Origin of the sequence: Salmonirosea aquatica (genome assembly GCF_009296315.1) — a bacterium.
Classification (GTDB): Bacteria; Bacteroidota; Bacteroidia; order Cytophagales; family Spirosomataceae; genus Salmonirosea; species Salmonirosea aquatica.
In genome coordinates this window covers 5,897,171-5,954,698 of the sequence record NZ_WHLY01000002.1, presented here as the reverse complement: position 1 = coordinate 5,954,698, position 57,528 = coordinate 5,897,171, and the positions used below count along the sequence as shown (strand labels likewise).

Below are 57,528 nucleotides of genomic sequence, written 5' to 3'. Positions count from 1 at the left end.
ATCAGGGAGCTGTGATTCCCCGACTACTGACGCTGGGCTTTCGACTTTCGATCAAAATACCCCTGCTGGCTATTGATCGAAAGTCGAACCTCACATTCATTATAAATTCATGAAGAAGAACGATCGTCGCACCATCAATGCCTGGTGCATGTACGACTGGGCAAACTCCGTGCATGCTCTGGTCATTGTATCGAGCATTTTTCCCGTTTATTTCAGTGCGGTTGCTCTCAATGAAAAAGGAGGGGATGTCATCGAATTCCTGGGGTTTTCTCTCAAAAATTCGGTGCTTTTTTCCTATTCGGTTTCCTTTGCTTTTTTGGTGGTGGTGGCTTTGATCCCTTTCTGTACGGCCATAGCCGACTATACCGGACGCAAGAAACTTTTCATGAAGATTTTCTGCTACTCGGGGGCGGCCAGTTGTGCCTTTCTGTTCTTCTTTACGCAGCAGACCATCACATTTTCAGTCATTATGTTCGTTTTCAGTCTGATTGGCTGGAGCGGCAGCATCGTGTTTTACAACTCATTCCTACCCGAAATTGCTACGGAAGATAATTTTGACCGGTATAGCGCCCGGGGTTTTCTATGGGGTACCTGGGTAGTGTGCTGCTCATGGTGTTCAATCTGACCATGGTGCTTTTTCCCGAAAAATACGGCATCGTGGACAAATCCCTGCCTGCCCGCATATCGTTTCTGACCGTGGGTGTGTGGTGGGTTTTGTTTGCCCAAATCCCTTTCAGGTACCTTCCGGATAATACTTTCGGGAAGAAAGCAACGGGAAACTGGTTGTTCAACGGCTTTCGGGAATTGCGCAAAGTGTTTGGCGAATTACGCGGTCAGGTCAATCTGCCCAGGTACCTCGCCGCTTTCTTTATTTTCAATATGGGCGTTCAAACCGTCATGTACGTGGCCACCATTTTTGGTGCCAACGAGCTGAAGCTACCTTCTCAAAGCCTGATCATCACCATATTGTTGATTCAGATTGTCGGTATCGTAGGGTCTTATACATTTTCCTACCTGTCCTCGAAACTAGGAAATATTTATGCGCTGATGATCGGCGTGACAATTTGGATTGGCATTTGCGCAGGGGCTTACTACACTACTCAGGAGAATGAATTTTATGTGCTGGCGGCCGTAGTGGGTATGGTCATGGGAGGCGTTCAGTCGCTTTCCCGCGCTACCTATTCGAAACTCATTCCTGATGACACCAAGGATACTGCGTCGTATTTTAGTTTCTATGATGTTACGGAGAAAACGTCCGTCGTCATAGGTACCCTTGTGTACGGAATGGTAGAACAATTGACGGGCAGCATGCGCAACAGTGTGCTGGCTCTGATGGTTATTTTTATCGCGGGATTGATCCTGCTTTCCCGGATTCCCTCGCAAAAAGTATATCGATATCGGTTAGACAATACCGTAAATTAGTATATTTGCATTCATCTAGGATGTTAGCTCAGTTGGTTCAGAGCGCCGCCTTGACAGGGCGGAGGTCAGCGGTTCGAGCCCGCTACGTCCTACATCGATTATAGAAAAACCCTTGTAAGTCAATAGCTTACAAGGGTTTTTAATGTATTACCTCAATATTACTGAAATAAATCAGGAGCCGGGTTTGATTTCAGCAGTTCCAGCCCAAAAGTCGGGTATTTAGCGATATGTCCCTAATGCTCCCGGACTATTCCCCGTAGTGATGAGTTTCCTTTTATGCTTTAACTTGATTGTGTCTCCAATCAATAGCTTGGCTGCCACTCCTCCACATGCAAGCAGGCCACTTATTAACAGGGTATTCTTATTAAAACGCCCTGAATTTGCGACATCGGCCACTAGATATGCGCCACCCGCCAAGGGTAATAACTCGTCATATTTATAACGCATAGGGTACCATCGCTTGGTTTTTTCATCCACATATACACTGGAAATCTCATGAATAGGTAATTTCCAGGTGTTGAAAACCAGGAGGCTGTCTTCTATTCTCATAATTTCATTGGTCATTTTCTGCCGGGAGCCATCAATTGTAAAAGATATTTCATCCCCAATCCGGTAGGCTGCGTAGCGGGATTCATTTTTTATGAAGAGCAGGGATTTTTGACCAATAACACGGGTATTCATTACGAACACACCGAGGGCGACCAAAACAGTCGTTTTCATCAATTGTACATTTTGTATGCGGGTACTTAATGGATACTAGTTATGCAGGTTTTCCGGACTCAGCATCTTCCGATTTACCCGATCCAGCCAATGATGCTGACCCGCACACGACCAGTGCGAATCACCTTTCAGATACGGGTTCTGCTTCATCGTTTGAAATGCCTGAAGGACGTTAATGGTAGGTACGGTCAGGTCACGATGCCGATCGATTCGATCAAGCAAATGATTGTAGGTACCATATTCGGGCATCAGAACACTGGCTTTGTTCGGAATAATCGAAAGCCAGACTTGATCGAAGCCCAGCTGTAAAAGATACCTTTGGTTTTCTTCGATCACCCGCACCAAAGAATCAATATCGGAAGTAGGAATGAACGTAAAGGATGAATTGATGAGGGTCGTATCGGTATCGACATGGTAGGCAATGGTTCCCCCATCTTCTGAAACTGTCACTTTGGGATCGGTACGATCAAAGAAACGATGGTTCAAGGTACTTTTCCATTCTTTCAGGGCCAGCATTGGGTCGAACTGAAAAAGTAGGGTATTGAGCCGGTCTTCGGTAGGATCGGATGAAAATAGCCGGTCCAGCCAGCTGATGAAGCGAGTATCTTCGGGTACCGTGACGAAAGTGGCCGTGTCGGGAACCAGGTTCGAAATAGGTACCATAAAGTGCTCCCGTACGTTGCGTTCCACGGATTCCAGGAGCACGATGTTGGTATAGGCGGTGTCCAGGCGCAAATGGAGCAAGGTACCCCAATGGGCGTATTGGTAGCGGTCCACAGCAAAATCAGCCGAATCGATGCGCTGTGGCTCCGTGAAGCTATCCCCTATAATGTAGAGGGCTACCTTTTTGGATCTTTTCACTTTTGGGGCAGCAAATGCGGGACAATCTGTTTTCGGGTCTTTGAATTGCTTCAGATTTGAAAGACGATATAAATCACCATAGCGATAGTCGTCGGGGATGGCCTCGGTACGGTAAAGCAAGTTAATAACCGGAGTGCTGCATCCGCCCACCCAGATGAATCCTACCACCAAAAGTACCAGAGCACGTACCAGCTTCATCCGTTACCGTATTTTAATGGTCCAGGCCTGATACTTGCCCGCCGACCGTCCAAAGATGAAAATCTTGTAGTAGGAAGCCTGGTAGGACAGCCTAACCGGCACTTCCGAGGGAATGGGCTTATCGCCAAGCCGCCGACCCGAAAGATCAAAAATGGAAGTGTACCCACCCGAATTGATGGAGATGAACCGATTGTCTACCCCGAAATAGTGGTATTGCAGGGTAGAATTTGGGGAAATATTACCAATCTGGAATAGCTCGGTACCTTCCTTGTCCAAAATAGACACGCGGGTGTCGGATGAACGGATCAGCAGCCAGTCCAGGGCATTACTGTCGAAAAGCGTTCTGAAATGGGTGGATGCTTCGGGCCGGTACAATTGCCGTCGTTCCAGAATCTGGCCCGATACGTCCACGCGCAGCAACTCACCATACGCACTCACCCCCACCACTTCAGGTTGCGCAGTGCTGGCATTCTGAGTCCAGGCAAAGGTACTTTCAATGCGGGTAAGCATATCCACCGGAAAGCCGGGCCGCACGGTACCATCGTCTTTGATCAGAAAAATGAGACCATTCCGCTGGGTGACTATCAATAAGCGGGTACCCAATTGATTCAGCGAAACCACCGGAAGCTGGACATTGGTAAAATCCCGGGTCCGGTTTATTTTGGTAGGAGTGGCATTCACTTTCTCCCAGAGGTACATGTTTTCGGCGGCGTCCATCACTACGAAGCGACTGCTACCTTCATTTCCGCCCTCGATCCGGATCAGTTGCCGGATGGGTTGGTCGGAGGGAATACTTACCCGAAAGGGCGTGACAATGCCCTCGCCATCTTCATCGAGCGCGTACAATGATCGTTCCGTTGCCAGAATCAACTGTTGACGGCCAATATTGAGGAAATCAACTTTGAGTGGGGTACCGATCAGGGGGCCATCAAGTTGGGTGATGGGTTTGACTTTCTCAAAATCAGACTGGGGCCTTACCAGGTTGTTGTCCTGGTCGGTGAGCAGCAGCTGCGTTGCCCCGGCGACCGGATCCTGTGAAATCGCTACCAGCGAATCATTGCCGAACTTCCATTCTATCTCGCCACTCAGGAAAGTGCGGTTCAGGACTTTTCCGGAGGTACGCCGTTTCTTTGGAAGCAACGTGAGACGGGGATAGGCTTTACTTTTGGACAGTAGACACTCATATACGATGCTTTCCACTTTGGCAGAGAACAATCCGGCTACCACGGCGGAATTTACTTTCCGGGGGCTGGCCACAAGCGTAATCTGGGCCAGATCGGCGTTGCCTTCCCGGGAAATGAGGATACTGTCCAGTTCAGGGGACTGTTGCCAGGTGATTTTATTTTCAAAATCTGAAATGTAGTTTCTCAAAACCTGGGAACTATTGCTAAGAACCAGATAGGGAGCTACATAAGATACGAAGGTACGTGGAAAGCCTTTGAACAGAGGGCCATACAAGCCCGCGGGTAATTCGGGAATAGGAATCGAATACAGGTCGTAGCCCTGGTATTTGTCAAGCGATACGTTGGATTCGGTGGTAGATAGGCGAGCCAATTTGGTCAGGAGTGGCCGTAACTTGTCATAATTGGCATACTCGACTAAGGCAAGTTTGCCGTCGCTGATGCTGTTGGTACCTTCCACCTGGCAAAGTAACAACTCCGCTCCAACGCTTGTAATCAGTTCTTCCCTCTGATCACCCAGAAAATAGCTCAGCCTGTCCCAGGCGGGCGATTCATGGTCGCCATGCCAGTCACGGAAATTTTTCTTGAAAGCCAAACTATCGCCACTTGCAATTCGGAACAAAATGGAGGTTTGTTGGGAAATATATTGGTGACGGTTAAAACGCTTACCTACCTGTCCATCGAGCCATTTCGTGGCATAATTGTCGCCCGCATCGCTGCCCAACGATTCAAACTCGACGTGGGAGGGAGTGTCGGTCATCAGGTGGTAATCCTGTGTAGAGGGAAACAATTTCAGAAATTCGGCCAAGGTACTCTGTGGCGAAAGAGCATTCAGGATAAGATTGCCCCATACCGATCGGTTCAGGTACAAATTCAGGCTGTAACGGGAATCATCGGCTTTTTCAAACTGATTCTGAAGCATGAACTTGCTGATGGGTTCGTTGGCATGACGCACCACATCTTCAATCAGGTCACCATATTGGCTTAGTATCAGGTAGTTGTCCTTGATGATGTAGGAGCACACCGGTTTTGAACCCGAATCGTTGATGTCGGTGATTATCGTGCTCTGAAAGTTGTGGCGTAATACCCGGATGTCGGGTCGGTTAGGAGTAGCCCACCATTGAATTTCAGTATCATTCTGTAAGGGTATGTACACGATCACCCCAAAACCGGCCGAGGTACGCTGATGGTAGGAGTACGTGACCGTTTTCTTTTGCAAGGTCCGGTCGTAGATGGGAATGTCGCGCGTGATCCAAAGCAAGAGAGACAGGCTCTCCGCCGCCTGCCTGACCAAAGGAAAGCCTTTCACATCAATAGCCGCTTCAGTAATGACAAAGGTAGAATCCTGAATGCGATCGCTGGTCACGACCGCGCTGGCATCCGAAGGGATAAACTGCCAGGCAGCCTGCGACTTCCCACGTACCATAAAATACACGGCCACTGCCACGAGAAGCAAGATGAATACAGGTAGCGCGTATTTTCGGAACACAGCGATTAGGTATTAGAGCGGAGCGCTTTTACTTTGTCGTTCAGGTCGATCCGGAACTGAAGCAATTCCCGGAAACTACGGATGCATACTTTCCACAAATTCCATTTCACAATAGATACCGTGCCGGTCTCCCGGTCTTTGTGGGTAATGGGAATATCGTATAACTTCTCACCCGATTTCTTGGCCATTACCGCCAGGAAAATATTAGGAGCAAAAGGCTCGGGATTGGGCAGTTGATTGAGGAGTTGTTTCAGAAAACCACCTTCGATGAGCCTGAAAGGAATATTGCTATCCAGGATATAGGTACCGTAGACGGCCGAAATGGTACCCCGGAGTACCTTCGTGATGAACAACCGCACCGAGGCATCGTGGCGGATTTCCCGATAACCCAATATGAAGCGGGATTCACGACGTTTGGACCACAGTTTTTCGAAATCCTCCGTCACGAACTGGTCGTCGCTATCCGTTTGGAAAACATAGTCAGACTGTAGCTCCACCGCCTTGCGGTACCCGTTTACCACGGCATTTCCATGTCCTCCGTTGGGTTGATTGATCACCGTCAAGCGGGGATTGGTGGTGGCCATGGCTGTAAGCAGTTCACCCGTGCGATCTTTCGAGCCGTCATTGATGACAATCAACGTGGTGGCTTCGTTGGGAAACTTATTTTTTAGGAAATCCGTCCAATTGCCCACTACTTTTTCTATGCAGTCTTCTTCGTTATAGGCGGGCATTACAATGCTAAGTACCAGGGTCATTCAATTTTCAGATTATAGATGGTGCAAAATTACGGATTTTGAACTAGGAACCTCACCCTTTCAGCGGGCATACTTGTCTTTTAGGGAATTAATCGGTTTCTCAATGAAATGCCAGGATAAGGCCGCCAGGATAGTGGTGATTAAAAAAAAGTAGGCCATTTGAAAGGCCAGGGAATTGGAAAGTACGGGTAGCCAGCCGTGTATTTTGTTCAGTATCCGTAAGGTCGGATGTTCGGGTTGGGTGTGAAAGTGATTATACACAAAATTATGGTAGAGATACATCCCATAACTTATTTTTCCCATGTAGACACTTACAGGATTTTCCAGAAACCATTTCATACCTCCCTGGAACCCCAAAACGGCTTTCCCGATCAGAAAAAAGCAAAGGACTGAACTGACAAAACGATCGACCACATCGTTGGCCACATTGTGGATTTCAACGAACGTTTTTGACCAGTACACCACCAGTATCCAAGCCCCGATTCCTACCAGTATCCAAATCGGATTCCTGAAAACTTTCTCAAAAAGCATAGGTCGACGAAGCTGAAGCCAGGCCATAAGTCCACCCAGACCGAAGGAGTCCAGGCACATGGGCATGGACACATAATTGACCATCCACTCATACCCCGCGTAGTAAAAATAAAAACGCAGCAATACGCTCATCACGATCATGGACGCCAGAAAAGGGACAAGCCACCTGCGGGGAATTAAAAAAATTACAAACGGAAAAAAGATATAGAACTGCTCCTCGACCGCCAGCGACCAAAAATGATCGATGACACCCATCCAGTGTTGATTGACTGCAATGTAAATGTTAGTGGCATACAGCAGGCACCAGCCCAAGGTGTCGCGCACGGGAGGTACATTGAGGGCAAAGAGTACGGCAATGGAAAGGTAGTAGATTGGAAAAATGCGAAGGGTACGCCGAATGTAAAATTTCCGGAGGTAGGTACCCATGCCGCCCGCTTTTCCGAAATTTTTGTCCCGGCTTAGCATCAGGATGCGGGTAATAAGAAAACCGCTCAGCACAAAAAATAGCGTTACTCCCAGGGGACCAAAGGGTACCTTATTAAATTCGGCTAGCCAGTGGTCTACCAGTACCAGTGCCACGGCGATGAACCGGAGCCCGTCCAGTTGAATAAGGTACCCGCCATTTGTCGTTCGCATGGACTACCAGTTGGTTTGAATGGTTTTCTTATTTACCGACCTTACCTGAATCGAATCCTTTCCCATCAGTATGCCCACACGTTCACCATGCTGCCACACGAATCCCAGAGCATAGTTACCAGGATCCAGCTCGGCAAAGGGAATGTCGGAATAAAAGCCCGGCGCAAAGTAAGCCTGCTTCAGGAAAAGCTGTTTGCGGTTGGTATTCCGCTGACGGTAGGCAGGATACAGGTAATATCGGCGAGCTGAACGAAGCACAAAATAGACGCCACTGTCCTGCAAAAGCTGGCTTTTGTAAGAGGTGTTTCGAATCTTGATACTGGTCGTATCGATCTGGACTTTCGTGGCTTGGGAAAGTTCGGTCAGGCCCGCGGTTTGTCCGGCAAAAGATTGAAGCGAGGCAACTTTCAAAAGCGGCAGCCACCGCTCATAAAAAATCGACGAATGCTGCACGAGCGAGCCCGCCTTTGTAGTATCCGCAAGGGGAGCCAGGGTACGGTTCGGATAAGTCCAGTTGAAGTGCTGGGTAGTCTGGAATTTACGCCAATTATAGGCATCCACCAGATGGTAGTGGTAGCTGAAAATGGAATACAGGGCATTCAGAAACACAATTCCTGACACATAGGGCGAGAGAAAACTGCCTCGTATGGGAATTACAACAAAGAGGTAGGTAACAATCAGCAGCAAAAAAGAATAGATCTTATAACGGCTTGTCAACAAACCCTCCAGTCCGAATCCTACCCGCGAATAGACCACGATGAGTGCCGTACCTAAAATGAAGAGAAGTACCCCCAGGCAGAATAGGTCGGTGATGCGGGCAAAATCGTATTCGTAGCGATTCCTGACCAGCCTGAACAGGGTCGTGGAAACAATTGAAACCGCCACCAGGAAAAGGATTGCTCCCAGGATCAGGCAGAATTGGATATGGTTATTGATAGGAAACGATTCTGCAAACGATCCCAGAAAATAAAGGTACCCTTTGATAAAACTTCCAAAACCAAAGGTATTGTCAGGATTGGCGGGTGAACGGGCGAAATCATGAAAATACACAAAACAATAGGTGCCACTGGCGAGCAGCCAAGCGATGAGACGCCTCCAGCGGGGAGCCAGAAATAGCAGAAGTGCGCCAATGGGCAAAACCAACAAACCGTTGCCACTGGTAAAGCAGGCTAAGGCAGCCAGTACCAAAGCCAGCAGGAATACGGACCGGGTGCGCGAAACACAGCAATAAAGTGCCCAGACACTGAGTACCACCACGCCGAAATTCTGCACCGCCGCCATACCCCAGTACATATTTTCGTAATGCGAAAGTGTAAGCCAGATGAAGGGAATTGGGATAAGTGCGTAAAATGGTTTCCGGTTTTGGTGCAGCAAAACCCACCACAGTGCGATAATTCCCAGCATACTCAGGTTGCCATAGAACATGAGCCGACGGAAATTGAGCTGACCAAATAGGGAATAGTCGAACAAGGCCACTAGCCGGGTAACCGTGATACGATGCTCATTATGTTGGCGAAAGATAGCTTGCCATTTTTCGGTCCATCCCGGCGCATCCAGGTATTCAACCAAAAACGCTTTTAGAGCGTGGTCGTCCCATTTGGGAATATTCAAGGCGTAGTAGTCCCATACCCAAAAATAAATTCCAACGGGAATCAGCAGGGTGAGGCTTATGAGGAGTTGGGCCGCCCGCTTGCTCATACGTGATGCAACAGACTTTGCAACGATTCGGCGAGGCTTGCCGCATCAAGTTGGGAAAGTCGCTGATGGTACTGCTGACTGCCGTATTTATGACCAGGGTACCCCTGGGCGTGCAAACTGACGAATCGGTCGGGCCTAATGCCTTTTTCCAGGAGTTGTACCGATAACTGTTGGGCGAGTCCTCCAGTGCTTATGTGTTCCTCGGCTATCACAATGGCGGAACTACCCGCAAGAATAGTGTGAATGGTTTCACTGATTTCTAGCGGAAATGTATTGGCCGCAAGTACCGTGACGGATTTTAAGAGATTTTCCTGCTCATGCAAAGCGAATAAGGCATTGTTCGTAATGGGCCCCAAAGTCACCAGTGTGATTTCAGGATTTTCTGCCGCATGAACTACTTTGAAAGAACCAGTCTGAAAACTATCGACGGGTGTCTTCTTGCCCGCCCCCAACCGTAGGTAGGTAGGTCTGGCCTGAGTGGCAATGTGTTGCACCATGGGTTCAATCTCATCCGAGAAAGCGGGTACATAGGCAGTAACGTGCTGTAACCCGCTCAGACAGGCCAGGTCTTCCAGCGTGTGGTGGCTGCTTCCCATGATGCCATACCCGTACCCGCCGCCATTGGCTACCAGAAAAACCGGTAAATTATGAAAGCAAACGTCATTACGGAACTGTTCCAGGCAACGGTACACGACAAACGGAGCAATGCTGTAGCAAAAAACCTTGAAGCCTTTATAGGCCATACCCGCCGCTACCCCCACCATGTTTTGCTCGGCTACGCCGGCATTGATGAAGCGAGGTCCCATCACATCGCGCAGGTTCTCGAAAGCATTATAGCCCAAATCGCCCGTAATGAAAACCACGGACTCGTCAGCGGCAGCTAGTTTCTCGATGGATTGCGAAAATTCTACTCTCATTTGTTCAGTTGTTTGACCAGCGTCCTAATTTCATCGGCCGATTTGTAGGCTTTCGCCCCCCGCCGAATTCGGGTACGGATAAATTTAGGCCTTTTCTTGGTCTCCTCGAAAATCTTGGCCACATATTCACCCAAAAACGAAATACCCAAAATCGTCAGACCTCCAAAAAAGACGATCAGGATAATGACGGTCGAAATTCCGTAGGGAGTTCTAGGGTCAAAGTTAAGCAGCCGGGCCACGATCTGCCAGATTATGCCCAAAAAGGAAAGACCGGTCAGCAGGAAGCCCGCGTAGCTCATGAGTTCCAATGGAGCGAAGCTAAACGAAAAAATGGCTTTTTTAGCCCACCAGATATTTTTGCGCCAGTTGTTGGTCGATACGCCGAACATACGCTCGGGCCGCACATAGGGTACCCCCGTTTGCCTGAAACCTACCCATGCCCGCAGCCCCCGCAGGAATTGCTCGGTTTCGGGCAAATCGACCAATTCTTTGACCACCTTGCGGTCAATCATCGAGAAGTCGCCGGCATCGCGGGGTATGGTGACGTAGCTCAGATTCTGGAAGATTTTATAAAACAGTTTATAAAAGAAATGGATCTGGGGTTTCATCTCACGTTGTACCCGTACCCCGTACACTACGTCGTATCCCTCACTCCATTTTTCGTAAAAGCTGGGGATGATCTCGGGAGGATCCTGAAGATCGCCATCCATGAGCACGACAGCGTCACCCGTCGCGATTTCCATCCCGCTAAGGAAAGCCGATTGAGAACCAAAATTGCGGGAATGACTGATTCCCACCACCGAAGGATCGCGATCGCACAGGGCATCGATGATCGCTTCCTGGTTATCGGGCGAATTGTCGTTGACAAAAATGATCTCATACCGTACTTTCAGCTCATTGAAGGTTTTCACCAGCCGCTCGTACATATAGGGAATCGCCTGCGCATCCTTATAGCAGGCAATGATTGCCGTGATGACGGGATTGAGATAGGGATTCTCAAAGGCAGGAATTACCGTGGACTCGTACCCCATTTCATCTTGCCAGGCCCGGGTTTTGGACAGTCCGTTTTCAAGCAAGGTGGTAGCCCGCCAGCCCAAGTCAGCTTCGATGGAGGATGGGTCTCCGTACCAGTCGGCCAAATCCCACTTGCGGTTGGTCATGCTACCCCATTCGGGTGCTACTGCCAGAGTAAACAGGGTACGTGTGACTTCCACCAACTCACCGATGGTCGTTTTCTGACCCGTAGCAATGTTATACGATTTGCCCCGGTTGTGTTCATTGACGCCGAGCGCACAAACGATGAATGCCTTCAGGCAGTCTTCGATGAAAACAAAATCGCGGCTGATATCGGGCGAAACGAAGGAAGGCAACTCCCCATGCCGGGCTTTTTCGATCAGCCGGGGAATAAGCCGGTCGGGTTCTTCCCAATAGCCGTAAATGGAATACAGACGCAGGTTGAGGGTATTCAGGTCATGTACCCGGGCGTAGTATTCAAGCAGGTAGGCCGCTGAAACCTTGGATACTGCATAGTGACTATTGGGCTCGACGCGGTCTTCTTCCTTCGGAGCTGTACAATTGAAGCCGTACTCGGAGCTACTGCCGGCGTGAATGTATACCGTGTCGGGGGTACATTGCTGCAGAATATTGGCCGTGCCGAGCACGTTGGTTTCGTAGGTCAGATTAACATTGCTCTGCTTACTATACGCCCCATAAGCGGCCAGATTGAAAACAGTACGGGGTTTGTATTTTTCAAAAACCTCCCGCACCGAATTGCCCGACAGAATATCGCAATGAACCACATTTTCGTAGGGTACATCCAGTAGTTTGAGCCGCCAGGCTTTGGTGGCATCGTGGGTGAGGGCGTAACAGTCCCGCCGCAGCTTGAATATTTCGTGAAACAAATTGACGCCGATAAAGCCGCTCGCCCCGAACACGAACACGGGACCCTTGAGTTTCAGCACGGAATCGGCAAAAGATAGGGATGACTCAGGCATTCGCGGGGATCAAAGTGTACCGTTCCTGAATTTCCTTTTGAGCCATCTCATACTGTTCGGGATTCATGGGCAGGTAGTGCCATTCAAGTTTATTTTCCATGTAGCTTACCCCTTTGCCCTTAACTGTGTGGGCAATGATAGCTTTGGGTAGACCGTTCTTGCGATTTTTTAGGGTATGCAGGGTTTCGTTAATTTCGGCTATGGAATGGCCGTCGATTTCGATGGTTTCGAAGCCTATCGCTTGCCATTTGGCCGCGTCGGCGGTGTCGCCCAGTACTTCGCTGGTGGTGCCGAATCCCTGCAATCCATTCTTGTCAACGTACATAAACAGGTTGTCAAGCTTGTGTTGAATGGCAAAATGCGCTGCTTCCCAGGTGGTACCTTCGTTGGTTTCTCCGTCGGATAGCAGGGCGAAGGCATAACTGTCTTCCCTGCGGAGCTTGGCCGCATGGGCGATGCCCGTGGCAATGGGCAATCCGTGGCCGAGCGAGCCCGTCGCAAACGGAATGCCCGCGTACTGGCCGGGAGCAGGGTGGGCGGGTAGGGAGGTACCGTCGAGGTAATAGGTAGCCAGTTGTTCGTCGCTGATTTCGCCCAGGTAGTTCAGACAGGCGTACAATGAAGCCGCGGCGTGGCCTTTGGAAAGGATAAAGGTGTCGTCGGGCCGTTTATTGAGTAACATAACCCCGATCATCAGGTCGATGCAGCTGAGCGAACACCCGATGTGCCCGGCATGAGCCTGGTTATAAAGACTGAGGATTTTCAGGCGCAGCTCTCCGCTGACCTGCTGGGAATTGGCTAGTATATAGTCTGATACGTGTGACATATCCGTTTTTCAAATGGCTACAAACCGCAAAATTAGGGTTCTTTTCGGCTAAATTCGCCCGAAAGGTACGAATTCTTAGGCAACGGTACCCACGCGCTCCCTGAGAATGGGACTCACATTTTCAGAATCGTAAATTCCACGCGGCGGTTCCACTTTCGGGTTTGCTCGGTCACATTGCTGGAAATCGGGTTGGCTCCACCCCAGGCTTTGGTTTGGATACGGTTAAGGGGAATCCCTTTCGAATTGAGGTACCTTTTAACTTCCATCACCCGGTCTTCCGAGAGTTTAATGTTTTTCTGCCAATCCCCCACATTGTCGGTATGTCCTTCCAGCAGGATTTCCATGGTTGGGTAATCGGTCATCATCTTCACAATACGATCCATTTCCGGAAGGGAGGTTGGTACAACCTCCGCGCTACTCTGATTGAACATGAGCTGGTTCAGGCGAATTTTCTGGCCTTCTTTAATGGGCATCATCAGGATGTTCTTCCGAATAAGGCGGAAATTGGATTCTCGTGTCAGGTCGATCTCTTCGGTTACCGGAAAGTACCCCTCATGGCTGGCCGTAATCCGATACAAATCCTTCAAAGGGAGAATCATTTTATACTCTCCCGTTTCGGGTTCAAAAGTGGCCTTGGAGAATTCTTCATTGGAACTTTTAATATCGGCGACGATATCGGCACCCATCATTTGATTCGTTTCCGAATCCATCACATTGCCAGAAATAATCGCGACGGGTTCGGGTTTTATGGCCGGGAAAAGCCGTACCCGAAAGATATCCTCCTCACCCAGTGAGTTTTCCATGGAACTCAGGTAGGCGTAATCGGCCGAGGCCGGAATGTTAAAGTACCCGTCCCACTGGGGCGTGTTGATGCTGGGGCCCAGGTTCTCGGGTTCGGACCAATTGGTCCAGGTGTCGTCCAGACGACGGGAGACAAAAATGTCGCCGTTTCCGTAGCCACTGAAGCCGGCGGATGTGAAATAGAGCGTCTTGTCGTCGGAAGCTACAAAAGGCGATCCTTCGTAATCGGGAGTGTTGATCACATCGCCCATGTGTTTGGGTTCCGACCAGGTATCGTCAGGCTGTAAAAATGAAACATACAGATCCTTGTTCCCTTCGGTATCGCGGCGTTGCACCGAGAGGATCAGTACTTTGCCTTTGGGAGAAATGGCAAACTCCGTAAAGTTGCGCTCATGATCGTTGTAATGGTTTCTGATTTTGCATTCTTTGGGAAAAGACCACCCCTCACGCGTCCGCACCGACTTGGACAAGCCATTGACCATGGTACCATCAGGTCGGTATACATTGATCAGGTACACGGTCTTTCCATCGGGTGAAATGCCTGTGATGGCATTGTCGCCTTCGTTGTTGATGGGCGCGTTGAGATTGACCGCTTCCTGCCAGACGTTTGCATTGTCCAGGGTAGATACCCACACATCCTGTCGGGCGGGTGATCCGATATTACCCGCAAATTTGCTCCGGGTGAAGAACAGCATCTTTCCATCCGGTGAAATTACCGGAGCTACTTCCTGACCTTTTGAATTGACATTCTTGCCTAAATTTTCTTTTTGCAAATCTTTGGGTGTATCCGGAAAAACATGAATCTCCGCTTTCATGGGTACCGTGGACGAAGAAATCCCGATAGCGTCGATTTGATTGAAACCCACTACCCGGGAAGGCTGGAGAACTACCTTGATGGCATTAGCCACCAGACTGGAATCGGAAGGAAAAATGTAGGTGAACTTCCCGATTTCTTTGGTGGGGGTTATCGAATTCTCGATCAAAAGAATCTCTTCTCCTTTTTCATTATATGCATATACCCGCGAAATGGCCCCGGCGTTAAAATTTTCAGCAATCGCCACCTGTCGCAACGGAATGCTTTTTTCGAAACCTACCTTGATCCATTCGTCGTTGATCGAATTGGCCTGGGCGGGCGACCAGGCGCAGGGACTATTCCCGATGTCGGGAAGTTTGTTGGGCCGTCCCAGAATCTGAATAGCTCGAAACTCTTTCCCATAGGGGCCGGGACGATATTCCGAAGAATAGCCCAGGATTTTGGCCGCCCAAAGGCTTTCCTGTGCGCTAACTTCCCGATTGATTCCGGTAAGCACGCAAAACAGCAGGATGGTCCGTAGGGTAGTAGTGTGTATATTCAATGGAAAATAATTCATAGTTAGCACACCTCACTTTTATGGTTGAACGAATTCACCAGTCAATTCCTTGCCAAAACGCATTGATTTGCTTCTCTGCACCCAAACGGGCCTCTGGTCGAACTAAGCACTGAATTGTTAAAATATTGGGCAGAGGTAGGCGACTTAAAAGGCAATCACACTTCCTCACTCACTAAGGTACCCTCTTCTTAAAAACAATTTGAAATTTGAATTTACCGAAAAAAAGCAAACTACTCTTTAGAGGAGCCTACTGCGGGGGTAGAAATGGTCTTACCATAAAATAACGCATTGAAAAAAAGTCGACTGGTACCCAGCCAGGTACCCCGGAAATTGGGATTATCAGAAAACAAAAGAATATGTCCCCGTCCGGCCGTCGTGGACAGCAAGCCCGCCGAGGAAGCGATTTTTTTCAGAGATTGCGGATGAACGTACCCGTTGAGGAGCGGGTTTTTGTCGTACTGAATTACAGTAGCGTAGGGGTTCTCCGAGATTTCCAGCAAAGTGTTACTATTACGGTATAGGGCGATCTTGCGGTCCGTAAAACCATATCCCAAGGGATGCGTGGTATCGAGATCAGCCAGAAAGATGGCCCCCCCGTATATTTAGCCCCTTCCTGATCGACGGCTTTACTGTAATCGAGACGCTCCTGGGTCTTAGAACTGTCTTTCAGGCTTCGGATTTTCTCCGCGACCAGTTTATTTTTAATAGCCCATTCCGATGCCAATTTGAAAGTTACTAAGGTACCCCCTCCCTCGACCCAGGTTTTCAGTTTTCCTACAAATCCAGCTTCCGAAGGGTACTGTCCACTGACCATCACAATGACATCATATTCACCCAAATTGACCCTGCCGAGATCACCCAACTCCACTTTTGTAATGGGCATGCCTAAGTATTGATCCATCATGAACCAAACTTCCCCCGCCTCGTACTGACTGGTACCCTGGCCGATCGGCATCAGCACTTTGGGAAGCTTGACGGTTTCAAAGGTGTTGCTTCCCAAATCAACCCCTTCCAGGCTGTACCCTGTTTTTACTGAGTAAAAATGTACTCCCGTGTAAGCAGCGATTTCTATCAGTTTTTTATACAAAGAGTCAGAAGTTGTTTTCTGCGCTTGTACAGGAATGAGCAGGGTACCACTGCCGAAGGATTTCTCACCCTGATCGGTCCCGGTGCGGAAGGGTTTTTGACCTACCTTAACCAAATTGCCCGCAGAAAGCAGTTGGTACAAAGCCTTGTGGGTGTTGAAATCCGTAGGGGGTAACAGGTAGGCGTACCTGCTTTTTTCAAAAGGTACCGGCGCAATCGCCAAAGATTCGAAGGTGACCGGATTGCCGGTAGACACGTTGCCGGATCTGATTTCGGTGTGGTTCAGTCCGTAGGCCAGGGGTAGGTTCCAGGCCGAGGCATCGTAAAAAATACTGTCGGCAAAGGTAACTGGTTTTTCAAAAACGGACTGTATCATGCGGTACTGGGGCTGGTTCATGGGTACGTAGTAGCTACGGCCCGCGAGGAAGGTCTGACCTTCCTGCTTCATTTCTTTGTCCAGGGGATAGCATTGGATCCGGTGCAGCAGTAGCGTATTCAAGAAAGCCCGGCTCCGGGTTTCGTCATCGCCCGCACTCACCACGTAGCCCTTGATCGGGTTCTTTTTCGCCGCCGCCAGGGCCGAATCGAAAAACTCCCGTTGGAAACGAAGCAGGTTTTCGCGCTCTGCAACGGCTCCCCGGATCGTAGCCAGGGCGTTGACCAGATGATTACGGACTGCAAACGAGAACGTCAGCAATCCGTTCTGACTTTCCTGCACGTGTCCCCGGGAGCTGCCCTGCTCGAACAGGAAACCAATGCCACCTTCGATATCGGGGTAGCTTGAGCCATAGCCGGGATACAGGTTGTCGAATGACTCCTTGGAATAATACAGCGAACCGATCTCGTTCATGGCCGTCTCGAAGTATCGGGCAAAGGTGTCGTTGAGGGTGCGGTACACGTAGTCGGGCACGAGGGGATTCTCGGCGCTTTTCTTGGAAGGTTCAAAAAAATGAGTGGAGTTGGTACCCATTTCGTGGTGGTCGGTCACGACGTTGGGGTACCACTGATGGTAGAAATTCAGCCGGTTTCGACTTTCGCGATGCACCGCCAAGTACCAATCGCGGTTCAGGTCGAACCAGTAGTGATTCACCCGCCCACTGGGCCACACTTCATTATGTTCACGATCGTTAGGGTCCGAAACGGGCGGCATGCCTTTGTGCATATTCACCCAATTCACAAAGCGGTCACGACCGTCGGGATTGATGACGGGTTCTATGAAAATAACCGCGTGGGTCAGGGTATTCTGGATTTCCGGATCTTCACTCGCCGCCAGGTAGTAGGCCGTTAGGATAGAAGCCTCGCCGCCCGAAGCTTCGTTGCCATGCACATTGTATCCCAGTTGAAGCACTACGGGCATGGCCTTAATATCCGGCATGGTAGCGGCAGGGTCCACCAGCTTAATATGGTTCTGACGGATGCTTTCCAGATTTTTCAGATTCTCCGGGCTACTGAAGGCCACCATCAACTGCGGGCGGTACTCGTACGTACGACCCGTTGTCTGGAATTTCACACGATTCGAAACGGTACCCAGGTACTCGAAATACGCCACGATCTGATCGTAGCGCGTATGGTGGGTACCTACGGAGTACCCCAGGAAAGCATCCGGGGAAAGAATGTTGGGATTGAATTTCCTACCCGGGAAGTAGTAGCTGTTTTGCGCGGCAAGAGGCACGGAACTCAGGAGAACCAGCAGGATTACGTAGAGGTTTTTCATGCCTTGGTTGAATAGTATGTTAGTAAGGAGGGTTGCTGTAAGCCGTACATTATTCGGTGTTTTTCAGAATGGAAATCGTTTGGAGGGGATCAGGCGATTTGAAGACAAAGCTACCGGCTACCAGCATATCCGCGCCTGCCTTTAGCAGAGGGGGGGCGTTTTCACTGTTCACGCCCCCATCGATTTCGATCAAAAAATCGGCTCCGCTTTCGCGGCGCATCTCGGCCAGCTTCCTTACTTTCCGGTAGGTATTTTCAATAAAGGTTTGACCGCCAAAACCCGGATTGACCGACATAATCAGTACCAGGGAAATATCCGTTAAAATATCGGTCAGCAATTCGACGGGAGTATGCGGGTTGAGGGCTACCCCCGGCTGGGCGCCCAATTCCCTGATGTGTTGCACCGTGCGATGGAGGTGGGGACAGGCTTCGTAATGGACCGTAATGATTTCAGCGCCGGCCTGGCGGAAATCCTTCAGGTACCGATCGGGGTCCACAATCATCAGGTGCACGTCGAGGGGTTTCTGAGCGTGGCGATTCACGGCCTGGCACACCGGCATGCCAAACGAAATGTTGGGTACGAACATGCCATCCATTATATCCACGTGCATGTAGTCGGCTTCGCTACGGTTGAGCATTTCAACGTCACGTTGAAGATTGGCGAAATCAGCGGCAAGAATGGAAGGCGAGATTAAGGGCATATGGGTAAAGGGGAGGGAAATGAAATTGAAGGCGGCTGTTCGATGGCCGATTGCTTTTTGCTACTTTTGAGCGAAAATAAGCATAAAAGGACTAAAACGGCTTGTTGTAGGCCTTTTGTTTGGGCTAGTAGCCTGTATTTGTTTGTAAATCAACGTATTGCTATTCATGACTCCTGCCGAACGCATTGCCTACCTGACCGATCGAATCAACTACTTCAATGACAGGTACTATCAGGACAGCGTCTCTGAAATATCCGACCAGGCGTTTGATGAACTGTTAAAAGAGCTGACATCGTTAGAAAACGAGCATCCAGCCTTGAAATTGGCTGATTCACCCACGCAGCGGGTAGGAGGTACCATCACCAAAAACTTTCCGACGGTCTACCATAGGTACCCCATGCAATCGCTGGATAATACGTATAGCGAGGCGGAGCTGCGAAGCTTTGATGAGCGTGTGAAAAAAGGGCTGGGCGAGGAGAGCCACGAGTACGTGTGCGAGTTGAAGTTCGACGGGATTTCTCTCAGTTTTACCTACGAGGATGGACTTTTACAGCGGGGCGTTACCCGGGGCGACGGTACCCGGGGGGATGATATCACTGCCAATGTGAAAACGATCCGTTCGTTGCCTTTACGGATTTCGGGCGATGCCATACCTGGGTTTTTAGAGGTACGTGGCGAGGGATTTATGCCTCTCAGCTCATTCGAACGGCTCAATGCCGAACTCGAGGCTACCGGCGACTCCCTGTATGCCAACCCCCGAAATGCGGCTTCCGGCGCTTTCAAGCTACAGGACTCCGCCGAGACAGCTCGCCGCGGTCTCGATTGCTATGTTTATTCCTTTCTGAGCGATGAGGACATTTTTCAGTCACACGAGGAAAGCCTGATCGGTCTACAGAAATGGGGGTTCAATGTTTCACCGGGTTGGAGAAAATGCCATACGATCGACGAAGCTATTGCTTTTATCCATGAATGGGAGGAAAAACGATACAAGCTACCCCTTGCCACGGATGGAATTGTATTGAAAATAAACGATTATGCCCAACAACGCGAATTGGGCAGCACTTCGAAAAGCCCACGCTGGGCTATTGCCTTCAAATACAAAGCGGAAAACAAACCGGCCCTGCTGCGTTTCGTATCCTACCAGGTAGGTCGAACGGGCGCGGTGACTCCCGTAGCCAACCTATCGGCGTTATCCGAGCGGGGGGTACCCTATGAGAAAGCCAGGGGGGTGCACCTTTCCGGCACTCAGGTCAAACGGGCTACCCTGCACAATGCCAACGAGTTGGAACGGCTTGGGCTGCATTTGGGCGATACGGTATTTGTCGAAAAAAGCGGCGAAATCATTCCCAAGATTACGGGAGTGGACCATACCCAGCGCACCCTGTTTGATACGGAACAAATCCATTTTCCTACCCATTGCCCCGAATGCGGGACTACCCTGATTCGGCCGGAGGGTGAAGTAGCTTTTTACTGTCCCAACGAGCGTGGTTGTCCGCCCCAATTGAGGGGGAAAATCGAGCATTTCATCCAGCGCCGGGCCATGAACATCGATAGCCTGGGTGAGGGCAAAATAGAATTACTTTTCGATAAAGGTTTGGTTCATACGGTGGCCGATCTCTACGACCTGAACTACGATTCATTGCTGGGATTGGAAAAAGAAATTCTCAACGAAGAAACCGGAAAAACCAAGAAAATCAGTTTCCGCGAAAAAACCGTGGAAAATATCCTGAAAGGAATCGAAAGTTCGAAAGAGGTACCCTTCAAAAACCTGCTGTTTGGCCTGGGTATCCGCTACGTGGGAGCCACAGTGGGGGAAAAGCTGGCGGCCTATTTTCGAAACATGGATGCCCTTATGACCGCCTCCCTGGAAGAACTCGTTAACGTACCCGAAATCGGGGGTCGGATTGCGCAGAGTGTGCGCGACTATTTCAGCGATCCCGAAAACCAACGCCTGATCGAGCGTCTTCGGATGGCCGGGCTGAACTTTGCTACCGACGAGGTACCCATTGAAATCGAATCAGATACGCTCCAGGGCAAAACCTTCGTGATTTCGGGCGTTTTTCAGCACTTTGATCGGGATGAGCTGAAAGCCAGGATTGAAGCGAATGGGGGACGCGTACTGAGCGGGGTTTCGGGTAAGCTCAACTACCTGGTAGCCGGTGAAAATATGGGACCATCCAAGCTGGAAAAAGCGAAGCGACTTGGCGTGACGATTCTGTCGGAGGAAGAATTCGTGGCAATGCTTACTTCTTAAATCCAAATATCCGCCAAGGGTTTTACCTTTGCAAAAAAATAGGAACCATTGATCGAATGATCGGTAGGTATTCCAATCCCAAATTTCTAAACGCGGGGGCGTACCCCTCAATACACTTTACATGGCGTTGGACGAGCGATTCAAAGGCGTGGGCGTGGCCCTGATAACCCCTTTTGACGAACACGAGAATATTGACTACCCAGGGCTTAAAAACCTCATTGAATTCGTTTCTGAGGGGGGCGTGGATTACCTGGTGGTGCAGGGTACCACCGGTGAAACCTCCACGACCTCGCCCGATGAGAAAAAGGCGCTGCTGGAATTCACGAAACAGCATAACACCCGCCAATTACCCATTATTTACGGGCTCGGGGGCAACAACACCCGCGCGGTTCTCGAAGCAATAGCTGCCACCGATTTTACGGGTGTCGACGCCCTCCTTTCAGTTTGTCCCTATTACAATAAACCCTCGCAGGCGGGCATTATCGCCCATTTTACTGCCATTGCCGAGGTTTCGCCTGTACCATTAATCCTGTATAATGTTCCCGGACGGACCGTGGTTAACATGACATGTGCCACAATTCTTGAACTAGCCAAACATCCCAACATAATTGGTCTGAAGGATGCCTGCTCGACCATAGAACAGTACATGGAAATAGCCTGGAAAGCACCCAAAGATTTTCTCCTTCTCTCGGGTGATGACAACCTGGTGGTACCTATGGTAAGCCTGGGCTGGCACGGGGTCATTTCCGTGATTGCCAACGCTTTCCCCAGGGAGTTCAGTGACCTTACCAGGCACGCCCTGGAAGGGCGTTTTCCGGAAGCCGCCGCAATTCAGTTTTCCTTCATAGAATTCGATAGCCTGCTGTATGCGGAGTCAAATCCCGTAGGTATCAAGCAGTGTTTAGCCATCAAGGGAGTGTGCGGATCGAATGTACGCCTCCCCCTGATAAAAGCCTCCGAGTCGCTCGATGGCAAGCTCCGTGCCGCCATGCAGCGGGAGGGTTTTATTTGATCAGCAATAATCAAAAAGAGAGGGACGGTTCACATGATGTGAACCGTCCCTCTCTTTTTGCCCGGAAAAGGTTAGGCTTTAACGAAAAACGGCATTTCCGAAGAGCAACTTTCCATTATACCAAAACCCCCGGAATAGGGGATTGTCCGCCATATAAATAATTTCACCCTGACCCATTTCCTGAACACCGTAGATGAGGGTGTTTTTCAAACGCTCTTTGGCGTTGACCCCCGCAAAACCCGCGCGGTAGCTATCCCCCTCCAGGTACCCCACATTCCATCCCTCGGGTAAGTACTCAAAATTATAGGTACTGCGTATCAGGCCAAAATAATCGCCGGTATAACCAAAAGCCAGAGGATGGGTGGTATCGAGCTTAACCTGATATACGCTGCCCGGGGTATCATCACTGGCCGATTCCCGTTCCCGGTTGGCATATAGTTTAAGAGGCGATTCTTTATCTTTGGCCGCGTTTTCTTTACTCTTCCGTTTCAAATCGAAATCGGTTTTGTTGGCCAAAGCTCCATTGGCTTCCTCCATCGCAATCAGTTTACCGCCGTTCCGAATCCATTCTTTCAATTGGGTAAGGGCATTATCAGTCAATATTTTACTGTAGCTACCGGTAGGAAGAATCAGCACGTCGATCTCGTTCCAGGGTAGGCGCGAAAAGTTTTCGCCCTCCACTACGGTCACCGGGTAGTGGATTTGCTGCTCGAAGAAATGCCACACCTCGCCAAAAGCCAGAGGCGACACCCCGTTGCCCGACATGACTACTACCTTAGGAGCGGTCAGAGGTGCCACATTGCCCGAGCCAAAGTCAGAACCTGACGTAACGAAACCCGTTTGGGCAGGTACGAGGGTTACGCCCAGGCGGTCGGCTATACCCGTGACCATCCGGTCAAAATCAACGCCAAGATTTTCGTTGCCCTTTCGGGTAATCACCAGGGTACCTGCTCCATAGGTGGTACCATCGATTTCAAAGGGTACATTGGAGGTGCGCAAGCGAATTTTACTGGTGAGCAGTTCGGTAAGAAAACGCAGATCGTTGAAGGAATCCCATCGGGCCAGGTAAGCATAAGGTGGTTGAGATGGAACCTCGTTCGTCACTTTCAAAACCTGGGTTGCGGTGGGAGTGAGCCGTTCTTTTGACCCGTAGGCTTTCAAACCGTAAGCATACGCTAACCCCCAACTCGTAATATCGTAGGTGATGGAGTCTTCCAGTTCGGGACGTGGCTCAAAGAGGATTTTCAGTAAAGACGACTTGGGCTGGTAGGCACTGATCAACAGGTCCTTACTCTCAAATTTGGCCGATTCATCGGCGAGCGTCGTGAGGCTGGTAACCTTTCCCGAATAATTTTTACCCACCAATCCGTATTGAATTCCCTGTTTGTCGAGTAATTCCTGCAGGGCCAGTGCCCGCCCGACATCGCCTTCTGTCTTAACCAGATACGATTTGAAAGTACCAATGGGCTCTTTTTGCGCCCGATCGTAATAACTGACAAATTCCTTTACCGTCTGCTCGGCCCGGGATGAAATGGCTTCTAGGGTCGACATGCTCGTAGCAAAGTGATGGTCGATGCGCGAAGAAAGGGTCAGGGTATCGCCTTCGTCCTCGCGGGCGATAGCTACCCCCGCCCGACCACCGCCACCCTGCTCGTAAGTCATGCCAATGGCTCCGTTGTAAGTGGGCCAGGTATCGCCATAGCTAGGGTAAAACAGATCGTAGTTGTTACGGGTGAAGTACAACCAGCCATTTTTATCAAAATATTTCCGGCTGTAGGTACCCAGAATGTTATTGAACTCGCGCTGCCAGGGGGTAATATCCTTGTGGAAGGGTTTGGCCGCCGGAGGAAAATAATACGAACTTGATGAACCCATCTCGTGGAAATCGGCGTGCAGATGCGGCATCCACTGATTGTAGAGTTTGATGCGCTCCTGCGATTCTTTCTGAAGTTGCCAGGCCCAATCCCGGTTCAGATCGAAAAGGTAGTGGTTGTAGCGTCCACCCGGCCAGGGTTCGTTGTGTTCCCAGGCCCAGGGGGTCGGATTGGGCTGGGCGGCCATTACCCGGTTGTACCATTGGGCGTACCGATCACGTCCGTCAGGGTTGATGCAGGGATCGAGAATTACTACGGTGTTTTTCAGAATATCCTGGGTGGTCTTATTGTCTTTGTTCAGCAATTCATACAGCACTTTCATGACCGATTCGGACGAAACCGCCTCATTACCATGGACATTATAGCTCAACCAGGCGATGGCGGGTACTTTGCCCGTAGGGGTACCCGCCATGATTCCGATGCTTTTCAGGTTGTCGGTCCGGATGGTTTCCAGACGGGCAAGGTTCTCGGGAGAGGCTACCACGGCTACCATCAGCGGGCGTCCTTCGTAAGTAGATCCATAGGGGATGAGTTTGACCTGGGTGGGATTTCGTTGCGCCAGTAATTCCACGTACCCGGCGATGCGGTAATGGAATGAAAATCGGCTTCCCAGCGGATAACCGAGGTACGATTCGGGTATTGGGTTTTGGGAGAAGGAGGTGGTTGCCAGCAGGAGACAAACTAATGAGAATAAGATTTTTTTCATTTTCAGGGAATTCGTGAATCGGCGATAAGATTTCAAAAATAACAAAAAAACGCCTTTTGGAGCTATTTCCGGGAAATGGGTTTCCTAATTTAAGAATTGTAATAAATCAAGGTACTGGAAATGAGTCCATTTGAAAATTGTTCTGGTTTTTTTGGAGGTAGGTTTTGGATAATTAAAATCAACCGCCCATATTTGCACCACGTTTTCGGAAAAAGGAAACGGAAATGAAAGGAAAGTGTTTTCCTACACGAAAATAAGGGACCAGTCGGCCCATTCGTCTAGCGGTTAGGACACGACCCTTTCACGGTTGAAACAGGGGTTCGATTCCCCTATGGGTCACAGCCGACAATTATAAAGCCCTGTAAGTCATATACTTACAGGGCTTTATTGTTATATTGCTGAAACATTACTGAAACACTTTCAAATAACCGCGTATTTAGGCCACCGTTTCAGTTGAAATAAAGGCTGAATCAATTACGTGGCTACGGGAGGTGGGTTTATCATTTTTCAGAAGAATCGGGCTGCTCCCAAAGCCGGCGCGCCAAATCAAGGTTCTTCTGCGCAAGGTTCACCTCCTTTTTGGCGTAGGTGAGAGAGTAGGAGTGTCGCAATTCGTATTTGCCTGATTTTAGCCCGGCATGGTACTCCGTCGCCTTCTCTAACTTATACTCGTAATACCCGATGCTTTCGGGCATGGACAGGTTGACCTCCTGGGTCTTGCTTTCCCAATAGGCAGCGCGGGCTTCGTAGTCCTTGGCCTTATCGGAGAACTCCACGCATTTTCCCATGCGGTTCCAATTGCGGTCGATCAAGGCGCGGTGCCTCTTTTCGCTGTAGTGGCCGACCTTGATGGGCTCCCCAAGGCTAAGAAAATCCTTCCCTTCGTGCGAGGCCTCATAGTACTCGTTACTTTTCCGCTCAGCCGTGGCCGCGTATCCGTTCAGCCGGTCGGCCTTCGCCTTGGCCCGCTCCTGGGCGTTGAAGCCGTCGGTTCGGGTTATGGAGTAAAAGTAGAAGCCGCCCTGCTCGTAGATCAGATTGTGGACCTCACATTCATTCTCCTTGCCGTGCCGGGTCTGGACCTCGATCACATCGCCGGTTTGGTATAGCTGATCACATTTGGCAAGGAACACATTCGGAGCAAATTTACTATAGGTATTCATGGGGGTTGGATGGTTGAGTGAAATACGCCCGCCGGTAGCCGACGGGCTTTGAAAAGAAAGATCAATTCAATTGCCAGGGCTGGCAGCTGCGCCACTGCTGAATCTCCACGTCAAAAAAGTTGATCAGGGTGGTGGGTTGGCTGGGTGACTTCGGGGCGAAGGCGGCTGGGATCAGTCCGGCTGAGCGGGTACCCACGGCGTGGCGGATGCTGCCATCCTTCTTGGTGAAAGCGAAGGCGGCCTGCCCGGCCTGCATCAGGCGGCGAAGCTTGACGGCTTTCCAGGCGGCGGATAGGGCAAGGCCGAAGTTCAGGTACCGGGACTTGATGGCGTGGGCCATCTGCATTGCTTGTGCTTGGATTTTCATGTTATTAAGTTTTGATTGTTTGACTTATCAAAAGTAATATTATAATTAATATTAATCAAATATTTTGATAACTATTTTTTAAAGAATATCCTTTGAAATAGCGGTTTATAGTTAATTCTGGCTGGTTTTACGAGAAAACTCAATAATGGTGGATTTGCTAAAAATAAATATTTTATTAATTATGATATTATTTTGATAAAAGGATTTATATTTGTGTATCAAAATCGTGGGATGGAGCAGATGGTTAGCTCGCTGGGCTCATAACCCGGAGGTCGGTGGTTCGAGTCCACCTCCCGCTACGGAAGTCCGCCGGTCGTTGGACCGTACGCCCTAAGGGCAGGCAAGGTTTGCATCATACCGTTATATCCGGTCGCCTGCGGGCAAGTAGCGTGAAAGTCGTGGACTTAGGAAGTGCGGATTCGAATTCCGCTGGTGCAGCATACAACCAGAGAGAGAGCCCGAAAAACTGGTTTTGGATTCTTGGTCGGTGTACAACGGTCAGGATATTGAAGCCAGAAGCATCCGAGACGAAGCCGGAAGTACAACGGTGGAAGCGAGGCCAGGGCGCAGAAATTATCCGGTGAAGATGCCGGAAACCGAGGAGACTCGTCAGCCGGAGCGATACGGCGGTGGAAGGGGTGGCGGAATGTAGACGCAAAGCGTGCGGTTTGCCGAGAAATCGGATTTCACAACGCCCAGTAGGTCTGAAATTGCCGGTTCAAGTCCGGCCTCCTTCCCAAGCTGCGTTTCACGCACTTATATGCTGCCAGGGGCTTAGGCCTGCTGGTGATCGGAGAGCCCACTAAGTTTTAATCCGATTACAGCCGGAAAGACGGCATTCGTTTTTATTTATTATGGTGTGGATATAATCAAAAAGCTTCGGGCGTTTGTCCGAGGCTTTTTTGTTGGTATGATAAGCTGCCGAATGATTAAATATAGTATTAATTTTGGGTGTCACTCTTAACCCATAACTATTCTTACTATGCCGTTTCACACTCATGAGGAGATAGAGCAGCGGCTAATGTTGGTTTCTGAGCAGTACTTGCAAGGGGTACCCCAGTTTAGAATCGCGGCAATGGCGGGCGTGACACCTTCGCAGGTCAGCCAGGATCTGAAAGCATTGCGCCAACGGTGGCGGGACACCAACCTGAGCAACATCGACGACATCATCACCGACCAGCTCGTCAAGCTCGACCGGATGGAGTCGGAGCTGTGGGATGCCTGGGAGCGCAGCAAGCGGGATTTCACAGAGCACCGGAAAAAAGGTACCGGGCTGGCCACCGTCGAGGGGAAGGACGGGAAGGATGATGAAATGATTGCCATCAGTGAAGTGACGCACACTACCAAGGAAAAGGAGCCCAATGCCGCCTACATGTCGGGTATCCTGGCCATCATCGACAAGCGGCTGACGATACTGGGCGTGGAGAGCGGCGGACTGAATGCCGATAAGACCATCGTCGTAAAAATCAAAGCATAGGTGCGATGGCGTTAGAGATAGAACTTGAATTCAGCCCCTACGCTTCCTATCAGCGCAAGATTATTGAATCAACGTGCCGGTATACCATCACCGAGGCCAGCACGAAGGTGGGCAAGACCTACTCCCACATCGTGTGGCTGCTGACCAAGGCCGTCGAGGAGGGGGAGCTGGGCCGCAACTACTGGTGGGTGGCTCCGGTGAGCTCTCAGGCGGAGATCGCCTTCGACCGCATGGAGCGGTACCTGGGCGTGCTGATCAACCGGCGGCTGGTGAAGACCAACAAGTCCAAGCTGTACATCCAGCTCTGGCACGGGGCGCGGATCTGGTTCAAGTCGGCCGACAAGCCGGATTCGCTGTATGGGGAGGACGTGTACGCGGCGGTCTTCGACGAGTTCACCCGGGCCAAGGCCACGGCCTGGTACGCCCTGCGCAGCACGATCACCAAGACGGAGGCTCCCGTCAAGTTCATCGGCAACAAGACGCACCCCAAGCACTGGGGCTCCAAGCTGGTGGGGGACGTGGAGAAGGGCAACATGGGGGCGGACTGGGAGTACCACTGCATCACGGCCTGGGACGCGGTGGACGAGGGCATCCTGAGCCGGGAGGAGATTCTGGCGGCCCAGCGCGAGCTGCCCGACGACATATTCGCCAGCCTCTACGAGGTGAAGTGGATCGAGGTGAACGGCAACCCGTTCTGGCGGCACATCGACCTAAGCAAGGTGGTGCGGCCGGTGGCGTATGACCCAAAGCTGGCGGTGTACCTTTCCTTCGACTACAACAAGCGCAACAGCTGCCTGGTGACCCAGCGGACGGGCCGCGAAAGGCGCTACATCGAGGAGTACTACATGCTGGGGGGGGATGGAGAGGACCTCGAAGCGCTAGTACAGGAAATATGCTTCAAGTACCGCCATAACATCATCCATGTGACGGGCGATGCCTCGGGCCGGGCGGGATCTGCCTTCACGAGTGGCAATGCCAGCGGGCGGATGCTGCTGGAAATGTATTTTGAACGCCACAAGGCGGAATGGGTGTATTTCGACCAGTACCCGACCTCCAACCCTGAGCACGTGAACAGCCGGTTGATCTGCAACGCGCTGACCAAGAACCTGGACGTGGTAATCGATCCCGGTTGTGTGACGCTTATCTCCGATATCCGCAGGGTGAAGACGACGGTGGAGGGGGGAATGGATAAGGACGACATGAATAAGGAGGACTATGGCCACATGAACGACACCCTGCGCTACGACCTGATGAACTTCGATTTCGAGACTTTCACGCAGCTGGGGTATGCGGCTTGATTTTGCTAAGCAAATAAAAACCCGCTCATTGGCAGCGTGTTAGGTTGGTATTAACATTTGCTGTATATATAAGAATTGTTACAACTCTTCCTATGTTGCGAATTGAAAACCCATCATTGGTGGTGAAATTGGTATCTTCTCCCGGTCGATTGGGTCAGTGAACATCGGATGAGGAAACGCACGCGTTTCAATCAGGGCATCCATTGTATCGACTTGTCCGGTGGCTTGGGCTTTCAGCACTTCAAACGCTTTGGTTGACACGTATAAGGTACCGTTGATTTCGTACACTATGTGTTTTTCTACCCATTTGAAATTTTCGGGATTCTTCGCCCATTTGCGCCGAATTCGCTTTCTTTTGGATCGTGGAATTCGGTGCTGAACACGCTTTTGGCTGACACACATCAGGTCGTTGATCTCTACTCTCATAGCTCACGCGTGATGCTAATGTAATCCACGATGACCTGCCGAAATTCCTTTTCAGTGTCCTGAACTTCCTGCTGCGCCCGCTCAATGGCCAGGGTATAGATTTCCTCTGCCAGCTCGGCATCGACTTCCTCCGCATCAGGATGAAGGTAGATGGCCCGGTTGATGGCTTTGGCGTCGCGGTAGTGCCGGACGCGACTGAGCGCCTTCTCGTAGTCGCTAACGATGGGGGTGAGCATTTGGTAGAGCGCGACTGGCCACGGGCGATCGGATATTGACCTTCCTTCCGCTTTGGCGGGATTCTCGGTTTCGACTTGGATGTCCATCTCCCTGGCTTTGTCCACGACAGCTACCGCCAATTCCTTCATTTCTTCGACGATGGGGTGGGTATGGGTGTGCTCCGATTCGGGTAGCATTTCCGTTACTTCGGCTTCCGGCTCAACGGGTACCTCATCGGGATCGGGCTGCCCGGCGGTGTGGCCTTGCGCCATGGCCATTACACCCTCGAATAGCTCCTCGGCTCGGGATTGGGGTTCAACCGGCCTGAACGCTTCCAGGAGTTTTAGAGCGTTCTTGGCCTCGAAGTTGAACATGCGCCGGTCGGAGGAGATGATCAGGCGGTTGTTGCGCAGGTCGTAGTTCAGGATGGTGTGCGGGTCGGGGTCCTGCATGAACAGGAACGTGAGGCCGATCATGTCCTGGATTTTCTGCTCGATGCGTTGGATGGTGGCGGTTGTCATGGGGGATTGGGGTTGAAGTAAAGTGAAAGGCAATTCTAATTCAGCCAGGTCGGCCTCGGTGCACTCGGGTTCGGTGGTGCCCAGGTACTGGCTGTGGGTGGCGTAGTGGTGGACGGTGTTTACACCATCCTGCCAGGCCATGCGCCGACTGCCGCAGATAAGGCAATGGCAAGCCGACGCTATGCCGAACCGGGTGGGCTGGCCGTCAAAGCCAGGAATCGTGCTCCACTGGTGCATCAGGCGAGGCGGATTTGCTGAATTTGCGGAATACGCCTGCGGATTCGAGCAGGTACCATATTAGTACGAACGGCCAGAAGATGATGCCGGCCAGCTTGATCATGGAATTCAGGAAAGTGGTACGCTCATCGTCGAGCAGCAGCAGGGTCAGAAACATCAGGACGAAGCCGGAGGTGTAAAGGATGATCAGGATGATGGTTAGCATGGGGATGGGGTTTGGAGGTGGATTCGATTATACAGTTGACGATCGGTGATTAGTTGGCTGAGAAACGCATGGGGCTACCGCCCGGTGTGGGTGCCATCAATATCCGCTGGGATACTTCCTCAAGGGTACCCTGAACCGTGAGCTCCGCCCCGCTGAGCAGCCCTATATATATGCGGTCGTTCTTGGTTTCATGGCGGCGGAGGTACGAGACGTGGGGGATGCACAGCAGGCCGTCGAGGAACTTCTGCTCATGGTCATCGTGTACCAGGGCCGCCAGTTCCAGGTCGGTCTCATCATAGGGGAGCATTTTGACGGGTATGAACATGGTTGGTTTTTTAGTCACCTACCGACATTGATGTCGGTAGGTGAAGGTTCTCGGAATTTTTTTTAATCGAATAGCTTTTTCAGGCGGCTGATCTGAGAGTGGATGTGCTCCTGCTCTTTGACTTTCGCTGCGTTTTGTTCCTGAATCATTCTGATCTCTTCGTTATTATTGTCGATTTGATTCATCAATTCCATTATCCTTTGATCCAGAAACACAATGGACTCAGACACTACCGCCTGTACATTGGACGTGTAGTCCTCGTGGCTTTTCGAGATGTTTTTGAGATGGTTGGCTATATCCCGTGCTTCGGGATTATGCTGCTTGGGCGGGGGTGACATGGAACACCCGTTGTCAACAGTCATTGAGGGCCGTCCCTGGATTTCCCTGGGTTCATTCAGTGCTTGTCCGTACATAATTGGATTGGGTTTTAAAGTGAAATAATTATTGATTAAGGTTTTAATTCAGTGTAGCGCCAGCCCTGAAAGCCGCGCATGGGTAGGTGGGGGCAGGGGTGCCAGTTAGCCATGACAATGATTTTTGTCACGCGCTCCTTTCCAATGTCGTGACGGTTGCGCCAGTTCTCGGAAGTGTCGGTGTCCAGGATATGGAAATAGCCTCTGATTTTGCCATCGTAGATCATGAAGCAGACCGACTCACCCACAACTATGTCTTTTGGTAAATTCATGGTGTTGATCGTCCAGAACCAGGGCTGGCCACGGTGGCGGGGTGTTTCGCCATCGCATAGAAGAACTGTTCGCTCACAGGTCTTCCAGTCCTTGAATTTGGATTTGGGGATGGTGGTAATGATGTGCTTCATAGGATTATTCTTGGGATGGGTGCCGGAAATGCCGGGGTAGTACTTGGAATCGTTGCACTATAAATAGGTTCGGGCTAGGTATTCGGCGTACTCCTGCTCCCTGATTTTCTGACGATCGAGCTTTGCCTTGTCCAACTTTCTTTGCAGTGAGGGTGGGTAGGCTGGCATGGGTCGCGGGCCAACGATCTTCCAGCCCAAATAGGATTGGTTATTATAGTCGCGGTGCAGGTGATCCAGGTCAGTGTCATCGAGCACGCGGACCGTCACGCCGTTGAAGCGGAATTCGACGGTACCGTTGGTCTGGGCGGCAAGCCCCTTGGCTTTGGCTGCTGCTTTCTCAAAGCTGGTTCCGGCGAATACTTCCATTGTAGTGTAATTCATGTGATAGTAATGTGATTGAGAGATTGGCAAAGAGCGGTTATGGGACTGCTGGGGTATTTTTTCATGTGATGAGGTTCGTCAGCCCGGTTTAGGGCCAACCGGAAAATATGGCTGAGGGAATACGCTCATGATGCTGATGTCTACGTATCCGCCCGCTCCGGTGGGTAGCGTGTAAGCAATACGGCCGTGGGGTCTTAGCCCCTTTGAGGAATAGGGCGTTTCCCAGTGTCGGTCATAGCCGATGGCGTCGAACATTTCACTGAGCAGGTCTTCGTGAGAGCCTGGGTGCTCAGTCCAGGGGACAGCGATCAGATCCATGTCGCGGGTGAAGCTGCCGTGGACGGCCAATGCATACCCGTGCTTGTGGGCGATGTCTTTCAGGATGCCGTAGTAGTTGGCGTATAGGACGGGCATCCACTTGTGGCCGTGGTGGGGGCTATTGTCTGCCATGTTAGAGGGGCTTTAAGTAAACTATAAAATCAACATGGCAATAGTTAGTGTTGTGATACACCTCCATAAACCGCGAGCCAAACTCATTCCTGATAGCCTTCATTATATACCCCCAATGTTCGGGGTCATCGTCGCTACCATCCACTCCGATCCCTATGGGGGAAATACAGCGCACGCCGTTATTTTTCACCGTGTTCTTTACGGTGTAGTGGCTTGGAAGTATGGATTTCATAAATCCAATGTCATTATGAAGTTGGGTTGTCATGGGTCAGTCGTTAAAAAAATCGCGATACAGATCGTAGCCCAAATAGGCTATCCAGACAATCAGCAGGCCCTTACCAAACCAGCCCAATCCGTGTTGGTCCAGGGGGCCGTGCGCCGCTACGATGGCGACCGTGCCCAGGAGTTGGATGGCGGTCTTAAGCATCATGATTCAACGGGACTATCCTCATCCTCCTTCCGCTCGAAGTGCAGTGTCTTCTCGTAGACATCCTCGAACTGCTCGGAAACCTTGATAACCTTGCGGGGCGGAATCTCCTTGCCGGACTTGCCCAGCAGCGCGTACTCGATCTTGCTGCACTGACCGTTGTCGGGCACGTCGATGTTGATCACGTGCGGTGGCTGGCCTGCCTTCCAGGCATGCTGGAAGTCGTAGACGGTGGCACCGATGCTCAGGAAGACGGTGATTTTCCGCTGGTTTTTTAGGCCCAGCAGCCTGGGTTTACCGGGCACGACCCTGAAAAAATAGCGGCGCATATGGGTCGCGTCGATTCTCTTGGTAGTGAGGTGTTGTATTTCCATTTCGATTTAGTAGTTTTGTTAGCAAAATTAATAATATATTTAATTTTTTATCAATTAAATATGAATCACCTTACCAAAAAACTGGTGGGCTTCCGGCCCGTATCGGATTGGGCCCAGCAGTATGTCAACGACCTGCCGGGCATCAGCGCCGAGCTGGGAACTGCGCTCGTCGAGGATGAGGACATCGACTGCTGGGACGCCGAGGCGGGGTTGACGGCCCTGTGGGAGCGGATCAGCATGCTGGCCTATGAGAAGCTGCTGCTGGATCTGGAGGTGCTGCTTTCGGAGAAGGGGGCCTTCCGCCATGAATTGGCCTACACCAGCCACCTGCCGGTGGGTACCACCGTGCTTGCTGCCAACACCCAGCGGACGCTGCGCATCAAGACCCAGCCCGTGCGCTTCACAAGGCTGGTGGTTGACTCGCTGGCGGTGGTGGCCAATGGCGAGGGGATGTTGAGTGTGGAATTGACAGACGGCAATGGGGCGGCGCTCATGGAGGTGGTGACCTATAACCTGTATGCGGGCCTCAACGAGCTGGACTTCTTCTACGAGGCTCCCAACTCACGGGGGGTAGAGCTGCGGCTGGCGGTGCGGGCCACTGTGGGGCTCACGGCCTTCCGGGGCAAGACGCTCACTGAATCGGGGCAATGCATGGCCGAAGCGCTGTCGGTATGGGACGAGGTACTCGATCAGGTGGCAGAGGATCCGGTCTTGGACGCGGGCCTTAGGCTGGGTGGCCACCTTGACGCCCTTGTGGAGCGCAACGCCACCCTGCTAGCACCGGCCTACCAGTACGTTTGCGGGCACCAGTTCATGCTCGAAAAGCTGGCCTCCAACAACTTCAACGCCTTCACCAACACCAACCGCCTGGTGACCGAGGACAACCGCGACGCCTACCACAAGCAGTACCGGACCTTCCTGACCCGGGCGGCGGCGCTGATGGTCAAGCAGCTCGAGAACAGTCCCACACTGGAAGCCACCGCCCATGAAACCGGGGGCTGGAGTCTGGGCAGCCTGGTGTGAGCGACAAATCTTATCAAGCATGAAAGGGAAGTACCTCATAACGACCGATGCATGGTTTCTGGCTCCCGACGGCAAGTCCTACCGGGCCGTGTGGGGTGAGGTGGAGATTGTCGAGGACAGTTTCCTGGGCATCAAGACCAACCGCAACGCCAGTAACTGGTTTGCCAGAGTCGGTGGTAAGGATAATCACGTGATCGTGGCGGGGTGCCAGATCCATTATGCCGTGCGCTGCGAGGATTGTCCGAATACCGAAAAAGTGACGGACTATCAAACCGAAGACGGATTTAATGAGTTTGAGCGGCCGACCCAGATTTACATCGCTTCGTAATGTACACCATCGAATCGGACATAGGGAAAGTGGCATTGCGCTTTGCCGTCCACTTGCAGGGCGTGGAGGATACGCTGGCGGACGACCTGGTGGAAGCGGCGGGCGATGGTATGGCGGCCGTGACGCACCGCATCCAGCATCGGGGACTAAACACCGATGGCCAGCCGATGCTCAGCCAGAGCGCCCGAAGAACCGGCGCGTACAGCCGGATATGGGGAGCCTACCGCCGAAAGCGCGGCCGCCAGGCCGACCGCGTGGACTTCACGATGGAGGGGGATTTGATGCGCAACTACCAGATCATCTACAAGACCTCCCGCGAAGTGACGGTGGGATTCCTCGACGGCGGGATGGCCGACATTGCCGCTTATCTGGAAGCGTACTTCGGTGCGGCTTTCTACCTGTCGACCGAAGAGCAGGCCATTGTACTGAAGACGCTGTCCAGCAGAATCTATCAGAAGCTGGATGTGTGACACCGTGTTTCTATCTATTTTTATATTAAAACTTTGACATATAACATAAAACAAATATACTTGTATTTCCCTTATCTCCGATCCATTACCATACAACCGACTCGACACCATGCTGAAACCTGTGCGCTACACTTCCGATGATGATACCCTGGTCTCCTTGAACCTCATAGTGGGCGGAATGCTGTTCGAGTGGGACGAAGGCGGCGATATCTGCTGCTGTATCTGCGAGCGCACCATCCGCGACTACGGCCTGTCGGTCGAACAGTTCAAGCACATGGTGCTGATCGACGGCCTGAGGCAGATGCTAGAGTATTACCCGAACGCTTTCCTGCACCTCGGCCACAACAAGTACATCCACTGCGAAATACTCGCAGCCAAACCCAAAAACTAATGAAACTGAACCTATCGGAGGTGAGTGAGCGGCTGCTGGCCGCACTGGCCAATGCCTGTCAGAGCGACGTGGTGTATCACGGCCAGGCGCAGGCCGTCTACCATCAGGGCGATGGCAGGAACAGGCTGATGACGTTGAGTGACCCCATCAAGATGGTGGGCATCGAAGGCAAGGCGCAAACCCAACTCGCCTGGCTGGCAGAGACGTTGGTGGGGGTGGAGGGACGGAGCTATGGCACGGGAGGAACCAACCTGTTCACGGCTACGGTGTCGCTGCTGGTGCTCAGCCGCCAGAGCGACACGCTGGGTGTGCTATTGCAGGTGCTGTCGGGTAGTTACGACGTGCAGGTGACAGGGGTGGACATGAACACGCTGCGGGTGATCCGGGAGGGTTGGCTGGTGGACGTGGGTAAGGATAAGAACTACGATCCCGCGCTGCTGGCCTGGAACATACGCTGCCGGATCAACAATGTACAACTCGTTAAGGATTGCTAATGCATAAGAATTTCAAAGAATTGCTCGAAGCGGGCGATGTGGTGGCTGCCCTGGGCCCCGATGGCGAGCCCTTCGTTCTGGAAGGGGTGCCCTACTACCAGTACCGCGACGGCGGGGTGCCCACGCGGCCGCTGCGCTTCCACCGCTTCGCCGAGACGAACTTCGAGCACGAGGCCTGGCAGATGGACCGCGAGAGCCTGCTGGCGTTCATGGCCGCCTTCCAAGACTTCACCATCGGGGCGATCGCCAATATGAACAATCCGGACTGGATCAAGCGCAATGCGCCGGTCATGCTCAGCACCATCACCAACGTGCGCGAGCGCATCGAGAGCTACAACTCCACTATTGAGTTCGTATACGACATGGCGTCGGTGATTTATTTTCACGAGGATGAGGATCCGCACGGCTACGATCTGGCCGAGGCTAAGAAGAAGAAGGCGGTGTGGCGCCGCTACCCCGAGCTCTACGCTTTTTTTTTGAGCATGGACTTGGGCAGGCACGTGCCCTTGGCGAGGCTGTCGCAGCCCGATACCCTGACCTCGGCGGCCAAGTCGCTCGGGTTGATGCTTACCACATTGCAGAGTCTGTCGTTGGACTACGACTGGCACGATACGACGAGCGGTACGCCGAGCTTTATAGCCTCGCAGACGGTAACCCTGAAAGAATACGCTACTTCACTGCTCTACCTATTGAGGAATACTTCGACTACCTCAGCGCCCACGTCCGGGAAATAGAGCGCAGGCACGAGGAGGCCAGGAAGCGGGATATGAAATAAATAGAAACTACATTTGCAGCGGTCGCATTGATCGCAAGATTGGTTTGGCTAGGCCCGGAGAAGCATTCCCGCTCTGACTCCGGGCTTTTTTGTGCATTACAGTACAGGAAATGAAGACTGACCTACCACTTGATAACTTCTATTATTGGCATCCTCCATCTCGTAATCGATGGATTGGCATCCTCCTCTACTAAATGGTAGAGGCTTCCCTTAATTGGCCTGTCATGCCCGACAGGGAGAATAAGAGAATGTTCTTGGCCGCGTTGACATCCCGCGAATGCGTGGAGCCGCATGAAGAACATACCCATTCCCTTACAGCCAAATGCCCTAGACCGCGCGGCCCTGTCCTTTTGGAGCAAGATGAACACGTGACAGTTGACCAACTTTCTTTAACCACTCTCACTTCGACACCAAGCCGGTTGGCTTTATACGCAAGCATCTGTTTGAGGCCATGCCAACCCGCATCGGATACGGATTTGGCCTGACGGGTCTTTATTAACTTGGAGGAACTGACATCACCGACGATGATGCGGTCGTACTCCTGCACGAGCCGCGTGGAGGCCTTGTGGTTCCAGTCCCTGCGTTTGTTTCTGATTTTGGCATGTATGGCCGTGACGCGCTTTTTCTTACGGGCGCGCTGGGCCATCGCCAGTTTCTTCTCGTATTTCTTGGTAAGGTTTTCACGGCTAAATTCTACGCCATCTGACAGTGTAGCAATGGTTTTCAATCCCAGATCAATGCCGCATTCCTTTCCTGTCTTGATACGTCCACTGTCGGCTACCTCCATCGTCAGATTCACAAACCAATGTCCTTTGGAGTTCTGAGTGAACGAACCGAATCGAACAACACCTTCAATGGGACGTGACAGCCAGAAGCGGAATGTATGCCCGTAGTAGGTAATGGTATCGTCCTTTACCTTGACGGTATTCCCTTTAAAGGGTACCCAACCGAGCGACCGCTTGCGGCTACGCCATTTTAATCTTATCATCTTGTGTTGCTTACACTTGTCTGCATATTCCTGACAAACTGCTTCAATTGTCCGGGCGGCAATTCCCAAATCTTTGCTACATCCGGCAGTCAGCTTGTTCAATTCAAAGTTGGTAAAGGTCTTTCTGAACTTCTTCCAACGCTCCTGATTGACCTCGTTACAGTAGTTCCACACGAAATTGCACGAATAGCCCATCCTAGTCAGGTGTTTGCCCGACGTGGAGTCTTTGATGCGGAACTGGTAGGTCGTGTACTGCATGACAGGAAATGATTGGAAGGATTTGGGAGGGTGAGCATCCATAGGGAACGCTCACCCTTTTATTAGTTGATTTAAGCGGCTTCGATGTGCTGCTTCATGGTGTAGGGCAGTATTTCGCAGCGCACGTACCTATTTTGTCCCAACCGAAGGAAAGCGTCGGGATAGTAGGTGAGCATGGCCTTGAAGCCTTCCAATTCGATCATGTGCTTGAACTGATCCAGCGGTATGCCCGTGTCCGCTACGGTGCGCTCACAGAGGAATGCTTCCAGTTCGCCGGATTCGTTGTAGTTAAAGAGCATCCCACTTTGCACGTAAGCCAGTAGGTAGGCGGTGGTGTCGTTGGAGGTCAGACGGACGGGTAGGGTGGTTTGGGTACTTGCAGGCGTTTTCATACATTTGTAGCGGTTAGATTGATTGAAGAATTGGTTTGACTAGGCCCGGAGAGAAGTTTAGCCGACATGCCTCCGGGTTTTCTTTACTTTTATACATGTTGGAAATCCAACACGTATAAATCAAATAAAAAGCCAATTAAGGCTCATAGGTTATAGATGTTGTTATCTTGAAATGTCCGTAATCCAATAAAATGCCCCTCATTCTTTCTTCGGATATACCTCTCTTGTGAGTGTAATCCCTCCAAGCGGTTACAGGTCTTCCTTTTTTGACATCAGGAGGCAATGAAGGGTAGATATTTTTTATCCACCAGTCAAAGGCTTCGGGGATGGTTGTGAATTTTTTCATATACAAATATAGTTGTTTGTGTTGGAAATCCAACACACAAGAGTAATTATTTTTCAATTATTTTCATTGTCTTGTATAAGTATTTGATATTCAGTATTTATTAAATAAACGTTAATTTTTCAATGTGGATAAAGTCGCCTTATGTTTAGGTAAGATTGGTTAGTCGAAAAACACTTTCAGCTAATTTTTATATTTTTGAAGGGTACGATAACCCATGTCTCATTATTCAACATGTTCTACGCTACTATTAAGGTTGCTGCTTTTACCGCTATTTTTTCGGCTTTGGTGGCATCTTCAGCAACTTCACAGGTGTATTCAGAACCCTCTGTCTATAAAGGTTCGGTTTTAAGGGTATCGGAGCGGGTGTGTGCCGAATGCTCCTTTTATTCGGCACTGCCTATACAAGCGGACGGTAAGAGACAGTACGTAGACAGCCTTGGCAGAATAGATAATGAGTATCTGTTTTTAAAGGTTTTTGACGTTGCCGACGTGGTAGAGGTCAAAGAGGCCTCCAAGACGAAGGTCTACCTGAAATTGGTTTCACAAAGTGACTCGTTGACCTCCTACTTTCAGTTCTATAAGGACGATGGATTGAAATTTCCCTTCGAGATAAGCAAGAAGACAGAGGGCATGAAGAAAGTGGATATTTGTGCCTTCGTTGAACGCGAAGTAGACAAGTTTACAGGCGAGATAAGCCTTCACTACTCACGATCAAGGCTTTTTGTGGAACCAGTCAGATATACCAAAAAGGGGATAACAAGCTACTATTTACATATAAGTACCTCTTCCAGCCAACCGACTGCCAGTGTAAAAGGGGCTATTCTGTTGATGCGAAATAAGCAGAAGATAAATTTTCCATCGGCAAAAGTTTCGACGGAACTGAACGAGGACAAATACTTATTTGGAAATGATTCATATGTCCATTCAGTTTTTGTGCCAGTCACTAAGCAGCAAATGGATTACCTTTCAAAAAACGAGGTTTCCGATCTTCGGGTATATGTATTTGACAAAGAGCTTACTGCTACACAGTCCTTTGAAATAAAGACCGTCATGGAGTGTTTTTTGAAAGAGAAATGACTTCTTCCAATCCTACCCGCCAATGCTCTTCTTGCTCTGATTGATCGCGCTTGCCGTCGCCCTCGCTGCCTGAATGCTTGCCATTTCGCACTGAGCGTTACCAGTGAGGTTCTGGGCTTCGATATTTTGCGCTGCCATCATTTCCGCAAACTGAATGGCCGTCAGCTCCATCGGTGAAAGGTTGTCGCGGATGCTCTGTTTCTTTTCCAGCCCCTTCTTTTGCCTGACAACCTCAGTGGTACCACCAAACAGGGGTGCATAGATGGCATTGGTGCAATTACGATACCCTTCCCGCTCAACCCCATGCTTTGCCAGGGTGGAAGTGAAGTGGTTTCGGGCCAGACGGCCATCAAGACGGTTTTTGATCCACGCATCGTCCTTGCCCTTCTGCCTGTAGGTCTTTATGTAGCGGTCGGCGATCAGGTCTGGGTTCTTTTCCTCCTGTATCCGTTCGTGGAAGATTTTGCTGTACACATCGAAGACGGCCCGCACCTTCCTGGCAATGAAATGCTCCAGGCAGTTGGTGGAAAGCATGTATGTTTCCTTATTGTGTCCACCCCGTTTTGAATTTCGCCCGTTTTGGGAAAAATTGAATTGCTTGCCATTTTGGGAAAGCAAACAATAGTCCTTGCCTTCGTCGTATCCAGCCTTCAATTCACGAACCGCTTTTCCTTTTTGGGAATACACAAGCGGCCAAACCTCATCAAGGTTGACAACGAATTCCTCCCCTGACTCCTTGAATTTGGCGACCTTTTCAAAGTAAGCCATCAGTACGTCAGGATGCTCCAAATCGGCTTTGGATAAAACTACGCTTGTGCCTTGCACATTCGTAACCTCTTTAATCGGCTTTTCCATAGTTAGGTACAAAAAAGGCCCGTCGCAGGTCGTATCCGCTTCGGGCCATAAGGTTGTGAGACCTTTGGGATGGGAGAGGAAGGATACGACCTCTCCCTCACTCATCTGATGTAAGGCAAATATAATATCATAATTAACTATTTATATAATAATTGATTAAATAATTATTAAACTTATTTTCAAAAAACTCATATTCATTAAGTAAATGGTGAGGATAATGTTTTCTATATTTGTCCGTTGAGTAATTGCTGGAAAGGCTTCTATGTCCTTCTTGCCGTCTGAAAAGCAGAAAACCCGCCTTTAAAGCGGGTTTTCCTGTACCTCCTGCACATTAAATCAAGAACAGCAGCCACTGCCCTTGATTCATCTCCAAAATTAAATAAACATTTAATTTTTACAAGGTGGATCAAACGGCCCGTTTTAAAGTATCCGTTGACAGCGAACTCTCCGAGGTAATCGCTCAACTGGGAAAGGTTGCCAGTGCGCACGAAGCCCTTACTTCTCAGGTAGGGCTGGGCAACGCCAAAATTGATAATGCTTATAGGTCGCAAAGTCTGGCGATCAATAAGCTCACTACGGAGATTACCAAGCAGGCCGACGCTGAACGGAAGGCGCAGGCTGAGCGTGACAAGGCGACAGCAGCTCACGAGAAATCCCTCAAGCAGATTGGTACCCAATATGATTACCTGGGCAATCAGGTTGCCTCTTTCAAAAATTACCTGCTGGGTGCCTTCGCCGTAGATCAAATCCTTACCTACGGGCAAAAGATCCTGGATGCTGCTGGAAATATGCAGCAATTTCAAATAAGCTTAGAGGTAATGCTCCAGAGTAAGAGCAAAGCCGACAAGCTGATGGCGGAAGTCATTGAGTTCACCAAGAAAACCCCCTTCACCTTAGAGCAGACCCAGGAAGCGACCAACCGGCTGCTGGCCTACGGCGTGGCTTCCGAAGAAGTCATCCGGACGCTAAACTCGCTGGGCAATATTGCGGCGGCGGTGGGTACCGAGAAACTACCGCAGTTGATCCTGGCCTTCGGGCAGGTAAAGGCGGCGGGCCACCTGACCGGGGCGGAGCTGCGGCAGTTTCAGGAAGCTGGGGTGAACATGCTGGAAGCGCTCTCTGCCGCTACGGGTAAGAGTGTTTCCACCATTCAGAAGGATATTTCAAAAGGTATCATCTCATTCGCTGATGTTCAAAAGGCGCTGTTCTCGCTGGGGGAGGAGGGTGGAAGGTTCGCGGGTTTGATGGTCAGGCAGTCCACTACTATTACAGGGCAACTCAGTAACCTATCTGACTCGATTTATCAATTCTTTGCCCGGTTGGGTAACAGCCGTACAGGATTGATTGCCGACGTGACCGGGGCGCTCCAGGACTTTTTTGATTGGATGGGGCGTAGCAGCCGCAATCTTGAAATAGGAATAGCTTCTGTGAAGTCCGCCGTATCGGCCTATGTGGCTTTCAAAACGGTCTTGGAGCCGATGATCAAAGCCAAGGCCCTGCTAGCTCAGCAGACTCAGGCCACTACGGCGGCGACGGTTGCCAACACTTCCGCGACGGTGGCAGGCACGGCGGCAACGGGCGGGCTGAGCGGGGCGGTAAGCGCCCTTTGGGTGGTTTTCCGGGCCAATCCATTAGGGTTTGTGGTCGGCCTGCTTTCCGCCCTTTATTCGGCCTACCAACTGGTCACAGCCGCATCGGAATCATTCAAAGAAGAAATTAGCTTCGAGCAGCTTGAACTGGAGAAGCAGAAAGTCACATTGGAGGGGTTGGTGGTGGTAGCCCAGGCCCATGAGGTCGGGACAAAGCGCCGGACGGATGCTATCAAAACCCTCATCAGCGAATATCCTGAATACTTCTCCGGTATCAATGCCGAGAAAATCGAAAACAGCGCCCTTATTCCAATCATAGATGCGGTTAGCGAGTCCCTTCGGGTCAGGATAAACCTGTCCAGGGAGGCATACCGGGCTGACAAGTTGCAGGAAAAGCAGAAAGAACTTTTGGAACAGGAGGCCGAACTTATGGACAGGATCAAAAACAAGGCTCCTGACCTCTACAAGCAGATCGGCGGGGACGTGATGAAGTTGCAGGATGTGCTGAAAACCTACACCACCGCCCAGCTGAATGCCTTGAACAACGTCGACAATGCCCCCGGTTTCTCAGGTAAACTGAGTGAAATCTGGTCGAACTTCACTTCGGGCTCAATAACGCAGGTCGCTGGAAATCTGGCAAAGCAGTTCGGGGAAATCGAAAAGCAGTACACAGAAAGTGCACAGCGGGTTTCTGGTATCAAAACCGAACAGAAGGAGCAGGAAATCAAAATCGAGAATGCCAAGCATCAGGCGATACTGAGCACCCTTGAGAAAGGCAGTAAGGAATACAAGGCTGAGGTGGTCAGGCACAATGAAGCCGTCGCCGACCTGGAAGGAAAGGCCATTAATAAATCACTGGCTAATATTGAGAAGTCAGAGGACAAGAAGAAGGCCGCTCAGAAGTCCAGCCTCGAGCTCTCGCTGGAGAACCAGGTCAAGGAAATCAAGGCTTTGGAACAGACGCAGGCCACTAAGCTCGATTTGCTGAATGCCGAGGAGCTATTGATGATCGAGCGGGCCAAACGCACAATCAAGGGTAAGGAGGATGAGAACAACCGTATCCTCTCCATCCAGCGTGAGTATGATGCCAAGCGCCAGAAATTGCTGGAGTCTTCCATCGACTATAAAATGACCGACCTTACCAAGCTTCAGGAGCAGGCTGACAAGGAGTTCAAAATCCGCAATGAACTGGCTGACGATATTGTAGACCTGACCCTACATAACAACGGCCTGATTCTAAAGGAGGAGGAAGAGAAAGCCAAACGTTTGGCGGAAATAGGTAAAGAGATTTTTGAGGCCCAAAAGGAATTGCACCGGGCTACTGTCGAACTAGGGGCGTTGGATGCTGAAACAAATGCCAAATTCTGGCAGAATAAAGCCCTTGTCGTTGAGAAATACTATAGGACTGTACTGGAAAAAGACTTGGAGACCGCCCGGAAGCTGGAAGCATCCGCTCAGGCGACCTACGACCATTACCTGGCACTCTACGGGCCTGACGATGAGTTGACTCGTAAGGCATTGGAAAACCTTATAAAGGCAAAAACGGTCACTACGAATGCGTTGAAGGAGTTGGGTGAGAATGCGAAGAAAATTACAGAACTCACCATTGATGATATTATCAAGATAGCCCAGGCCGCCATGCAGGTGGTTGGGAAGCTGGCAGAGAACTTTATCGAAAGCTCGAGGCTGGCCGCCGACTCCATTGACAATGTCCTTGGTATGGCCGATAGTGCCATTGAGGCCAACCGTAAGGCTCTTGAAGAACAGCTTAAGGACGTTAGTCTGTCCTACGAAGACCGGGAGAAGATCATAGGGGAAAGCCTGAACCGGGAAACCGAGCTGATGAAGCGCAAGTCCGCCCTATTGGAAATCCAGCAGCAGCTCCAGGACACCGCCGACAAGACGGAAAACACCATGGCAATTGTCCAAAGTGGTCTTAATGCAGTCGTCAGTTTTGCCAAGGGTGACTTTGTGGGCGGGGTCGTGGGTGTGATAGAGACCATCAACCTTGCCTTCCAACGTTCGGCGATGTTGCAGTTGCAGGAGGAGATGAAGGTTCTGCGTCAAAAACAACGGAACACCCAGGAAGCCATTGCGGAACTGGAACGGGAGATGGCGGCCCGCACCCGGCTGCACGAGGAGACCCTCCGTCAGATCGACGAGAGTGAAGCGGAATTCAAAAGGGGCAAGGAGGCCGAAATTAAAGCCGCCCAGGATTCTTTCGACACGCAAAAGACTCTCCTGGAACAACAGAGGGATGAGCAGGTGCGACTGCTTAACGAGCAACTGGATGCAATCAATGCCTATTATGATGGCGAAATCGCCAAAGCCCGCGAAGCCTTTGCGATCAAGCAGGGACTCGATGAACAGGCGGCTGAGGACGGTAAACGTTTGCTTGAGGCTTCCGACCGTTTCAGGAACAAAACCCTTGATGCTTGGCTTGACCGGCAGGTGAAGGCACTGGAGGACGAGCGTGACCGAAACTTGCAACGGGCTCAGTCAGATGAGGAGTACCGTCAGATTTGGGATCAGTACGCAGTCTGGATCAAGGACAAGCATACGGAGTACGAGGACGCCAAGCACGACAAGAGCAAGGCGGTCAAATTGGGTATGGAAGAACTTTCCGATCAGTTGAAGGACACTACTATCCAGAATAAGCAGGATGAAACCGATAAAATCAAGCAACTGGAAGATGAGCGTCAAGACAAGGCACAGAAAGTACAGGACGCTATTCTGAAAGTCAATCAGGATACGGCGGATGCTATTTCTAAGCTTTCCGGCACGTTGGCAGACACTGTTAAAGGACTTCAAAACTCTATTGCGGCAAATGCAGCCAAGGCTGAGGCAGATCGGGCCAAGGAAAACAAAGACTTCACTGATTTTGCGATGGGTAACCAAGCGGCCATTTTCGAGCAGCAGAAACAGCTGGCGGTGCTGGAAATCCGGATGGAAATCGCGAAGCTGAAAGCCCAAAAGCGGAAGTTGTTCGCCAACAAGCGGGCCCTGGACGCGGCGATCGCGGAGATGGAAGGGCTTATCGGATCAGTGCTCGGTGGGGGCGACGGCGGCGTAACGGGTGACTGGGAGCCCGTACCCGGTGGTACGGGCGGCGGTGAGGGGGGGAGCGGTGGTGGCGACCAGGGGCCGCAGGGCGACAGTCCGGCGCCGAAGTTCCACGGTACCGAGTACCTGCTTAGGATGGGCCGCCCCTCCGGCCGCGACACGATCCCGGTGATGGCTCACGAGGGGGAGCGGATTGTGCAGAGCTACCTGAACGAACGGCTGATGAAGCTAAGAAACCGCCCTACAAATGCCCAGCTCGTGGAAGGGTACCTAAAATACGATGAGTTCCGCGAGAAATTTCCGCACATGTTCAACCTGTCCATGCCTCAGCTGAGCATGAGGCTCAATAGCCTGGCGGACAGGCCGGACATGCCCCAGCTGAATATCGGCTATGATCCCGCCCTGCTGGGTGAGGTGCGCAGGCTGAATTCTACCCTAGAAAACAAGCCGGGTGTGATTGTGAATGCCACCAAAACCGGGCTTAGCATCACCGAGCGCCGGGCTAATTCCCTGAATCGAATATACACCACCAGATATCGTGCTTAACCCTTTCCTATGAACCCAAAACCAAATCAGCCGCCCATTGCCGCCTATGACCCTAATAAGCTACCGGTTGTCCTTACGATTGAGGAAGCCGAGGGCCTGCGCACACTACTCTACCTGCACGAAACCTGCACGGGTACCGATGAGCTCAACCGGCTCATCAGTACGAACCGCATGTGGCGGGACAAGCTAAAAGCCAAAGAGTTGGAGAGTAAGCGCTTTTTCAAAAATCCAGGCCAATGAGGGTACTATTAAACGATACGGCCATTGACGAGCCGCTCAACTGGGAAAACCTACGCCTGAGAAAGGTGCGTGATCCCAGTTGGGGTGGCATCGTGGAGAACACGGGGGGACAGGTAGAGGAGGACGGGTTGTTGTTCCGTGATCCTTTGGCAGTGGAGATGATCCGTAGCGCATGGGAGACAAAGCAACACCAGGCTGAGCTGTACCTGCGTGTGGAAAGCGACGGCTATACCTGGCAAAGCAGTTTAGACTGGGATACCCTGCAAGTTCGGGATGAGGGGGTGAGCATCGGGCTGACCGACCGTAGCGCCCGCAAGGTTCTGACGGCCGCACAGACGGTTTCGGAGTGGGAGGCTACGGACACCTATACACTGGCGGGTGTGCCGCTGGGCGGCAACATCACCGCGACGGTACCGGCCGACAAGGCAGTGGTGTCGGGGCACAGTCCCAGCCACGCGGTGCCCGTGAAAGGGAGCAAGGAGGGCATCGGGGAATACCTGGACGGCAGCCTGCCGTTCTGGCGTAACGATACGGGCTACGCGATGACCATCCGGCTGGAGATGCTGCTGGTGGTGGCTGTGGTGATCCGGGCGGAGGTACCCTACTCGGTGTTCGTGCGTATCTACGACGCTTCCGACCAGGTGGTCGACACGCAGCTGGTCGGCACGTACACGGAAGGCCAGGCCGACTGGCTTTACAGCGCCGACCTGTCGATCGAGCGTGACTACGGGGTGGGCGTGTGGGTATCCTGCCAAAGCGAGGTGTATACCTTCACGTATTCGGCCGAAGGGGGGATCAGCCTTCTGGAAGTGCCCGACGAAACCTCGGAAGTGGCCAGCATCCGGCTCGACCGGCTGCTGGCCCGCTGGGCGGCGGCTAACGGATTGGGCGTGCAGGGCAGTGGGCTGCTGGAAGGGTATTACCTGACTAGCGGGGCCCTGCTGCGGGGAGCCGACCGCCCGATGAAAGTGGAGTTGGACCGCCTGCTGGCCGACCTGCGCAAGCTGCTGAATTTGAAGACCGGCCACCATGACTCGGTGATGCAACTAAAAAAAGGTGTCACCCGCGGCGGGCTGTATATCGAGCAGGTGGAGAAAATAGCACTGGATCCGCTGGTGATGATGCACTCGTCGGTGGTGTACGGTTTCAGGGCCTGGAAAAGCGAAACCGTGCGTGGCAGCCAGGAACCCAACGGACGCCTGACGTACGCGACGCGCTTTGAGACAAAGGGAGAGCTGGATCTTTCGCTTGACTACCTGGTGGGAGGCACCTACCTGATCGAGAAGCTGCGCCGGATGCGCGGTGGGCAGACCGGCCAGGCCCAGGATGCCGACTACGACGACACGCTTTTCCTTCTTTCCGACCTCGACCTGATGGCTGTGCAGCAGGATTCCTGGAAAAATGACCTGTATTATAACTACCCGCTTCGGCTGGTGAGTGCGGACGGGCGGGCCAGGGCCGATACGCTGACAGCCTCGGTACCCAACTACCAGCCCTATACGGCCAACATCGAGGTCTCACTGCCGCTGAGCGAGTACAGTGCCATCGGCGATACGGTCCAATGCCAGTACAACGGGGCAACCTACCACATTGAGGTAGACGAGGCCACGCACTCCATCCAGGACGGAACGACCGTCATCACCGGAAAAATATTGTCATAGCAATGAATCAATTTAGCAATTTCCTACGCTTCGTCTCCGTGGTCGGTGATATGCAAGCCCTGAATGACCCCACGGAACTGCCATGCCTGCCGGTAAGGCCGGGCGATCGGCTGCGGGTACTGCTGCCGAAGACCGAGCTGACGGGCCTGATTCCCGAGCTGTGCAAGATCTGCCTGATAGAAGGCGATGCGGACTATGAGGTGGGTGATGAAGTGGGCGCCTTCCGCGTGCAGCAGACCGAGCTCTATACGGTTATTCGCCTGGTGGTCAGCGATACGCCCTCGGCTGGCAACTACCGGCAGTTCGCGCTGATGCGGGCGGGCGGCCAGCAGGTGATCGGTACCTTCCGCAGCCAGCAGACCGACCTGAGTGCGTACATGGTGGAGCTGAAGGATTTCTTCGAGGCGTATCCGTACGCGCCGGTGCTGGCTGAGGTGCGCGGTAACGTGCTTTCACTGCGGATATTCAAGAGCGGGCGCTTCCGGATGACGGACGAGGTGCTGAGCGTGGGGTTGGGCACCGTGCGCGAGAACAACGTCAACAGCCCGTCGATCAAGGCGACGGCGCTGAACGTCTTCACCCGACCCGCCCAGACTCGCTACCGGCTGAAGGTCGGCAAGAGCATCCAGGCGGGGAATGTATTCAAGCTGAACGGTGTGGCCTACACGGCGGCCCTCGGTGATACGCCGGAGCGGATACTGGCCGAGCTTAACGGCGGTAGCGACCTGCTGACGGTAAACAGCGGCTCGCTGGGAGAGACCCAGGCCCTGCCCGGATCGCGGCTGGTGCAGAACACCAGCAAGCCGAATGTGATCGCCCAGTGGGTGAGCAATGATGGTACCTACGATTATTTCAAAATACGGGTGCTGGGCAGCTGGCAGGCTGGGAATGTGATTCAGGTCACGGCGAGCGGAAAGACGACCATCACGCGCACGGTGACCGACGCCGATACGCAGGCTACCCTGGAAACCTCCATGAACCCCGACAGCAGCCAGTACCGCGTGAGCTCGGGCGTATTGCCGCAGGTGACGGTGCTGGGAGGGAGCCAGACTATGGACAATACCAATTACCCCTCGCTGACGGCGGTGGTGGATGCGCAGATCGCCGAAGCGGAGATCCGCCGCTGGCAGGTGGGGGTTTCGGTCGATGTGGAGACCGGCAACGTCTACAACCTGGAAGACCGCACCTACACGGCCGTCGAGGGTGATGATGCGGAGGCCGTAGCGCTGGCCCTTGGCCTCGACGGGCCGTACAGTGTGATCCTGAGGCCCGACGGCCAGCCGGTGACGGCCTACGCCCGCAAAGGCAAGCGCTACGGCCCTTCGAACATCGCCGACGTGCGCCTGCTGGAAGGGCCACTGATGCGCAAAAGCCGCCAGGTGGTCGTGGAGGTGACGATTCCGGAAACGGTTTCTGGTACGCTCCAACTGGGTCTGGTGGATGTGCGAAACGAAGATGTGCGGGCGGTGAGCAACTACCTCCGCGTGGACAACCTGGAAGAATACAGCCTGGTGGAGGTACTGGGCATCAGCGAGCTGTACGGCTACGAGTACCATGAGCCCGGCCTTTCCCAGCGGCTCCGCCTGCCGGTATCAATGGGTGTGCGGATGCCCTACACCGAATCGGAGACACGCGTGGGGCTGGACGGCTACCAGCGCAAGCGGGCGGTGAGCATCTGGCAGACGGCTGAGCTGGTCAGCGATGTGGTGGGGGAGGAGTTCTGTGACACGTTGACGGGCTGGCTTCAGCACGAGGAGGTGATCATTGACGGGACTGAGTACAGCATGCGCGACGGCATGGAGACGCCCGTACTGTCGAATTTGAGCCGGACGCTGCAATTCAGTGCCAAGCTGACGGCCAGTGGCAATGTGCGCCATAACCGGGGCCGTCAGCTCGGTGCGGGGCCGCTGGCCTACGGGCGGCTGGAATGGATTCCGCCGACCTTCGGTGTAAACATGTACTTGATCGGGATGGATGGAGAGTACCTTCCCGTGGTGAGGGAGATGGCCGTACGGGCGGGCGAGTACCGCCTGGAAGTGCTGGGGGCGGCCGACGACGTGGTGGTGGAGGTGTTTTTGAATGGTACCCTGAAAACTCAGTTCCGCTGCCCGAAGCTGTCCCGCAGCCGCCCGGCTGACCTCGTCCGCATCGAGCCGCACGGGCTGACCTCGCTGCGCGTATCGGCAGACCGGCTGCTGACGGTGGACTACACCTGCGCGGTGCAGACGCTGCCCGAAACGGTGGAGTACACCTGTGAGGTGGTGGAGAAAGGCATCATCAGCGAGTTCAGCGATGACTTCAACGAAGATTTTGTCATCTGAGCGTTTAGGTCTAATTAGCTGGAATATTGCTAGTTACGCGTGATCATGAAAATAGGGTAGGGTGGCGTATTGACTACCATCGCTACAATAGAATACTTTCGTTCATCCATCCTCAACCAAAATCCATGAGACCCATCAGGCACCAACTCCTCTCTGTGCTGCTTCTGGTTTCGATGCTCCCCGCCTTCGGGCAGGTGACCGAGAGCCAGATTCGCCAGAAGATCAACCTCAATGTACCCACCAACGGCACCAAGCAGATCTCGGCGGTGAAGCTGCGGGAAGTGCTCGGCAAAATGACCGACTACGCCGCCCGTACCGACAGCCTGGCGCTGACGCGGGCCAGTGCCCAGGCCATGACCACCGCACTGGGCCTGAAGGCCGACACGGCTACGGTGGGCAGTGTGGCCAGGAGCAGGGTGCCCCATGCGACTTCTGCCGCTTTGCGGCTGGGGCTGGTGGGCACTCCGGAAATTGTAATCCTCTACGATAAGCAGGGCTATACTTTCCGGAAGGACGTGACCAATGCCATGAACGATGATTCGGCAATGGTTATACGGTATGGCAATATTCGGTATGTCCGAATAACCAACCATCTGGAGGCTGAATTCTGGGGGGCGATAGGTAACGGCACGGCAGACGATGCAACTCCATTACAGAGGGCATTGAACTGGGCGAAACTGTATGGACTGCCCATCCAGCTCAAAAAGGCTACGTACAAGATTACCAAAGGGCTCGTATACGTGACTGGGACCGAAAACTGGACCCAGGGACTGGTGTTGAATGGATACGGTACAGAGATGACCAAGATCGTTCCGGTTGGCTTCACCGGACCAGCCCTTAAAATGGATGGGCGGGGTACGGGGGCCATCTATCATGTCACAGGTTCCCTGATATCGAATTTTTCAATCAACCGCAGTCCTGGCGACAATTCCATTATCCACGGAATAGAACTCAATGCAACCTACCACACCAAGGTCAGGAACGTAGACATCAATGAATTGAAGGGTGACGGTATCAGGATTTTCGCCAACGGATCAGGAGACCTTGCCACCAATGAATTCCTTACCCTTGAGAACATGTATATCCGCTACTGTGGAGGATGGGGCATGAATGTCCGGGCCTCAACCGCTGGTACGGTACCCTGGGCGGAGGGTGTCGCCGATGGCGTCCTGACGATCGGATGCGTGAAAGGAATGTATCTCGAGGGACTACAACAGGTTCACCTGAAGTACGGGGCCTGTGTTGCAAGCGTAGACAGTAACATGGTTTTCTCGGACCGGGCGATAACGAGTGGCCCGGTCAACCTGGAAAGCTATGAAATCGGTAACGTATATCATGATATTCCCATGCTGGTGCTGGGCAGGGTGATCAATATGCAGATCTCGATGTGCCGTTTCATCAATAATCCCGATGAAAGCGCTACGACAGCCATCCTTGCTACCCACAATACCAACTCACTACTTAAGAATGTAATCATCGAGCAGCCCTGGATCGTACAGTCGGATTCCACCAATCCCAACTACCGCTTCCTTCGGTTTCAGTCTGGATTCGTTAACTATCAAAGCGGACTATCGCTATTAAGGATAAATGTTGGCAATCTTGCCGATGGGAAGATAATCGATGATGCGGATTATCATTTTCTACGAGAGTATACCGATAATGAAGGAAGAAGTATAATTTCTCCGCCTCTGGTAGAGCCATTGAATCAACTCAATCCTACATCGGTCACTCCGAGCGGGGGACAGCGCATAATCCTGCTCAGCTATGATGCCGACGTGGCTTCACCTACAACGATTAATCTTCCGACGTGGACACCTCAAAGCGGAGAGCGAATCACCTTCATAGCCAGGAATGTGGGTGGGGTGGGGACATTGAATTTTGCTGGTGAATATTGGCTTGGGGGGACGAACTCCAGACAATTGGACAATCTGCTGTATTCACATCAGACCTATACGTTTGTATATCATAAACTAGCCGGAACGTGGTTTCTGGAAGACGTACTGAAGCCTACCCCGGCAATCCAACAATTGACCAATCCGCCCACAATCACTCCTTCGGTTGGAAAGAACATACGGGCGGCCTACGATGCCACGACCAGCACCACGATTGCCAATCCGGCCGGTACTCCCAAAGAAGGCGATACTTTCAGTATAGGTATATGGAATACCTCAGGGCCTGGCGTAACGGCAACCTTTACACTGGGTAACGCCTATAATTCACCGGGGACCATTGAGTTTCCGACTGTACAGTACCAGGGCTATATACTGAAATTCGAGTATCTGGGAGGATATTGGTGGAGGATCAAGTAATATGAACAATGGCGTACTACAAGAAAACACTTATGAGAAACGCAATGCGGCGCACCGAACCGCGGGAGGTGATCCTGCGGGCCACCGACGAATCATTCGTCAATGCGGCCGGCGAGCTGGTGGACGGACCAGCCAATGGCACGACGGTATTCCCGCAGTTCCAGGCCATTTTCACCCAGGCCTGGCCTCTGCTGCTGCCCTTCGTGGCGCAGGGCGTGGCCAACGGCGTAACCCAGGGCCGCTACCTATGACCCAGTGGCCCCAGATCAACATCCGCAAGACGCGGCCGGGGGAGGGCAATCCCAGGAAGACCGACCAGTTCATCACCACCGAGGACTTTGCCTACTTCCACCCGCTGGTGGGCCGCCGCGTGGTGCCGGCCGGTTTCGTGACCGACGGGCTGTCGGTGCCGCAGGTGTTCTGGCCGCTGGTGCCGCCGCACGGCATCGGGTTTCCGGCCGCCGTCGTGCACGACGACTGCTACATCAACCAGGTGGGCGTGATCGGCAACGGGAGCTTCTTCAATGAGGCCCGGCGTATGGCCGACTCGGCTTTTTACGAACACCTGATTTTGCTGGGCATGCCCCGCTGGGAGGCTAGGCTGGCCTATTTCATGGTGTCGCGCTTCGGGGAGAGGGCCTTCCGGCGCTACCGCAAGCCGGTGGATGTGTGGGAATCAAAAGACTGAGACGATGGTGTACACGACGAAAATAGACCTGCTGGGCATCGTGCGCGGCGACAGCTTCGAGCTGTGCGTCGAGATCGGTGAGGCCTTCGACCTGGCAGGCTGCACGGCCCGCGCCCAGGTGCGGTCCTACGCCGGCGACTTCCGCGTGGTGCTGGAACTGGACATCGACATCGACGGCCAGCACATCACCCTCAGTAAGGAGGCCGAAGCCATGCGCATCGCGCCGGGCAGCTACGAGTACGATGTAGTGGTGACCGACCCCGAGGGCCGCGAGCACACGCTGTTCGGCGGCAGATTCAGAATAACCAACCGCGTGACGCGATGAGTATACGGAAAATTGAGGTGCAAACCGTGGGGACGGTGCAAGTGCCCGCCACGCCCACCGGCCCCCGCGGGCCCAAGGGCTGGACGCCGGTGTTTCTCTCCCTGAATGATGGGGCGCGCCGTCTGGTGCGCATCACGGGCTGGACCGGGGGCGTGGCCCCCGTGCCCGCCACGGGCTTTTTGGGGCCGGCCGGGCTGACCGACACCCTCGCCGACGCGACGGACTTCGCCCCGCGCGGGCTGCTGAGCGTGGCCCAGGACCCGGACGCCAACCTGGTGCTGCACTACAACGACGGCACCTCCCAGACCATCCCGGCCTACTTCGCCGACGTGCTGGCCAAGGCCGCCGAAGTGGATGCCGACGCCATAGCCGTCGAGCTCACCCGGCAGTTCCTGGTGCAGCTGCGCGACGCGCTGGTGGTGACCGCCGGCGAGGTGGACGCCGATGCCCAAGCCGTGGAGCTGACCCGGCAGTTCCTGGTCAACCTGCAAACCGCCCTGAACGCCACCGCCGCCGAAGTGGATGCCGACGCCATAGCCGTCGAGCTCACCCGGCAGTTCCTGGTGCAGCTGCGCGACGCGCTGGTGGTGACCGCCGGCGAGGTGGACGCCGATGCCCAAGCCGTGGAGCTGACCCGGCAGTTCCTGGTCAACCTGCAAACCGCCCTGAACGCCACCGCCAGCGAGGTAGACGCCGATGCCCAGGCCGTGGAGCTCACCCGGCAGTTCCTGGTGGCTTTGCAGGAGGCGGTGAACCTGACGGCGGCCCTGATCGGCGACACCCAGAACAGCATCAACGGCACGGCCACCCAAATCGAGGCCAAGCGGGTGGAAGTCAACAACCTGACCAATCAGGCCGCAGCGATCGTCTTCAATGGCTCGACCGATTGGCCGACCGTGCCGCCCTTGTCTTCGTGGCATTGCGACAGCGGCGAACTGGACCCGCGTCTGGAATTGGCCTTTACGGGCAACCTGACCACCTGCGACCGACGCGGGATACTCCGTTCGGCTCCACAGGCGGCCAGGGCATTGCACTACGACGCCTTAACAGGAAAATGCCTGGGTCTGCCCGTATGGCCGAGTTCCGAGAATGTGTTGCTTCGATCCGGCAATCTTAGTGTATCACCCTGGGTAGTAACAGGGGCGGGGGCGGTCGCCCAACAGGCCGATGGCTACCTCATTACGCTCGATAACACACAGGCGGACATACTATTTTCCCAGACGAGCGCAATTCCCGCTGCTGGCGAAACCTGGACGGGCTCGATTGTGCTGAAAGCGGGCTCGATAGCCGATATTGGAAAGGAAGTGGTACTGCAACTTCGTCGGGTAGGTGGCACATACATACAGTCTTCCGTTAGTATCGTCCTGGCGGAAGAGTACCAGACAGTTTCGGTCAAGGTGACACTCGGATCGGACAACACAGGCGGGTTGCGATACTGTATTGTTAAGGCAGGAAGTAATCCGGCTGCCGCCATAATAGCGAAAATGCCGGGGCTGGAAAAAAAAACATTGCGCACACCCCACATTCCGACAGCCGACGTGCCTGCTTCGCGTGGCAACGCCTCGGTCTACATGCTGGGCCGTGCCTTCGAGAGCGTCTACGACAAGCGAGAATGGACACAGGTGATCGAATGCGATATGCTGGAAGCGGGAGGGGTGGAAGACTTCTTATACAACACCACCGGCGCACCTAACAGCGTGTACTCGATAAGGCGGTCTGCCAATAGCACTATCGTGATCCTGGTCCGCAGCAACGCGCTGTCGGGCGATTACGTCCTGGGCAGCTTTCCAGGAACAGGGATATTGAAGGTTGCAGCTCGCTTTAAGAAGGGAGCCTTCGCAGCCAGCATGAACGGTGGGGCGGTGGTATCCACCAGCCACAATGACCTGGGCACCAATACGACAGCGGGCTGGTACGGCAGCTTTTCCGGCATTCCCGTACAGGGGAAATATCTACGGGAGATTACCACTTATGGCCCAGGCATCACAGACTCGCAACTCGTAGCCCTTTCACGAATATAAACCAACAAGATTATGGGTTTAACAACCGGAACCAAACCCGAGCAGGTGCCCAATTGGGGGCAGATCTGGCGCAGGCTGCTGGACTACGCCCGGCTTAGGATGCTGTTTCTGCCACAGTTTACGATAGACGAACTGCGGAACACGCGCTACCTACTGGCCAAGGCCGTGCTGGTCACCGACAGCGGCAAGGTGGGCATCTTCTACCGCGACGATGCCGATGCAACGAGTGCCGACGACGGGCAGAACAGCATTCTCACCGCCGACGATACGCCCGTGCGCTTCAAGCGGCGGCTGATCCTTCGCCGATACACGCCCGTAGCCGGAACCGACACGACCATGGAGCTGGGTGCCACCTGCTACGACGACAACTACTTCTACATCAAGACCGGCGCTTCCACGATCAAGAAAATAGCACTAACCGCCCTGTAATATGCAACCGATCCGAATCGACATCCCCGGCGAAAACCCGCTCCGCAAGGACGTATTCGTATGCACCGAATTCTCCGTCAGCCTGGCCACGCGCAAGATCGTGGCGGCCATGCACGTCGAGCAGTTCCACCGCACGGCCACGCCCATGCAGGAGGTGCTGGGAGACGGCACCCCTGGCCCCAACGGCTGGACCCAGTACGGCGAGTGGGAGCCCTACCGCAGGTACCATCCATCGGGGCAGTACCCTGTCCACGTGACCAGCGACACAAGCAAGCTGGTAGACCAGACCTTTGCCCTGGTGGAGCCGGGTACAGAAGGGGCCGTGCCCGAGGTGCTGGCCATCTGGGGCATGCTGGGGGCTCCAATCGAGCAGCTGCTCACCATGCTCATGGGCCGGATGGTCAGCCGGGGCAACCTGGACGACCTGAGCCAGCTGTGAGGACAAGCCGTTCGATTTTCCAAGCCCCTTCATCCCCGTGGTGAAAGGGCTTTTTTTGTCTTTTCCACTCCCCTAAGCAGAGCGCCCGCGTCTGAGAAAAATAATCCGGCCAATACATAATACATCGTATATTACTGTATTACAATACATTAGATAGGTGTCTTGAAAATAGCAGGCAGCGCTATATTGCAGAGCGGAAACAGGCTTGCGTTTTTTGCTGGACAATCCTGAGAAAAACAGCACCCATGGGCCTGGCCATCATTGAGAGCGGGTTTTACGATTTGAGCGAGCAGGTCACCGTACTGGTGGACGAAGCGCCCAACGGTACGAATGTGCTGCTCTACGACGATGTAGCCAAAGAGGAGGGGCTATTGGGTCAAAGTACGACCACACTGGGTAAGGCCACGATCACCTTGGCCACCCCTTTGGAGGCCGGGCAGCGGATCATCGCGTATGTAGGGGCTTTCGGTGAAAAGACCTACGGGGCGGTGAACGTGGCTGAGGGGATCCTCGAGCGCACCGGCTGGAAGGTGCCCGCTACCGTGGACGGGGTGCCCTACGATGAGTACCTGGCCGAAGGCAATGCCCCGATCGCCAGCACCTACGACCCGGACGGATGTTACAACCGCGCGCAGGCTTACGAGACGGATATCGAGTCGCTCGTCCACCAGAAGAACCTTTCGTTCGTCGTCGAGATCCAGAATACCGCCGTGGCGGGCGTGCCCACGGCCATCGCGGTGGTCAAGGAGGTCATCGACGCGCCCAACGGCGTGCTGTACTCCTTCGACGGGGCCACGCCGGACAATGCCAATTCCAAGAGTTATACCGCCAACGGCACCTACAGCGTGCAGGTAACCGACGTGGCCGACGCCGACAACACCGCTGAGGTGAGCTTCGATGTGTCCCTGCTGGCCGCCCCCACGCCGCCGACCTCCGCCATCGACCTGGTGTACTTCGATCCACAGAACACGCCGCAGGGGCCGGTGCTGCTGCTATGGGCCAAGGCGGACTTGGAGGTGGAGTTCTCAGTGGACGGCATCTCCTCGTTTGCCTCCATCCCACCCGGCGAGC

The 57,528-nt window shown here is 52.6% G+C and carries 56 protein-coding genes, 4 tRNA genes and 1 pseudogene (2 of these 61 only partly in view); 30 read left to right on the top strand and 31 right to left on the bottom strand.

Going from position 1 to position 57,528, the window contains the following annotated elements; translation table 11 throughout:
- From GBK04_RS25860 to GBK04_RS25850, 3 genes and pseudogenes are all read left to right on the top strand, one after another.
- Positions 1-15 carry the final stretch of a 3-keto-disaccharide hydrolase gene (locus GBK04_RS25860; RefSeq protein WP_152764789.1) on the top strand. The gene continues 774 nt to the left of window position 1, outside the view, so 15 of the gene's 789 nt are visible here — the last part of the coding sequence; the start codon falls outside the window, past its left edge; the stop codon is at positions 13-15.
- Positions 16-109: 94 nt separating this feature from the next.
- Positions 110-1,422: pseudogene (locus GBK04_RS25855) on the top strand (MFS transporter).
- A 17-nt stretch (positions 1,423-1,439) separates the two neighbouring features.
- A tRNA-Val gene (locus GBK04_RS25850) sits at positions 1,440-1,514 on the top strand.
- A gap of 127 nt (positions 1,515-1,641) precedes the next feature.
- Here GBK04_RS25850 and GBK04_RS25845 read toward each other — a convergent pair.
- The 13 genes from GBK04_RS25845 to rpe form a co-directional block, all read right to left on the bottom strand.
- Positions 1,642-2,142, bottom strand: a complete 501-nt coding sequence (locus tag GBK04_RS25845; protein ID WP_152764787.1) for a hypothetical protein — start codon at positions 2,140-2,142, stop codon at positions 1,642-1,644.
- A 36-nt stretch (positions 2,143-2,178) separates the two neighbouring features.
- The gene (locus GBK04_RS25840; RefSeq protein WP_152764785.1) at positions 2,179-3,201 is read right to left on the bottom strand and encodes an alginate O-acetyltransferase AlgX-related protein; all 1,023 of its coding nucleotides are present in this window, start codon (positions 3,199-3,201) and stop codon (positions 2,179-2,181) included.
- Between the two features lie 3 nt (positions 3,202-3,204).
- Positions 3,205-5,871, bottom strand: coding sequence for a hypothetical protein (locus GBK04_RS25835; protein ID WP_152764783.1), 2,667 nt, complete (start codon positions 5,869-5,871; stop codon positions 3,205-3,207).
- Positions 5,872-5,876: 5 nt separating this feature from the next.
- Entirely contained in the window at positions 5,877-6,626 is a 750-nt protein-coding gene (locus GBK04_RS25830; RefSeq protein ID WP_152764781.1) for a glycosyltransferase family 2 protein, read from the bottom strand.
- 60 nt (positions 6,627-6,686) lie between these two features.
- Complete coding sequence (locus GBK04_RS25825) at positions 6,687-7,793, bottom strand: acyltransferase family protein (protein ID WP_152764779.1); 1,107 nt, start codon at positions 7,791-7,793, stop codon at positions 6,687-6,689.
- A 3-nt stretch (positions 7,794-7,796) separates the two neighbouring features.
- Positions 7,797-9,491: a hypothetical protein gene (locus GBK04_RS25820; protein WP_152764777.1), complete on the bottom strand. Its 1,695-nt coding sequence runs from the start codon at positions 9,489-9,491 to the stop codon at positions 7,797-7,799.
- On the bottom strand, positions 9,488-10,408 hold the full coding sequence (locus GBK04_RS25815) for a transketolase family protein (protein ID WP_152764775.1): 921 nt from the start codon (positions 10,406-10,408) through the stop codon (positions 9,488-9,490). The genes GBK04_RS25820 and GBK04_RS25815 overlap by 4 nt, the downstream gene beginning before the upstream one ends.
- Positions 10,405-12,402, bottom strand: a complete 1,998-nt coding sequence (locus GBK04_RS25810) for an NAD-dependent epimerase/dehydratase family protein (RefSeq protein ID WP_152764773.1) — start codon at positions 12,400-12,402, stop codon at positions 10,405-10,407. Before GBK04_RS25810 ends, GBK04_RS25815 begins: the two co-directional genes overlap by 4 nt.
- Positions 12,395-13,228, bottom strand: a complete 834-nt coding sequence (locus GBK04_RS25805) for a transketolase (protein WP_152764771.1) — start codon at positions 13,226-13,228, stop codon at positions 12,395-12,397. The genes GBK04_RS25810 and GBK04_RS25805 overlap by 8 nt, the downstream gene beginning before the upstream one ends.
- Before the next feature lie 113 nt (positions 13,229-13,341).
- A complete protein-coding gene (locus GBK04_RS25800; RefSeq protein ID WP_152764769.1) occupies positions 13,342-15,399 on the bottom strand; it encodes an OmpA family protein in 2,058 nt (685 codons plus the stop codon).
- 230 nt (positions 15,400-15,629) lie between these two features.
- Positions 15,630-15,899, bottom strand: a complete 270-nt coding sequence (locus GBK04_RS31125) for a hypothetical protein (protein WP_373331343.1) — start codon at positions 15,897-15,899, stop codon at positions 15,630-15,632.
- A complete protein-coding gene (locus tag GBK04_RS25795) occupies positions 15,863-18,199 on the bottom strand; it encodes a M14 metallopeptidase family protein (protein WP_373331342.1) in 2,337 nt (778 codons plus the stop codon). The genes GBK04_RS31125 and GBK04_RS25795 overlap by 37 nt, the downstream gene beginning before the upstream one ends.
- Before the next feature lie 49 nt (positions 18,200-18,248).
- Complete coding sequence (gene rpe / locus GBK04_RS25790; RefSeq protein WP_152764767.1) at positions 18,249-18,899, bottom strand: ribulose-phosphate 3-epimerase; 651 nt, start codon at positions 18,897-18,899, stop codon at positions 18,249-18,251.
- 166 nt (positions 18,900-19,065) lie between these two features.
- On the opposite strand from rpe, the gene ligA reads away from it, so the two are divergent.
- On the top strand, positions 19,066-21,153 hold the full coding sequence (gene ligA, locus GBK04_RS25785; protein WP_152764765.1) for an NAD-dependent DNA ligase LigA: 2,088 nt from the start codon (positions 19,066-19,068) through the stop codon (positions 21,151-21,153).
- Between the two features lie 121 nt (positions 21,154-21,274).
- A complete protein-coding gene (dapA, locus tag GBK04_RS25780; RefSeq protein ID WP_152764763.1) occupies positions 21,275-22,165 on the top strand; it encodes a 4-hydroxy-tetrahydrodipicolinate synthase in 891 nt (296 codons plus the stop codon).
- Positions 22,166-22,243: 78 nt separating this feature from the next.
- Here dapA and GBK04_RS25775 read toward each other — a convergent pair whose 3' ends face one another.
- Positions 22,244-24,745: a M14 family metallopeptidase gene (locus tag GBK04_RS25775; RefSeq protein WP_152764761.1), complete on the bottom strand. Its 2,502-nt coding sequence runs from the start codon at positions 24,743-24,745 to the stop codon at positions 22,244-22,246.
- Between the two features lie 267 nt (positions 24,746-25,012).
- On the opposite strand from GBK04_RS25775, the gene GBK04_RS25770 reads away from it, so the two are divergent.
- Positions 25,013-25,084, top strand: a tRNA-Glu gene (locus GBK04_RS25770).
- 161 nt (positions 25,085-25,245) lie between these two features.
- On the opposite strand, the gene GBK04_RS25765 is transcribed toward GBK04_RS25770, so the two are convergent.
- Both GBK04_RS25765 and GBK04_RS25760 read right to left on the bottom strand, forming a co-directional pair.
- A complete protein-coding gene (locus GBK04_RS25765; protein ID WP_152764759.1) occupies positions 25,246-25,908 on the bottom strand; it encodes a DUF3560 domain-containing protein in 663 nt (220 codons plus the stop codon).
- A 61-nt stretch (positions 25,909-25,969) separates the two neighbouring features.
- The gene (locus GBK04_RS25760; RefSeq protein ID WP_152764757.1) at positions 25,970-26,275 is read right to left on the bottom strand and encodes an SH3 beta-barrel fold-containing protein; all 306 of its coding nucleotides are present in this window, start codon (positions 26,273-26,275) and stop codon (positions 25,970-25,972) included.
- A gap of 225 nt (positions 26,276-26,500) precedes the next feature.
- On the opposite strand from GBK04_RS25760, the gene GBK04_RS25755 reads away from it, so the two are divergent.
- From GBK04_RS25755 to GBK04_RS25735, 5 genes are all read left to right on the top strand, one after another.
- A tRNA-Met gene (locus tag GBK04_RS25755) sits at positions 26,501-26,574 on the top strand.
- A 173-nt stretch (positions 26,575-26,747) separates the two neighbouring features.
- Positions 26,748-26,927, top strand: a complete 180-nt coding sequence (locus tag GBK04_RS25750; protein WP_152764755.1) for a hypothetical protein — start codon at positions 26,748-26,750, stop codon at positions 26,925-26,927.
- Positions 26,908-27,012 (top strand) — tRNA-OTHER (locus GBK04_RS25745). The genes GBK04_RS25750 and GBK04_RS25745 overlap by 20 nt, the downstream gene beginning before the upstream one ends.
- Before the next feature lie 245 nt (positions 27,013-27,257).
- Positions 27,258-27,752 (top strand): hypothetical protein, encoded by a 495-nt coding sequence (locus tag GBK04_RS25740; protein WP_152764753.1) that lies wholly within the window; start codon positions 27,258-27,260, stop codon positions 27,750-27,752.
- 5 nt (positions 27,753-27,757) lie between these two features.
- Entirely contained in the window at positions 27,758-29,050 is a 1,293-nt protein-coding gene (locus tag GBK04_RS25735; protein ID WP_152764751.1) for a terminase large subunit domain-containing protein, read from the top strand.
- Positions 29,051-29,140: 90 nt separating this feature from the next.
- Here the strand turns inward: GBK04_RS25735 and GBK04_RS25730 are convergent, their stop codons facing one another.
- The 10 genes from GBK04_RS25730 to GBK04_RS25690 form a co-directional block, all read right to left on the bottom strand.
- Positions 29,141-29,476: a hypothetical protein gene (locus GBK04_RS25730; protein WP_152764749.1), complete on the bottom strand. Its 336-nt coding sequence runs from the start codon at positions 29,474-29,476 to the stop codon at positions 29,141-29,143.
- The gene (locus GBK04_RS25725; protein ID WP_152764747.1) at positions 29,473-30,450 is read right to left on the bottom strand and encodes a hypothetical protein; all 978 of its coding nucleotides are present in this window, start codon (positions 30,448-30,450) and stop codon (positions 29,473-29,475) included. The genes GBK04_RS25730 and GBK04_RS25725 overlap by 4 nt, the downstream gene beginning before the upstream one ends.
- Positions 30,419-30,655, bottom strand: coding sequence for a hypothetical protein (locus GBK04_RS25720; RefSeq protein ID WP_152764745.1), 237 nt, complete (start codon positions 30,653-30,655; stop codon positions 30,419-30,421). The genes GBK04_RS25725 and GBK04_RS25720 overlap by 32 nt, the downstream gene beginning before the upstream one ends.
- Before the next feature lie 49 nt (positions 30,656-30,704).
- The gene (locus GBK04_RS25715) at positions 30,705-30,980 is read right to left on the bottom strand and encodes a hypothetical protein (RefSeq protein WP_152764744.1); all 276 of its coding nucleotides are present in this window, start codon (positions 30,978-30,980) and stop codon (positions 30,705-30,707) included.
- Between the two features lie 62 nt (positions 30,981-31,042).
- Positions 31,043-31,393, bottom strand: coding sequence for a hypothetical protein (locus GBK04_RS25710; RefSeq protein WP_152764742.1), 351 nt, complete (start codon positions 31,391-31,393; stop codon positions 31,043-31,045).
- Between the two features lie 35 nt (positions 31,394-31,428).
- Complete coding sequence (locus GBK04_RS25705) at positions 31,429-31,797, bottom strand: hypothetical protein (RefSeq protein WP_152764740.1); 369 nt, start codon at positions 31,795-31,797, stop codon at positions 31,429-31,431.
- A 57-nt stretch (positions 31,798-31,854) separates the two neighbouring features.
- A complete protein-coding gene (locus tag GBK04_RS25700; protein WP_152764738.1) occupies positions 31,855-32,178 on the bottom strand; it encodes a hypothetical protein in 324 nt (107 codons plus the stop codon).
- Positions 32,179-32,256: 78 nt separating this feature from the next.
- Positions 32,257-32,628, bottom strand: a complete 372-nt coding sequence (locus GBK04_RS25695) for a hypothetical protein (RefSeq protein ID WP_152764736.1) — start codon at positions 32,626-32,628, stop codon at positions 32,257-32,259.
- A 268-nt stretch (positions 32,629-32,896) separates the two neighbouring features.
- Positions 32,897-33,058 carry a hypothetical protein gene (locus GBK04_RS31120; RefSeq protein WP_373331341.1) on the bottom strand — a complete coding sequence of 54 codons (162 nt, stop codon included), beginning with the start codon at positions 33,056-33,058 and terminating at the stop codon, positions 32,897-32,899.
- Positions 33,055-33,429 carry a hypothetical protein gene (locus tag GBK04_RS25690; protein WP_152764734.1) on the bottom strand — a complete coding sequence of 125 codons (375 nt, stop codon included), beginning with the start codon at positions 33,427-33,429 and terminating at the stop codon, positions 33,055-33,057. The genes GBK04_RS31120 and GBK04_RS25690 overlap by 4 nt, the downstream gene beginning before the upstream one ends.
- 15 nt (positions 33,430-33,444) lie before the next feature.
- Between GBK04_RS25690 and GBK04_RS25685 the strand changes: the two genes are divergently transcribed.
- The 5 genes from GBK04_RS25685 to GBK04_RS25665 all read left to right on the top strand — a co-directional run bounded on the left by GBK04_RS25685 (position 33,445) and on the right by GBK04_RS25665 (position 36,135).
- Entirely contained in the window at positions 33,445-34,452 is a 1,008-nt protein-coding gene (locus tag GBK04_RS25685) for a hypothetical protein (protein WP_152764732.1), read from the top strand.
- 19 nt (positions 34,453-34,471) lie between these two features.
- Positions 34,472-34,780, top strand: coding sequence for a hypothetical protein (locus GBK04_RS25680; RefSeq protein ID WP_152764730.1), 309 nt, complete (start codon positions 34,472-34,474; stop codon positions 34,778-34,780).
- Positions 34,780-35,250 carry a hypothetical protein gene (locus tag GBK04_RS25675; RefSeq protein WP_152764728.1) on the top strand — a complete coding sequence of 157 codons (471 nt, stop codon included), beginning with the start codon at positions 34,780-34,782 and terminating at the stop codon, positions 35,248-35,250. The genes GBK04_RS25680 and GBK04_RS25675 overlap by 1 nt, the downstream gene beginning before the upstream one ends.
- Before the next feature lie 109 nt (positions 35,251-35,359).
- The gene (locus GBK04_RS25670) at positions 35,360-35,641 is read left to right on the top strand and encodes a hypothetical protein (protein ID WP_152764726.1); all 282 of its coding nucleotides are present in this window, start codon (positions 35,360-35,362) and stop codon (positions 35,639-35,641) included.
- Positions 35,641-36,135: a hypothetical protein gene (locus tag GBK04_RS25665; RefSeq protein WP_152764724.1), complete on the top strand. Its 495-nt coding sequence runs from the start codon at positions 35,641-35,643 to the stop codon at positions 36,133-36,135. The genes GBK04_RS25670 and GBK04_RS25665 overlap by 1 nt, the downstream gene beginning before the upstream one ends.
- On the opposite strand, the gene GBK04_RS31115 is transcribed toward GBK04_RS25665, so the two are convergent.
- A complete protein-coding gene (locus tag GBK04_RS31115) occupies positions 36,132-36,305 on the bottom strand; it encodes a hypothetical protein (protein WP_373331340.1) in 174 nt (57 codons plus the stop codon). The two genes, GBK04_RS25665 and GBK04_RS31115, sit on opposite strands and share 4 nt — an antisense overlap.
- Before the next feature lie 39 nt (positions 36,306-36,344).
- Here GBK04_RS31115 and GBK04_RS25660 point away from each other — a divergent pair, with 39 nt between their 5' ends.
- Entirely contained in the window at positions 36,345-36,869 is a 525-nt protein-coding gene (locus tag GBK04_RS25660; protein WP_152764722.1) for a hypothetical protein, read from the top strand.
- Positions 36,870-37,100: 231 nt separating this feature from the next.
- Here GBK04_RS25660 and GBK04_RS25655 read toward each other — a convergent pair whose 3' ends face one another.
- From GBK04_RS25655 to GBK04_RS25645, 3 genes are all read right to left on the bottom strand, one after another.
- Positions 37,101-38,156, bottom strand: coding sequence for an RNA-guided endonuclease InsQ/TnpB family protein (locus tag GBK04_RS25655; protein ID WP_373331339.1), 1,056 nt, complete (start codon positions 38,154-38,156; stop codon positions 37,101-37,103).
- Between the two features lie 71 nt (positions 38,157-38,227).
- On the bottom strand, positions 38,228-38,548 hold the full coding sequence (locus GBK04_RS25650; RefSeq protein WP_152764718.1) for a hypothetical protein: 321 nt from the start codon (positions 38,546-38,548) through the stop codon (positions 38,228-38,230).
- Positions 38,549-38,684: 136 nt separating this feature from the next.
- Positions 38,685-38,894: a hypothetical protein gene (locus GBK04_RS25645; RefSeq protein ID WP_152764716.1), complete on the bottom strand. Its 210-nt coding sequence runs from the start codon at positions 38,892-38,894 to the stop codon at positions 38,685-38,687.
- A 231-nt stretch (positions 38,895-39,125) separates the two neighbouring features.
- Here GBK04_RS25645 and GBK04_RS25640 point away from each other — a divergent pair, with 231 nt between their 5' ends.
- A complete protein-coding gene (locus GBK04_RS25640) occupies positions 39,126-39,971 on the top strand; it encodes a hypothetical protein (RefSeq protein WP_152764714.1) in 846 nt (281 codons plus the stop codon).
- Between the two features lie 12 nt (positions 39,972-39,983).
- Here GBK04_RS25640 and GBK04_RS25635 read toward each other — a convergent pair whose 3' ends face one another.
- Positions 39,984-40,826, bottom strand: a complete 843-nt coding sequence (locus GBK04_RS25635; RefSeq protein ID WP_152764712.1) for a hypothetical protein — start codon at positions 40,824-40,826, stop codon at positions 39,984-39,986.
- A gap of 401 nt (positions 40,827-41,227) precedes the next feature.
- Between GBK04_RS25635 and GBK04_RS25630 the strand changes: the two genes are divergently transcribed.
- The 12 genes from GBK04_RS25630 to GBK04_RS25580 form a co-directional block, all read left to right on the top strand.
- Positions 41,228-46,024, top strand: coding sequence for a tape measure protein (locus tag GBK04_RS25630; RefSeq protein WP_152764710.1), 4,797 nt, complete (start codon positions 41,228-41,230; stop codon positions 46,022-46,024).
- A 9-nt stretch (positions 46,025-46,033) separates the two neighbouring features.
- Positions 46,034-46,264 carry a hypothetical protein gene (locus GBK04_RS25625; protein ID WP_152764707.1) on the top strand — a complete coding sequence of 77 codons (231 nt, stop codon included), beginning with the start codon at positions 46,034-46,036 and terminating at the stop codon, positions 46,262-46,264.
- Positions 46,261-47,925 carry a hypothetical protein gene (locus tag GBK04_RS25620; RefSeq protein WP_152764705.1) on the top strand — a complete coding sequence of 555 codons (1,665 nt, stop codon included), beginning with the start codon at positions 46,261-46,263 and terminating at the stop codon, positions 47,923-47,925. Before GBK04_RS25625 ends, GBK04_RS25620 begins: the two co-directional genes overlap by 4 nt.
- A gap of 656 nt (positions 47,926-48,581) precedes the next feature.
- Positions 48,582-50,246, top strand: coding sequence for a hypothetical protein (locus tag GBK04_RS25615; protein WP_152764703.1), 1,665 nt, complete (start codon positions 48,582-48,584; stop codon positions 50,244-50,246).
- A 125-nt stretch (positions 50,247-50,371) separates the two neighbouring features.
- Positions 50,372-52,555, top strand: a complete 2,184-nt coding sequence (locus GBK04_RS25610) for a hypothetical protein (RefSeq protein ID WP_152764701.1) — start codon at positions 50,372-50,374, stop codon at positions 52,553-52,555.
- 32 nt (positions 52,556-52,587) lie between these two features.
- Entirely contained in the window at positions 52,588-52,806 is a 219-nt protein-coding gene (locus tag GBK04_RS31110) for a hypothetical protein (RefSeq protein ID WP_373331338.1), read from the top strand.
- Positions 52,803-53,243 carry a DUF1353 domain-containing protein gene (locus GBK04_RS31105; protein ID WP_152764541.1) on the top strand — a complete coding sequence of 147 codons (441 nt, stop codon included), beginning with the start codon at positions 52,803-52,805 and terminating at the stop codon, positions 53,241-53,243. The genes GBK04_RS31110 and GBK04_RS31105 overlap by 4 nt, the downstream gene beginning before the upstream one ends.
- Before the next feature lie 4 nt (positions 53,244-53,247).
- Entirely contained in the window at positions 53,248-53,568 is a 321-nt protein-coding gene (locus GBK04_RS25600; RefSeq protein ID WP_152764697.1) for a hypothetical protein, read from the top strand.
- Positions 53,565-55,589: a phage head spike fiber domain-containing protein gene (locus GBK04_RS25595; RefSeq protein ID WP_152764695.1), complete on the top strand. Its 2,025-nt coding sequence runs from the start codon at positions 53,565-53,567 to the stop codon at positions 55,587-55,589. The genes GBK04_RS25600 and GBK04_RS25595 overlap by 4 nt, the downstream gene beginning before the upstream one ends.
- A 12-nt stretch (positions 55,590-55,601) precedes the next feature.
- Positions 55,602-56,018 carry a hypothetical protein gene (locus tag GBK04_RS25590; RefSeq protein ID WP_152764533.1) on the top strand — a complete coding sequence of 139 codons (417 nt, stop codon included), beginning with the start codon at positions 55,602-55,604 and terminating at the stop codon, positions 56,016-56,018.
- 1 nt (position 56,019) lies between these two features.
- Positions 56,020-56,457: a hypothetical protein gene (locus tag GBK04_RS25585; protein WP_152764693.1), complete on the top strand. Its 438-nt coding sequence runs from the start codon at positions 56,020-56,022 to the stop codon at positions 56,455-56,457.
- Between the two features lie 245 nt (positions 56,458-56,702).
- Positions 56,703-57,528: the 5' portion of a hypothetical protein gene (locus GBK04_RS25580; protein ID WP_152764691.1), read on the top strand. The gene runs 146 nt beyond the window's last position; the window shows 826 of its 972 coding nt (coding positions 1-826); its start codon is at positions 56,703-56,705; the stop codon falls past the right edge of the window.

Excerpts from the sequence above, each read along its gene's own strand:
- GBK04_RS25845 (WP_152764787.1), bottom strand. The coding sequence starts at position 2,142 with ATGAAAACGACTGTTTTGGTCGCCCTCGGTGTGTTCGTAATGAATACC.
- GBK04_RS25840 (WP_152764785.1), bottom strand. The coding sequence starts at position 3,201 with ATGAAGCTGGTACGTGCTCTGGTACTTTTGGTGGTAGGATTCATCTGG.
- GBK04_RS25830 (WP_152764781.1), bottom strand. The coding sequence starts at position 6,626 with ATGACCCTGGTACTTAGCATTGTAATGCCCGCCTATAACGAAGAAGAC.
- GBK04_RS25825 (WP_152764779.1), bottom strand. The coding sequence starts at position 7,793 with ATGCGAACGACAAATGGCGGGTACCTTATTCAACTGGACGGGCTCCGG.
- GBK04_RS25820 (WP_152764777.1), bottom strand. The coding sequence starts at position 9,491 with ATGAGCAAGCGGGCGGCCCAACTCCTCATAAGCCTCACCCTGCTGATT.
- GBK04_RS25815 (WP_152764775.1), bottom strand. The coding sequence starts at position 10,408 with ATGAGAGTAGAATTTTCGCAATCCATCGAGAAACTAGCTGCCGCTGAC.
- GBK04_RS25810 (WP_152764773.1), bottom strand. The coding sequence starts at position 12,402 with ATGCCTGAGTCATCCCTATCTTTTGCCGATTCCGTGCTGAAACTCAAG.
- GBK04_RS25805 (WP_152764771.1), bottom strand. The coding sequence starts at position 13,228 with ATGTCACACGTATCAGACTATATACTAGCCAATTCCCAGCAGGTCAGC.
- GBK04_RS25800 (WP_152764769.1), bottom strand. The coding sequence starts at position 15,399 with ATGAATTATTTTCCATTGAATATACACACTACTACCCTACGGACCATC.
- GBK04_RS25795 (WP_373331342.1), bottom strand. The coding sequence starts at position 18,199 with ATGAAAAACCTCTACGTAATCCTGCTGGTTCTCCTGAGTTCCGTGCCT.
- rpe (WP_152764767.1), bottom strand. The coding sequence starts at position 18,899 with ATGCCCTTAATCTCGCCTTCCATTCTTGCCGCTGATTTCGCCAATCTT.
- ligA (WP_152764765.1), top strand. The coding sequence starts at position 19,066 with ATGACTCCTGCCGAACGCATTGCCTACCTGACCGATCGAATCAACTAC.
- dapA (WP_152764763.1), top strand. The coding sequence starts at position 21,275 with ATGGCGTTGGACGAGCGATTCAAAGGCGTGGGCGTGGCCCTGATAACC.
- GBK04_RS25775 (WP_152764761.1), bottom strand. The coding sequence starts at position 24,745 with ATGAAAAAAATCTTATTCTCATTAGTTTGTCTCCTGCTGGCAACCACC.
- GBK04_RS25765 (WP_152764759.1), bottom strand. The coding sequence starts at position 25,908 with ATGAATACCTATAGTAAATTTGCTCCGAATGTGTTCCTTGCCAAATGT.
- GBK04_RS25760 (WP_152764757.1), bottom strand. The coding sequence starts at position 26,275 with ATGAAAATCCAAGCACAAGCAATGCAGATGGCCCACGCCATCAAGTCC.
- GBK04_RS25740 (WP_152764753.1), top strand. The coding sequence starts at position 27,258 with ATGCCGTTTCACACTCATGAGGAGATAGAGCAGCGGCTAATGTTGGTT.
- GBK04_RS25735 (WP_152764751.1), top strand. The coding sequence starts at position 27,758 with ATGGCGTTAGAGATAGAACTTGAATTCAGCCCCTACGCTTCCTATCAG.
- GBK04_RS25730 (WP_152764749.1), bottom strand. The coding sequence starts at position 29,476 with ATGAGAGTAGAGATCAACGACCTGATGTGTGTCAGCCAAAAGCGTGTT.
- GBK04_RS25725 (WP_152764747.1), bottom strand. The coding sequence starts at position 30,450 with ATGCACCAGTGGAGCACGATTCCTGGCTTTGACGGCCAGCCCACCCGG.
- GBK04_RS25720 (WP_152764745.1), bottom strand. The coding sequence starts at position 30,655 with ATGCTAACCATCATCCTGATCATCCTTTACACCTCCGGCTTCGTCCTG.
- GBK04_RS25715 (WP_152764744.1), bottom strand. The coding sequence starts at position 30,980 with ATGTTCATACCCGTCAAAATGCTCCCCTATGATGAGACCGACCTGGAA.
- GBK04_RS25710 (WP_152764742.1), bottom strand. The coding sequence starts at position 31,393 with ATGTACGGACAAGCACTGAATGAACCCAGGGAAATCCAGGGACGGCCC.
- GBK04_RS25705 (WP_152764740.1), bottom strand. The coding sequence starts at position 31,797 with ATGAAGCACATCATTACCACCATCCCCAAATCCAAATTCAAGGACTGG.
- GBK04_RS25700 (WP_152764738.1), bottom strand. The coding sequence starts at position 32,178 with ATGAATTACACTACAATGGAAGTATTCGCCGGAACCAGCTTTGAGAAA.
- GBK04_RS25695 (WP_152764736.1), bottom strand. The coding sequence starts at position 32,628 with ATGGCAGACAATAGCCCCCACCACGGCCACAAGTGGATGCCCGTCCTA.
- GBK04_RS31120 (WP_373331341.1), bottom strand. The coding sequence starts at position 33,058 with ATGATGCTTAAGACCGCCATCCAACTCCTGGGCACGGTCGCCATCGTA.
- GBK04_RS25690 (WP_152764734.1), bottom strand. The coding sequence starts at position 33,429 with ATGGAAATACAACACCTCACTACCAAGAGAATCGACGCGACCCATATG.
- GBK04_RS25680 (WP_152764730.1), top strand. The coding sequence starts at position 34,472 with ATGAAAGGGAAGTACCTCATAACGACCGATGCATGGTTTCTGGCTCCC.
- GBK04_RS25675 (WP_152764728.1), top strand. The coding sequence starts at position 34,780 with ATGTACACCATCGAATCGGACATAGGGAAAGTGGCATTGCGCTTTGCC.
- GBK04_RS25670 (WP_152764726.1), top strand. The coding sequence starts at position 35,360 with ATGCTGAAACCTGTGCGCTACACTTCCGATGATGATACCCTGGTCTCC.
- GBK04_RS25665 (WP_152764724.1), top strand. The coding sequence starts at position 35,641 with ATGAAACTGAACCTATCGGAGGTGAGTGAGCGGCTGCTGGCCGCACTG.
- GBK04_RS25660 (WP_152764722.1), top strand. The coding sequence starts at position 36,345 with ATGGCCGCCTTCCAAGACTTCACCATCGGGGCGATCGCCAATATGAAC.
- GBK04_RS25655 (WP_373331339.1), bottom strand. The coding sequence starts at position 38,156 with ATGCAGTACACGACCTACCAGTTCCGCATCAAAGACTCCACGTCGGGC.
- GBK04_RS25650 (WP_152764718.1), bottom strand. The coding sequence starts at position 38,548 with ATGAAAACGCCTGCAAGTACCCAAACCACCCTACCCGTCCGTCTGACC.
- GBK04_RS25645 (WP_152764716.1), bottom strand. The coding sequence starts at position 38,894 with ATGAAAAAATTCACAACCATCCCCGAAGCCTTTGACTGGTGGATAAAA.
- GBK04_RS25640 (WP_152764714.1), top strand. The coding sequence starts at position 39,126 with ATGTTCTACGCTACTATTAAGGTTGCTGCTTTTACCGCTATTTTTTCG.
- GBK04_RS25635 (WP_152764712.1), bottom strand. The coding sequence starts at position 40,826 with ATGGAAAAGCCGATTAAAGAGGTTACGAATGTGCAAGGCACAAGCGTA.
- GBK04_RS25625 (WP_152764707.1), top strand. The coding sequence starts at position 46,034 with ATGAACCCAAAACCAAATCAGCCGCCCATTGCCGCCTATGACCCTAAT.
- GBK04_RS25620 (WP_152764705.1), top strand. The coding sequence starts at position 46,261 with ATGAGGGTACTATTAAACGATACGGCCATTGACGAGCCGCTCAACTGG.
- GBK04_RS25610 (WP_152764701.1), top strand. The coding sequence starts at position 50,372 with ATGAGACCCATCAGGCACCAACTCCTCTCTGTGCTGCTTCTGGTTTCG.
- GBK04_RS31110 (WP_373331338.1), top strand. The coding sequence starts at position 52,588 with ATGAGAAACGCAATGCGGCGCACCGAACCGCGGGAGGTGATCCTGCGG.
- GBK04_RS31105 (WP_152764541.1), top strand. The coding sequence starts at position 52,803 with ATGACCCAGTGGCCCCAGATCAACATCCGCAAGACGCGGCCGGGGGAG.
- GBK04_RS25600 (WP_152764697.1), top strand. The coding sequence starts at position 53,248 with ATGGTGTACACGACGAAAATAGACCTGCTGGGCATCGTGCGCGGCGAC.
- GBK04_RS25595 (WP_152764695.1), top strand. The coding sequence starts at position 53,565 with ATGAGTATACGGAAAATTGAGGTGCAAACCGTGGGGACGGTGCAAGTG.
- GBK04_RS25590 (WP_152764533.1), top strand. The coding sequence starts at position 55,602 with ATGGGTTTAACAACCGGAACCAAACCCGAGCAGGTGCCCAATTGGGGG.
- GBK04_RS25585 (WP_152764693.1), top strand. The coding sequence starts at position 56,020 with ATGCAACCGATCCGAATCGACATCCCCGGCGAAAACCCGCTCCGCAAG.